Source organism: Streptomyces neyagawaensis (assembly GCF_023516595.1).
GTDB classification, from domain to species: Bacteria; Actinomycetota; Actinomycetes; order Streptomycetales; family Streptomycetaceae; genus Streptomyces; species Streptomyces neyagawaensis.
This window is the reverse complement of record NZ_JAMGBG010000011.1, coordinates 1-55,841: the sequence shown is the minus strand read 5'-3', so window position 1 is coordinate 55,841 and position 55,841 is coordinate 1. Positions and strand designations below refer to the sequence as shown.

Sequence of the window (55,841 nt, the reverse complement as noted above, 5' to 3'; positions counted from 1 at the left end):
GCCGCCTCCGGCGGCTCGTCGCCGTGGAGGATCGCCTTGGACAGCGGTGGCCGGGCGTACGGCGCGTGCGGTTCGTCGCCGATGACGGTGACGTCCCCGTCGAATCCCGGCTCGCGCAGGGCCGTGGCCGCCGTCGCTCCCGCGATCGAGCCGTCCACGACGACGATCCGGCGGAGCCCGCTCGCTGCGCCGGTCCGGCCTGGCGCAGTGCGACGCCAGGGCACGCGGCGACGGCCTCGGCCTCGGCCGGCACGTCGGTGCCCTCGAAGTGGTAGATCAGCTCGCCGTCGTCATCGAGTGCGAAGACACGAGGGCCGCGTTCCTCTCACAGGCCGTGCCCTTCGCACCGGCTGCGGTCGACGTTGATGCGCATGGTGCTGCTCCGATCCGGTCTGGGTCACCGGTGCAGGGCGACCGGGACGGAGGTGTAGGTCCGCAGGATGCCGCTCATCGCGAGCTCCGGTTCCGCGGTGATGCTCCCGGCCGACCTGCGGAAAGCCGATGAAGTCCGGCACGACGGCCGACGCGGAGCCAGGTCGCGAAGTCTCGGTGGGCCGGGTAAGGGTCGCGGACAGTGACCGAGTCGAAGAGGTCGTCGGAACAGGCAGGGGCTGGAGTATGTCGCCTCCGGGCGAATCAGGTCACCTCAGCATCCGAAGGGGGATCCGAGTTCTCCGTCAACTGATCATTGGGCTGGGCGATACCCGGCATCACGAGAAACGGCCGGCAGGGGTCTGTTCAGGCCGCCGGGTCGGCAGGGCGGCAAGGCGGCAATGGCACCCATCGCCGCTGCTGATGGAGAGGGATCTTGTGGCCGGCGGGGGGATTCTCGTTGACTCGGCGTGCGGCGGCCGCCGCCCCCTCACACGGAACGGAATCGAGGCAGCATGAGTCGAGGAATTCCTCGTCGGGTGGTCACCGGGCATTCGCCGACCGGTGTCTCCGTCGTCGTATCGGACGGGCCGGTGCCCGTGAGCCGATCCCTCCCGCAGGACGGAGTGGCCTTCCACGAGATCTGGAACACGACCGGCGCCCCGGCCCCGATCGCCGCGGTGGAGGCCGACCCCACCGAGCGGGAACTGGCGGTTCCGCCGCCCCCGTCGGGCACCAAGATCCGGATCAACGAGTTCGAGCCGGGACACCTGGACGAACGGGGTCTGCAGTCGCCGGTGCACCGGACCGCGTCGGTCGACTACGGCATCGTGCTGGAGGGCGAGATCACGCTGGTGCTGGACGACTCGGAGGTCACGCTGCGCGCGGGCGACGTCGTCGTCCAGCGTGGCACCGACCATGCCTGGGCGAACCGTGGCGATGTACCGGCCCGGGTGGCGTTCATCCTGGTGGACGGCCGGTTCGACGACGCCCTCGCCGAGACGCTGCCGGGCGCCGGCCTGAACGGGCTGATGCGGGGCGGTCCGAGGGACTGAGCCCCTCCTTCCGCCACCGCGGCCCCTGTGGTCACCGCCGTCGATCGCTCCCCCGGTCGACGGCGGCGCCTTTTGCCGTGCGTGTCAGGTCAGTTCGGCGAAGGTGTCGGCGACCCAGTCGGCGGTGAACGAGGCGACGTGCGGCAGGTGGTCGAGGCCGACGTGCTCGGTCGCGCCCTCCTCGGCGGTGAACACCCGCAACTCCCGCTTGGGGCTGCCCACGGCCTGTTCGTAGGACCGGTGGGCGTACTCGACGGAGATCTGCCGGTCGTTCTCGCCGTGCGTGACGAGGAACGGGCACGTGATCTTGTCGACGACCCCGTCCAGGGTGATGCGCTCGGCGTTCTTGATGAAGGTGTCGACGTCCGGCTCGCCCCACACCCACAGGACGTGCTCCCAGTAGTGCGGGACCGGGTTCTCGCCCTCCCGCTCCAGTCGGCGCTTTTGCACCTCGCCCCAGTTGTGGTTGGCGCCCCACGCGACGACGAGCTTCAGCCGCTTCTCGAAGGCCGCGGCGCGCGGCGCGAAGTAACCGCCGAGCGACCAGCCGACGAGCCCGACGCGGTCGGCGTCGACGTCGTCCCGGGTCTCCAGGTAGTCGACGCAGGCCCGTGCCCAGTCCTCGGTCTCCACCCGCGCCGTCAGCCCGAGCAGCCGCAGGGCCTCGCCGCTGCCGGGACAGTCCACCATGAGCGTGGAGATGCCGCGGGCCGCGAGCTCGTGGCACCAACCCGAGGTGTACATGTGCTCCTTGGTGCTGTCCAGGCCGTTCCACATGATGACGCAGGGGGCCGGGCGTCCGTCCCTGGGTTCGGCCCGGGTGAAGTAGGCGGGCAGCGCGGTGCCCTCGAAGGGCACCTCGACGCGGGTGGTGGCCGGGTCCAGCAGCTCGAACGACCTCTGCAGCAGGCGTAGGCAGTGTTCGTAGATCGCTGTGCGCCCCGGTGAGGAGACGCTCTGCATCCGCTCCGCCTGGCAGACGTACGTCGCCGCGCGCAGGTACTTCTGGCCCGCGGTGCGCCGGTGTCCCGCGTCCTCGGCCTGCCGGGCCTGCTCCTCCAGCTAGTCGGCGACGCCCTGCCAGGCCTTCATGAAGTCCGTGGTCCCCGCGTCACCGCGCGCGGCCGCCTCCCGGATGGGACGGCAGGCCCGGTCCACCTCGTCGATGGTGCCGCCGCTGTTGAGGGTGGCGACCACACCGAGGTTCCAGATGTAGTTGCCGGGAAAGTACTCGAACATTTCTCTTGGTCCTTACTGAGTACGGCTCGAACACGACCGGTTACGGCGCGGCGATGGCGTCCGCGATGCCCTTGTGGGAGACATGGGCCGTGAGACCGCCGTCGACCACGAGTTCGGCACCGTTGACGTACGCGGACTCGTCGGACACCAGGAAGACCATCAGCGGCGCGATGTCGGCCGGGGTCCCGGCGCGGCCCAGGGGGATCTCGGCCAGCGCCGCCGAGGTGAAGGCGGGTGACGCCGACGCCATCAGCGGGGTCTCGATCAGGCCCGGCATGACGGCGTTGACCCGGATGCCGCGCCCGCCGAGTTCGAGGGAGGCGGTGCGGGTCAGGCCCCGCAGAGCCCACTTGCTGGCGGTGTACGCGGCCGCGACGTGCCCCGCCATGGCCGCCACCGAGCAGACGTTGACGATCGAGGCGCCCGCGCGCATCAGCGGGACGAGCGCCTGGATGCCGTGCAGCGGTCCGGTGACGTTGATGTCGAAGGTGCGCCGCCAGGCCTCCGGGTCCACGTCGGGTATGCGGTCCCGGGCGGCGACCCCGGCGTTGTTGACGAGGGCGTCGACCCGCCCGTGATGTTCCTCCAGGTAGGAGGCGAGGGCGTCCCACGCCTGCCGGTCGCGGACGTCGAGAGGCAGGTAGGTGACCTGCAGTCCGTCGGCCGCCAGCCGCCCCGCGAGCGCGTGGCCCTCGGCGTCGAGCACGTCGGTCGCCAGCACCGTCGCGCCTTCCCGTGCCAGCGCCTCCACCTCGGCGGCGCCCTGGCCCCGGGCGCCGCCTGTCACGACCACGACCTTCCCGGCGACCCGTCCCATGGCCCGCCCCCTCATACCGGCGGCGCGACGAACACGCCGCGGTCCACGTCGTTGAAGCTCTCCTTGGCGATCAGCTCGCTCATCGGATCGGCGGTCCCCCACTGGTCCTGGGTGAGCGGGTCGTCCACGTCGTAGATGTGCGGATGCCAGGCGTCCTCGTCGAGTCGTTCGAGTTCGGTGGTGTACTCCATGGTGTTGCCGCTCGGATCGAGGAAGTAGGAGAAGGTGTTGTTGCCGGCCAGGTGGCGGCCGGGCCCCCACACCTTCTTGATGCCCGCGCGCATCACCCGGCCGGTGCCGCGCAGGTACTCGTCGATGCCGCGCATCTCGAAGGACACGTGGTGCACCGAGGTGTGCGGGCCGTGGGCGATCGCCAGGCTGTGGTGCCGGTCGTTGCACCGCATGAAGTGCATGAGATCACCCATGTCGTCCTTGTGCAGGGTGTCACTGAGCCGGAACCCGAGGTGCCGTTCGTAGAAGGACCGGGTCCGGGCGATGTCGGTCGAGTTCACGACGGCGTGCGAGATCCGTACCGGGACCGACTCGCCCTCCTCGACCTTGCGGTGCGTACGGACCTCGACGTCGGCGGAGATCTCGACGGTGCGGCCGTCGACGTCGAAGAACCGGAACCCGTAGCCGCCGCCGGCGGTCGCGAGGTCTCCGGGTTCGGTGACGAGCGGGACGTCGGCACTGCCGAGGCACTGCGCGAGCGCGTCGACGGCGGCCCGGTCCACGGCTCCGAAGGCGATCAGATCGAGGCGCTTGTCAGCGGCGTGGCGCAGCCGGACGACGTACTGCTCGGGTGATCCCTCGGCAGCCAGGTAGGAGAGGTCGCCGTCCGAACCGACCTCGGTCAGGCCCCAGGTGTCGGTGTAGAAGGCGCGCTGGGTGGCGTAGTCGGGTACGGCGAGGTCGACGTGCCGTAGATGGGTGATGCCGAACTCGTTGGGCTTGTCGCTCATCTTGTGTCCCTTGGGGTGGGGGCGCTCAGCCGAGGGCCGGGCTGCCTCCCGTCGATGACGAAGAGGGGGATGCGGTCGAGCACCAGCCGCTTCATCCCGACATGGGCGAGCGTGTTGCTGCTCATGGGTCCCTCACTAGGTTGTGGCCGGGTCCGCGGCAGGGCCGGCTCCGACGAAGACGGTGCGGACGTTGGTGAACTCGCGGACGCCCTCCGCGCCGAGCTCCCGGCCGTGTCCGCTGCGGCCGATGCCGCCGAACGGCAGCCGGGGGTCGGAGGCGACGAGGGCGTTGACGAACAGCGCCCCGGAGCGGATCCGGCTCCCGACCGCCAGGCCCCGCCCGGACCCGCTCCACACGGCCGCGCCCAGTCCGAACTCGGTGTCGTTGGCCAGCGCCACGGCGTGGTCGTCGTCGCGTGCCCGCACGACGCAGGCCACCGGCCCGAAGGTCTCCTCGGTGAAGCCGGTCATGCCCGGCTCGACCCGGTCCAGGACGGTGGGCGCGTAGTGGAAACCGGGCCCGTCGAGCGGCCGTCCTCCGGTGACCAGGACGGCTCCCTGGCGAATGGTGTCGGTCACTTGGCGGTGCAGGGCGTCCCGCAGGTCCGCGCGGGCCAGCGGTCCCATCGTCGTGCCGTCGGCCGTGGGGTCGCCGACCGCGATCCGCTCGACCTGATCGGCCAGCAGCGCGGTGAACTCGTCGGCGATCGCGTCGGCGACGATGAACCGCTTGGCGGCGATACAGCTCTGTCCGGCGTTGCCGAAGCGTGAGCGCGCCGCGGCCTCGGCGGCGGCCGCGAGATCGGCGTCGTCGAGCACCACGAACGGGTCGGAGCCGCCGAGTTCGAGGACGCTCTTCTTCAGTGCCGCGCCCGCCGCGGCTCCGACGGCCGCACCGGCACGTTCGCTGCCGGTGAGGGTGACGGCGACCACCCGGTCGTCGGCGATGATCCGCGGGACGAGGTCGGTGACGTCGTCGTCGGCCACGAGCACCGAACGGAACAGTCCTCGCGGCGCGCCCGCGTCGGCGAAGAGCGTCTCGACGGCGAGCGCGCAGCCCGTCACGTTGGGCGCGTGCTTCAACACGGCGGCGTCACCGGCGGCCAGCGCGGCGCAGGCGAACCGCAGCACCTGCCAGAACGGGAAGTTCCACGGCATCACCGCGAACACCACGCCCAGCGGTTCGTACGACACCCAGGAGCGGGCCGCGGCACTGGCGACCTCGTGGTCGCCCAGCCAGTCGGCGGCGTGGTCCGCGACGATCCCGCAGGTCCAGGCGCACTTGTCGATCTCGCCACGTGCCTCGGCGAGCGGCTTGCCCATCTCGGCGGTGATCAGGGCGGCGTACCGTTCGCGCCGCTCGGTCAGGAGCGCGCCGACCCGGCGCAGCAGGTCGCCGCGCTGCTCGACGGAGGTCGAGGACCAGGTGGTGAACGCCCCTGCCGCCTGGTCGAGGACGGAGTCGATCTCGTCCCAGCCGTGCGCCGGGTAGGTCGCGAGCGGCTTGCCGGTGGCGGGGTCGACGGTGTTGATGGACGGCACTCAGGCCTCCTCTCGTACATGGCGGCGCGCGGCCGGGATCGGCGGGGCGGTCTCCTGCGAGACGACCAGCCTGTTGCGGATGATGCCGATGCCCTCGATGTCCATTTCGACGACGTCACCCGCCCGCAGGGGCGGTGGTTCGAGGGTTCCGGTGCGGCCCCAGGTCTCCGCGAGGGCTCCCCTGGCGCAGGTGCCGGAGGCGATCACCTCTCCGGCCTTCACCCAGGACGAGCGTGAGGCGTAGGACAGCATCTCCTCGAAGGACCAGCTCATGTTGCCGGACCGGTCGGAGCCGACTTCGACGCCGTTGACGCGCACGGTCATCCCCAGGTCGACCAGGCCGCCCGTGCTGCGCCAGGCGTCGATTTCGTCGGGGGTGACCACCCAGGGGCCGATGGTGGTGGCGAAGTCCTTGCCCTTGGACGGTCCCAGGCCGATGCGCATCTCTCGGCCCTGGATGTCGCGGGCCGACCAGTCGTTCATCACCAGGTAGCCTCCGATCGCCGCCGCCGCGGCCTCCGGGGTGGCGTTGCGGATGTCGCGGCAGGTCACGATCGCGAGTTCCAGCTCGAAGTCGAGCCGTTCGGTGTCGGGTGGGACCGCCACGTCGTCGAACGGCCCATGCACGGCGTGCGGGGCCATGAACAGGAAGGACGGCGCCGCGTACCACTCGGGTTCGACGGCGCCCGCGCCCTGCATCCCGCGGCTCACGCCCTCGACATGGGCCTCGAAGGTGAGGAAGTCGCGCATCGCCACCGGGTAGACCGGCGGCAGCAGCAGGATGTCCCCGAGCGGGTGCCCGTCGGTCTCCGCGGCCTTGTCGGCCGCCTCGTCCCGCGAGGTGGGGTCGGCGGCGAGGAGACGGATCAGGTCGGTGCCGGCCGGGAAGGGGTGGACCCGCAGTTCAGCGGCGGTGCCGATGACGAGGCCGACGCGGCGCTCGGCCGGCGGGTCCTCGGCGAATCGGAAGGCGGCCAGACGCATCGTCAGCCGATCGTCTCGTAGAAGGCACGCTCGCGTTCGGCCAGGGCGGGGATGGCCTGGCCGTGGCCGTACTCCGCGAAGTGCTCGGAAGCGCCGTGGGCGGCGTAGGCGTCCTCGTCGTCGTAGATCTCGAAGAGCCGGAACACCGACGGGTTCGAGGGGTCCTGGTACGCCTGGTAGAACTGGTTTCCCGGCTCCTGACGGGACGGCGGGGTCAGCTTCTCGATCGCGTCGAGGACGATGTCCTCCTTGCCCGGCTTCGCTGTCCAGGTCGCGACGACGACATAGCCCATCTGGTTCTCCTCGGGGGCTTGGCGGGGTGGTGGATGACCTTGACGCTACGGGCCGTCCACGACACGCGGAATTCACGGCGAGAGATGCCAGGCATTCGTATCGCTGAGTTCACGGACGGTCGCCGCCGCGCCTACGTTCCGGGAGTCTGTATTTCTCACTCTTGTCGGGAAGGAAACAACGCGATGACCGACGCACGGGTGTCCCGGGTACTCGTCGTGGGCGGAGGGATCACCGGATCGGTGCTTTCCCTGGCCCTGGCCCAGCGTGGCGTGGACGTCGTCCTCGCCGAGATCAGACCGGAGTGGACCGGAGCCGGCCACGGAATCACCATCCAGGGCAACGCCCTGAAGGCGTTCCGGGCCGTCGGCGTCCTCGACGAACTGATGGCCCACGGCGTCCCTTTCGACCTGCTCAGGCTGAAGAACGCGGCGGACGGCTCGGTCATCGCCGAGTTCCCCACCCCGCGCACCGGCGGCGAGGACCTCCCGGCGACGATGGGCGCGCTCCGCTCCGACCTGGCGGGCATCCTCGCCCGCGCGGTTATCGCGGTCGGCGTCGACGTACGCCTCGGCACCACCGTCTCCGACATCACCGACCTCGGCGACGCGGTCACCGCCACGCTGAGCGACGGCTCCACCGTGACCGCCGACCTGTTGGTGGGCGCCGACGGAATCCGCTCCCAAGTGCGGAGCATGCTCGGCATCGAGACCGTCCCCCAGCCGGTCGGCATGGGCATCTGGCGGGTGGTCGCGCCGCGGCCCGCGGCCATGGACTGCGCGGAGGTCTACTACAACGGCCCCAAGTACAAGGCCGGTTACAGCCCCATCTCCGCCGATCTCTGTTACGCCTACCTGCTGGAGGGCAACCTGGACCGCGCGCACGTCGGCGAGTATCCGGGCGGCAAGGTCCTCAAGGAGCGCTCCGAGGGATACGGCGGTATCTGGGGCGAGATCCGCGACGGCCTCGCGGACGATGCCGTCGTGAACTACCAGTGGATCGAGTCCGTGCTGGTCCAGGACCCCTGGTACCGCGGGCGCTCACTCGTCATCGGCGACGCCGCGCACGCCTGTCCGCCGCTCATCGCCCAGGGGGCCGCCATGTGCGCGGAGGACGCCGTCGTCCTCGCCGAGATGCTGACCGGCGACGACCCCGTCGAGTCGGTGCTGCCGGCCTTCATGGCCCGCCGGTTCCCCCGGGTGAGGATGGTGCTGGACAACAGTCTCCAGCTCGCGCGGTGGGAGATGAGTCCGACGCCGGACGCCGATCCCGGGCGCATCATGGGCGAGACGCTCCAGGCCCTGAAGGCGCCGGCGTGAGCGGGCGCGCGGACATGCCCGACGGACTGGTCGGCAAGCTGATCCTCCGCGACGACCCGGCGTTCGAGGGGGCGCGGACCGAACGGCTCCTCAACCGTCGGCTGCCCCACCGGCGCCCCGCGGCTGTGCTGAAGGTGGTCCACGAGAACGCCGTGGTGCTCGGCTCGCGGCCGGCCCGCTGACGCGGCACTCCGACCTGGCGACCCGGCAGGTCCGGTTCCTGTCCGCCGCGGCGTGGGAGCGTCTGAAGAGGATCCGCGCCGAGCGGGATACGCACGGCCTCTTCGTGGGCTACCTCGCCGATGAGCGGGGCGCCCTGAACGCTGACCACGGGGCCTGGCCGGTCCGACCGACGGCTCACGGCATGCTCGGGTCCGGCTCGGCCAGGGTGCCGCCCACCTCGTCGAGCCGCTCGAACAACCAGCGGTGGGCCGGGTCGGACAGCCGGGTGGCCGCGAACCAGTAGCCCTCGGCCAGGAGGATGTCGTCGAACGGCAGCGGGGTCATCGTGAGCGGCCCGGCCGGCCCGGCGTGCAGACGCGCGAGCCGCTCGGGCACGACGGCCACCATGTCGGTGCCCTCGATCACGAAGGGCAGTGGCAGCCAGCCGCTCACCCGAACCCGGATCCGGCGCTCCAGACCCATCTCGCCGAACACCCGGTCGACGGGTGTGAGGTTGCCCGGGCCGAAGGTCGCCACGGCGTGCGGCAGTTCGGCCACATCGGTCATCGACAGCCGGCCGTCGGCCAGCCGGGGGTTCCCCTGGTCCACCAGGCAGACGAAATGGTCCCGCCACAGCGGCCGTGATCTCCCGGCGAACGCGTAGCCGAGTGGGCCGACAAGGACGTCGTAGTCGACCAGCACCCGTTCCAGCGCCCGCGGATCAGGACCGAGATACAGATGATCCACCTGTAGCCGGATGTTCGGTGCGGCCTCTCGGACCCGCGTCAGAAGGTGGTCGTGCGCCATCGCGATCGCGTAGTCACTCATCATGAACCGGAACACCCGCTTGCTGGTGGCGGGGTCGAACTCCTCCTCGACCCCGAGCGCCGTGTTGATCAGCCGCAGTGTCTCCTGGACCTCGGGCAGCAATTCGGCGCCGAACGGGGTCAGCTCGTAGTCCCGGCCGTTGCGCGTCAGCAGCTCGTCGTCGAACCTACGGCGCAGCTTCGCCAGCGCACCGCTCATCGCGGACTGGCTCAGCTCCAGGCGCTGGCCCGCACGGGTCACGTTGCCCTCCTCCAGGAGCACCCTCAAAGCCGTGAGCAGGTTGAGGTCGACTCCTCCGAGCGTCATCGCTCGACTCCTTCCACCGGTCCGGCCTGCGCGGTTGCACGGAGGGTTCCGCAGGACCCCTGCAGGGGGCCTGCAGGGCTCCTACAATGACGAAAACCGGAGGCGATCATGCACAAGGCCAGACCTCATGTCGACATCAACCTCCTGCTCGCTCTCCACGCGCTGCTCGAAGAACGTAATCTGACCCACGCGGGAACCCGGATGTCGGTGAGCCAGCCCGCGATGAGCGGTGCTCTCGGCCGGCTGCGTGCCCACTTCGACGACCCGCTGCTGGTGCGCCAGGGCAGGGAATTCCATCTCACCGAGCTGGCCGAACGGCTCCTGCCGGTGGTGGCCGAGGCGGTCGAGTCGGCGGAGGCTCTGCTCGGCGAGTCCCGGGCGTTCGACCCCGCCCGCAGCACCAAGCAGTTTACCGTCAGCGTCTCGGAGTACGCGATGACGGTGCTGGCCGAACCGATCACCCGGTTCCTGCGTGAGCACGCCCCCGGATGCTCCATCGCTTTCGACGCCCTGCCCTCCGACCCGTCGGCCTTCAACAGCCGCCTCACCCACCGGGACCTGGTCGTCGGCCCGCTCGGCTTCGACCTGCCGGGCAGCCGCCAGCCCATCTTCACCGACAATCTGGTGTGCCTGGTCGCGCGGGACAACCCGTGGACCGCGGATGGGCGGCTGACGCTCGACGACCTGCGGCGGATGCCGCACGCGACGGCCGAGTTCCCCGGAGCCGGTGACGCCAAGCGCCCACTGGAGGTGGTGGCCGAGACGTACGGGCTGGCCGACCGGAACATCCAGATCACCGTCAAGAGCCTGCTCACCCTGCCCTACGCGATCGCCGGCACCGAGCTGTGCGCGTTCGTGCCGCTGCGCCTGGCGCGGCGCTGCCTCGACACCCTCGGCCTGGCGATCGTGGAAACGCCGCTGCCGCCGGTGCCGATCACCGAGGCGGCACACTGGCATCCACGGCGATCGAGCGATCCGGCGGGTCGCTGGCTGAGGGAGATGCTCTACGACGTCGCGGTCGAGCTCGAGAGCGACAGCTGATCAGGTGGCCTGGCCGCGGTGCCGGCCGAGACAGGTCGAGAAGCCGACGGCGGTCAGGAGCGCGGCGCCGTTGAAGACGGGGCTCACCCAGGCCTCGGCTCCGGCCAGGGTCAGTCCGCTGACCGCGACGGAGACGAACAGGACGCCGATGACCGTGCCGACCACGTTGAAGAACCCGGGCCGTACGGCGGTCGAGCCTAGGAAGGCGGCCGCGAGGGCCGGGAAGAGCAGGCTGGTGCCCGAGTCGGCGGTCGCGCTGCCGGTCCGGGCGAGTTGCAGGATGCCCGCCGCCGAGGCGATCGTGCCCGCCATCACGAACGAGACCGCGACATACCGTTCGGACCGGATGCCGACCAGCCTGGCGGCGCGCGGGTTCACGCCGATGGCGTACAGCGCCCGGCCGTAGGGAGTCTGCGCCAGCAGGTACCACAGCACCGCGGCGACCACCACCACGATGTAGGCGACCAGCGGAATCCCCGCCAGCGAGGTCGCCCCGAACTGGATCAGGTCCGGCGAGATGCCCTTCAGGATGGTCTGGCCGCCCGTGTACCACTGGATGAGTCCGCCGAGGAAGGTGGCCATGCCGAGCGTCGTGACGAAGGCGTTCATCCGGAAACGGGTCACCAGCGCGCCGTTCACCAGGCCGATCAGCGCGCCGACGGCCACGCACACGACACACGCGACGGACAGCGGCAGGTCCAGGCGGGACATGAGGCCGGCGCTGAGCACCGTCGACACCGCGGCGTTGGCTCCCACGGAGAAGTCGAAGTAGCCGCTGACCAGCGGGAGGATCAAGGCCAGCGCTATCAGGGCCACGGTCGCCTGGGTGCTCAGCAGCACCGACAGGTTGTCGACGGACAGGAACACGTCCCGACTGGCCGGCAGGACCGAGAAGAACACGGCGACCAGAACCAGCAGCGCCAGCAGCGCGTTGCTCTCCACGAGCGAGCGCACCCGGACCGTACGGACGTCAAGGGGGCTGGTCACGGGGGCCTCTTCCGCTACTTGCTGGCTCATGGCTGGTCTCCTGTGGTGAGCACCGAGGACTGGGTGGCGGCGGTCAGATGGTCGGGGGTGAGCCGGGTGCCGGAGAGCTCGGCCGTGACCACGCCGTCCTGGAGAACGAGCACCCGGTCGCACAGCGCGCACAGCTCCGCGAAGTCGCTGGAGGCGACCAGGACCGCGCAGCCCGCCGAGACGGACTGCCGGATGGTGTCGTAGATGTCCCGGCGTGACATGACGTCGACACCCTGGGTCGGCTCGTCGAGCAGCAGGAGGCTCGGGTCGCGGCACAGCCACCGGGCCAGCACCGCCTTCTGCTGGTTGCCGCCGGACAGGGAGGAGAAGACACCGTCCACGCCGGTGGTCTTCACCCGGTGGCGGCGCACCAGGTCCGCCGCCGAGCGGCGTTCCTCGGCCGCGTTCATGCCACGCGGCCGCCAGAAGCGGCGCAGCCGGGAGACCGAGATGTTCTCGCGGACGGTCAGCTCCATGAGGGACGACTCCGCGACGCGGTCCTCGGCGACGTACGCCACTCCCTGGGCCATGCGGGCCTTGACGTCCTCCGCGCCGGACTGGGAGCGGCCGCTCAGTGTGATCGTCCCCGATTCGGGTCGATGCGCTCCGAAGACGGTCTTGAGCAGCGACGACCGCCCGCTCCCGACCAGCCCGGTAACGCCCACGATCTCCCCCTGCCGGACAGCGAGCGTGACTCCCCGCAGCGGGCCCGAGACCAGGTTCTCCACCTGGAGGGATACCGACCCGGCCGCGGGAGGAGCGGCCGTGGTGGCTGCGGGCTCCTGCGGGGCGCGTTCCAGTTCGCGGCCGGTCATCAGGGCGACGAGCCGGTCCTCGGTGGGGTTCTCCCCGCTCAGGGTGGCGACGGTACGGCCGTCGCGGAAGACGGTGAAGTCCTGCGCGACCGAGAGCACCTCCTGCATCCGGTGGCTCACCAGGAGCACCGTCTGACCCAGCTCCGCCCGGCGCCGGATCGCGCCGAGCAGGACCTCCGACTCGTGCGCGGGAAGTGTCGCCGTCGGTTCGTCGAGGACGAGCACGGCCCGCGTCGAATCGTCGTCCTGGAGGGCACGCGCGATGGCCACCATGGTCCGCTGCGCCGGCCGGAGGCTGCCCACGGGCTGCCGCGGGTCAGCCGCGATCTCGAAGCGGTCGAGGAGGGAGACCACGCGGCGCTCCAACTCCTTCCAGCGGACGGACCGCACGGCGGTGGTGGGGTATCCGGCGTCGAGCGCGAAGTTCTCCGCGACGGACAGCGCGTCGAAGAGACCGAGGTCCTGGTGGACGAAGCGCAGCCCCGCGCCGCTCCCGGCCGCCGCACTCCAGGTGCGGGCGGGCCACTGCTCCCGCCCGACCTGGATGACGCCCGCGTCGGCCTCGTGGACCCCGGCGAGGATCTTGAGGGCGGTGGACTTGCCGGAGCCGTTGCCGCCCAGCAGGGCGTGGACGGTGCCGCGCCGCAGCACGAGCTCGGCATCGTCCAGCGCCTTGGTGGGCCCGAAGGACTTGCGGATCCCCGTCAGACGGACCGCGACTTCCTCGGAGTGGGTGTTCGTCATGATGTCAGCGGCCTTCAGCTCAGGCCCCAGAGCTTGCGGTACTGCGACTTGTAGTCGACACCGCCCTGGTAGTCCCCGGAGGCGGGCAGGTTCTTGTCCTTGTCGACCATCTGGAAGCCGTCACCCTGGACCTGCGGCTTCTCTCCGTTCAGGATGCGGATGGCGGTGTCGACGGAGCCGTAGGAGCCCCACTGCGAGGCGTAGCCCATCGCGCCGAAGGCGAAACCGCTGTCACGGATGAGGTCCATCGTCGACGCGTCACCGAAACCGCTGGAGACGTTCAGCTTGGCGGCCCGCCCGGAGGACTGGACGGCCTGGGAGAGGCCGGCCTGCATCCATCCGCCGACCGGGATGGAGACCGCGTTCACCGACGGGTTCTTCAGCAGGGCGCTGGAGAACTTCTGCGCCATCGTGTTGGTCACCACATCGTTGTTGGACAGGTCGAGCTTCTGCACGATCTTGCAGTCGGCGCAGGTCTTGAGCTCCGCCTCGAAGCCCGCGGTGATCCAGGGGCCCCAGATCGGGTCGGTGAAGTTCAGCAGGAGGACCTGGGCCTTGGCGCCGGTCTTGCCGATCAGCCAGTCGGCCTGGAGCTTTCCGTTCAGCTTCCAGTACTGCTCGATCGTCGTGTCGGGCAGTTCGAGCCGCTCGCTCGCCATGAGCTTCTTGCCGCCGGCGGCGTCGCAGTCCGAGCCTCCACCACCGATGATCTTCGTGCCGGCCTTGACCGCTTCCTGCATCGGCGCCTGGACCGCAACGCAGTCGATGCCCACGGGAATGACGACGTCCGCCTTCGCGCTCGCGGCCTGCCGGATGCAGTTGCCCCATCCGGTCGGGTTGAGCTGCCCGTCACACATCTTCACCTTCCAGCCGACGGCCTTGGCCGCCTTCTGCACGCCGGCGACGGGCGTCGAACACGACGGCACCTGCTGCCCGCAGGACACGACCCACAGGCTCACACCGGCCCGGGGCTTGGTGGGGACGGTGGGCGGTGTCCCGGTCACCCCCTTGTACGCGGCGGCCAGCGCCTTCGTCGCCTCGTCGTTCTTCGATCCGCTCGACGCACTCGCGGCGGTCGGGGTGGGGGTGGTGGAACAGGCGCTCAGCAGCGCCATCACCATCACGGCGAAGGCGGCGAGGACGCCCAGCCCTCTGTTTCTCACCATGTACGCTCCTGATCAACTCAGTCGTTCGTGGCCGGAAACCCAGCGGTGACCCGAGTGAAACAGCGCGATGAACGTCTCGGAACTCGGTGGTCCTCATGACAGCGATCGCTGCTGCCTATGGTTACGGCGGGGTAGTTTTCGCCGGATGTGTGGCTTGATCTATGTCTTTCGGCGACGGGGGGCGGAAGCTGACCGGCGCGAAGAACGGCGCCGGTACGGCGCCGACGCAAGAGCGCTGTCGATCGTGGGCGGGATGCTGGCCGGGGCGAACGGCATCGACGACCTGGACGTGCTGCGCCACGGCGGTGGCGCAGCCCGTCCTCGGGACCTCGGCATGAGTCAGTCGGCGTTGCCATGGGCGGTCACCGCGTTCGCGCTGCCGTCCGGCGGCTTCCTGCTCCTGTTCGGCCGCATCGGCGACCTGTACGGCCGCCGACAGCTGTTCCTGACCGGACTCGCCCTGTTCTGGGCGGCCTCACTCCTTGCGGCCTTCGCCTGGGACCCGGCGTCGTTCCTGGTGGGGCGGGCGTTGCAAGGGGTTGGCGCGGCGGCCATCGTGCCGACCGGGATGTCCCTGCTCACCACGACGTTCGCGGAGGGACCGGCCCGCGACCGCGCTCTCGGTATCTCAGGCACGTTTGCTCTCGCTCGGCTTCACCGTGGGCATGGTGGCCGGCGGTGTCCTGACCGATGTGCTGGGCCGGCGCTCCACCATGGGCATGCTCGCCCTCTTCGCGCTGATCGTCCTGCCCCTGGTCCCCGGTCTGCTCCCGGAGTCCCGCACTCCTGAGCGCCCGCGCCTGGACGTGCCCGGCGCGGTCACCGTCACCGGCGGTCTGCTGTCGGTGATCTACGCCCTGTCGACGGCCGCGGACCGCGGTTTCGGCCACGTCGACGTCATCGCCACCTTGGCCGCGGGCCTGGCGCTGCTCACCGCGTTCGCGCTCGTCGAATCCCGCACGAGGCACCGCTGGTCTCCCTGCCGATGCTGCGCCGCCGCACCGTGGCGTGGGGCAACGTGGGCGGTCTGGTCACCTTCTCCATGATGTCGACGCTGATGTTCATGCTGACCCTGTACTTCGAGGAGACCCTGGGCCTCTCCGCCTTCCGGACCGGGCTGGTCTGCGGCGTGGCAGGCGTGCTGTCGGCCGTCGCCGGGGCCTACGCCCCCGAGGTCATCGGCCGCTTCGGCGCCCGCCGCACGCTCGTCGGCTCGCTCGTCGGGCAGGGCGTGCGGCGCTTGACCGGGGCGCTGTTGGGCCTGAACAGCAACGTCTGGTCGGTGTGGCTCGCCACGGTTGCCAGCTCCCTGGCGTGCGTGTGCCACCTCGGCGTGATCGTTTCCTACGGTCTGACGGTCACGTCCGGTGTGGCAGACGCGGAGCGGGGCCGGCGACCGGCCTGGTCACCTCCGCCCGGCAGGTCGGCATCACCATCGGCATCCCCGCTGCTGGGCGTCCTCGCCACCACGTCCTCGGACCTGCTGACGGGCTTCCACGCGCTTGTTGCCGTGGAAACGACGATCGTGCCGGCAGCCGCCGCTCTCTTCGCCCTTGGACTCCGCGGCAGCAGGACGCACGCGGACGCGGCGGGACGCGGACGCGGCGGTCTCAGCAGCGGCCGAGGTGAAGGCGCTCTGCGCGCGGTAGGACTGCCGCGACCAGATCCCAGGCGCTCTCTCCGAGGTGACGGTACACGGGGGCATGGGACGGAGTTTGCGTCTGGTGTCCGGTGGCGGCGGGCGATGCTGGCCCGGAAGTGTGATCCACGACTGGTCGCGGGCGTGTCGGGTGAAGTCGCGGTTGACCAGATCAGCGACCGACGGTGTTGCGGGCTTGGGCCGACGGGTGCGGTTGCCGGGCAAGCCGTGCAGACCGGCCCGTCGCATGAGCAGTTCCAGCGCCGTGGTGGACGGCGAGCTCGGCCTCCAGCTCCGCGATCCGTTTGCGGGCCTCAGCGAGTTCGGCCTGCTCGTGAGTGGGAACACCAGGCATCTGTCCGGTGTCGATGAGGTGCTGGCGGCGCCAGACGTAGATGGTCTGCTGGCTGATACCAAGGAGCGTCGCCACCTCGGCGACCTTGCGGCCGGAGGCCACCAGACGAGGACGCGGCGGCGGAACTCAGGCGGACAGCTGCGGGGCATGACGACCTCCGGAGGCTGCTGGAACGGTCAAGTCTCCAGCGACCCGACTCCATTAGGCCCAGGGCATACCACCTCCACCGATCCCGGAGCTCTTCATGTTCGGTGTCTGTTGTACTTGCTGACCAAGGGTGCGCTCGGCGGCACGGACTGGTCGCTGCGCTTCGGTCGCGGACAGAGTTGGCGAGGTCCAGTGGACAACATGGGCGGATGGATTCGTGAGCTCGCGCCGCGCGGCCGGAATGTGTTGTCCCGGTCGGTGCTGCCCTCGGCCCAGGTCGACCGGCTTGTCGACCGGGTCGGCACGGGTCCGGTGGCCTGGGCCGTCGAACTTGCCCAGGGCATGGCTGATCACATGACCACGCAGATCCCGCAGCTTGGCGTGGACGGCCTCGCGCAGGAGCTGAGGAAGGGATGTGAGGCCGTCGCGTTGAGCATCGTCGCTGCGCTGGCCGAGAACACCGAGGTCGCGCCGGAGCCTCCGGCGGAAGCACTCACGGGCGCTGCGGAGGCTGTGGGCCGGGGAGTCGGTATCGAGCACGTGTTGCAAAGCGTCCAGCTCGGTCATGCCTACGCCGTCAGGGAGCTCCTGGCCGAGGCCGAACGACACCTGCCTGCCTCCGACCGGTTCGCGGCGGTGGGGCATATCTCGGAAGTGCTGTTCGCGATCGTCAACCAGCTGTCCGCCGCGATGACTCGCGAGTTCTCCCGGGCGCACGCCGCCTGGGTGACCAGTTCGGCCGCCGTGCGCATGGAGCTGGTGCAGGAGGTCCTCGACGGAAAGCCGGTCGCTGCCGATCATGCGCACCGCGTCCTGGGCTACGACCTCACCCGTCGGCACACCGCATTGGTGGTGTGGGCCGACGACCTCGAACAGGCCGATCCCGGCCGGTTGGCAGGGGTCGCCGAGCAGTTGCTGCGGGCGGGCGGAGCGACGGGCACCTTGATCCTGCCCGTCGGCCGGCAACGGGTGTGGGCGTGGGGGTCCAGTGTCCGTGGTGCCTGGGTAGGGCCGCCGGCATCGACGGGCACGCCCCTGTCCGGGATCCGGGTGGCGGCCGGGCTGCCCGAGTCCGGCGTCGAGGGGTTCGCGTCCAGCCACGGTCAGGCCCTCGATGCCGTCCGGGTCGGGATGCTGTCCCGCACCGACCGGTGGCTGTTCGACTACGCCGAGCTCGACCTGATCGCCATGCTCAGCACGCATCTCGATGAGGCGCGCCGGTTCGTGCGCCGTGAGCTGGGTGGACTCGCCGGATCCGGGGAACCTGTCACCACCCTGCGCACCACCCTCAAGAGCTATCTGGACACGGAACGGAGCCTGAACACGACGGCTGAGCTGCTGCACGTCGCGCGTAACACGGTTGCGTACCGCATCCAGCGGGCCGAGCAGTTGCGGGGCGGTGAGATCGAGGTCCGGCGGATGCAACTTCAGGTCGCGCTGGCGCTCGCGGAGGAGTTCGGCGACCTCGTGTTGAGCGAGCAGGCCACCTCGCGCTGACGGCGCTGACGGCCCCTTTGGACTTCGGTCCAATCGGCGGGGGCCGGTTTGCACCGCGGACCAAGCGCCGCGACGGCTGTGTTCGCTGAACTGTCGGCATGTACTTCGGCTACTGGCCGCGATCGCTCGCACCGGCGCCGACCTCGCTGGTCCGCCGCCGCCCCGCGAGGGAACGCGCATGGTGATCCACCTCGCCCGCTACCGCCTCGATGACGAGATCCGGTGGGCGACCGTCGTCGACGGTGGCCTGTCGCCGCTGGCCGGCAGCTACGCCTCGACCGCGGATCTCATCCGTGACGGCGCCGACGACTGGCGGTCGGCCGTTGAGCGACCTGCCCAACTGCCGACCGGGTCGGTGGAGCTGCTGTCCCCGGTGACCACGCCCTGCCGCGTCCTGTGTCAGGGCGCCAATTACCGGCAGCACGCGATCGAGTCCGGGATGGATCCCGACGCGCGGCCCTTCAACCTGTTCTTCGACAAGACGGACGCCGCAGTCACCGGTCCCGACACGCCCGTCACCCGGCCGGCCCACGTGCGGCTGCTCGACCACGAGATCGAGCTCGCCCTGGTGCTGCGCAAGCAGGTCAACCAGCCGGAGACCGTCACCGCCGAGAACCTCCACGAGTACGTCTTCGGCATCACCATCGCCAACGACCTCTCCGCCCGCGACGTCCAGCTCCCGCAGGGCCAGTACCTCAAGGGCAAGAGCTACCGCGGGTTCTGCCCGGTCGGGCCCTATCTCGCGGTCCCGGAGCCGGGCGAGTTCCCGCTCCTGGACGACCTGGAGCTGCGCCTGGAGGTCAACGGCGAGCTCCGCCAGCACGACAGCACCCGCAACCTGCTGTACCGGCCCGCGGAGACTCTCACCGAGCTGACCACGTTCTGCGACCTCGGTCCCGGAGACCTGCTGCTCACCGGCACCCCCCACGGCTGTGCCGCGACCACCCCGCCGGCGCTGGTCCGCCGCCTGGCCACGGCCCTGCTGCCCGAGGACAAGCTCTGGCGGATGTTCATCCGCTCCAACCTCCGCAAGCCCTACCTCCAGCCCGGTGACCTCGTGACCGCGAGCATTCGCAGCCCCGACGGCTCCATCGACCTCGGGCGCCAGCACACCAGCATCACCGCATCCTGAAAGGACCGCTCATGGAAGCCGCCAAAGAAGTCGGCGCCCACAAGCCCGGGAACGACACCGCGCCGGCCTTCGTCGCGCACTGGGTCGTCAAGACCGCCCGCCGCGACGAGATGATCGCGTGGTACCGCGTGGTCTTCGGCGCCCGCGTGGTTCACCAGGGCCGGCAGGCCACCTTCCTCAGCTGGGACCACGAGCATCACCGGCTGGCGCTGATCCCGGTGCCGTCTGTCCTGCGATACCTCTTCCCGCTGGCACGGCTGCGGCGAAAGGTCTACGGGATCGACCACCTCGCCGTCCAGTTCACCTCGCTCGAACGCCTGATCACCACCTACGAGCGCCTCAAGCAGGCGGGCATCCACCCGGTCTGGTCCATCAACCACGGGCCGACCACCTCGCTGTACTACGAAGACCCCGACGGCATCCGCCTGGAGTTCCAGGTGGACAACTACCCCACCACCGAGGCCACTGCCGCCTTCTTCGCCGGCGAGGAATTCGCCGCCAACCCGATCGGCACCGAGTTCGACCCGGAGTACATGCTCGAGCGGCTGCGCCGCGGCGACGACCCGGCCGAGCTGCTCCGGCCCGGCGCGGGCACCCCGCCCGGCACCACGCCACGGGCCAATAGGCGGGCGATCACCTGGAAGACCCTCTAGGCCATGCGCACCGCACCGGTCGTGATCGCGGGCGCGGGCCCGACGGGAAGCGCCCTCGCACTGCTGCCGGCCCTGCACGGCATTCCCAGCACGGTGCTCGAACGCCGCGAGCAGCCCCTGATGCACCCCACGGCCCCCCTCAACAACGCCCGTTCACTCGAAATCCGGCACCACGCGTCACCCCGACCGGCCACGGAGATCACCGCGCCGGCACCCCCCAGCGAAACGATCAACGTCATCCGCTGGTGCTCACGGCTCACCGAGGCGCTCGGCGAAATCGAACTACGTAGCGGCAGGTCAACACACCGCGTGTACCGCAGAGAGGCGGAGAAGGATGGCTATCGCGTACGCGGTTGTCTCGCTCATAACTGGGACCCTGGTCGCGTTGACCGGCGCTTTGAAGCTGGGCGGCCATCCTTCGATGGCGAAGAACGCCGCACATCTGGGTTACTCCGAAGAGGCCTTCCGGCGCATCGGCATCCTTGAGGCCGCCGCCGTGGCCGGCTTGATCGGTGGCCTGTGGTGGGCGCCGATCGGCGTAGCTGCCGCGGTCGGGGTCGCATTGCTGATGTCCGGAGCAGTCGTGGCGCACGTCCGGGTTCACGATCCGGCGCCTGCGAGCGCACCGGCAGTGGTGTGTGGGCTGCTGGCCGTTGCCACCGCAGTGCTGGGGGTCGCCCATTGACACCTTCCTCACTGTCACCGGTGGGTGATCAGGCCCAGCTGCGGCGAGCGTTCGGATGCTTCCCGAGCGGCGTCGCGGCGGTGTGCGGGATGGTGGGTGACGAACCGGTCGCGATGCTCGCCAGTTCGCTCACGTCCGTCTCACTCGATCCTCCGTTGCTGTCGGTCTGCGTGATGGATGGTTCCCGGTCCTGGGCCCGGTTGCTTGCGGTGCAGCGGCTGGGCATCAGCGTCCTGGGGGGTGGTCAGATCGAGCTGTGTCAGCTGCTGGCCAGTCGCTCGGAGCAACGGCTGGCCGGGGTTGATATCACCGTGACGCCTCAGGGTGCAGTCCTGCTTCCTGGGGCCACCGCCTGGTTCGACTGCTCGATCCACGACTTGATGCGCGCCGGGGACCACACGATCGTCCTGCTGCGTATTGAGGCGCTGCACGCCCGGCCGGACGAACGACCGCTGGTGTTCCACGCTTCCGCGTACCACCGACTGACCGCGTGATCCAAAACCCTGTGGAGACCCAATTGACCTCGTTGCGAAGCAGTTCGTCGGAAACCGTGCAGAATCAGGCAGCTGGGGACGACGTGGTTGCGCGCATCCGCGAGCTTGCACCTCTGCTACGGAGGAACGCCACCCAGGGCGAGCAGGACCGGAGGGTGGCGCCAGAGAGCATCGCCGCGCTCCAGCAGGCCGGAGCGTTCCGGATCGCGGTACCGCGTCGCCATGGCGGCCTGGAGTCCAGCTTGCGCGGTCTGCTCGATGTGTCGGCGGCGGTTGCCGAGGCTGACGGCGGGACCTCATGGGTCGTCACCCTGTCCAATGTCAATGCCTGGGCCGCGAGTCTCTTCCCCGGTCCGGCCATCGATGAGGTGTTCGCCGACGGGCCGGACACCATCCTGTCGGGCGTCGTGACTCCATCGGGCACCGCCCACAAGGTCGACGGCGGCTATCGAGTGAGCGGCACGTGGGCTTATGCGTCCGCGAGCCTGCATTCGAGCTGGGCCGCTTGCGGAGTGCTGGTGCAGGACGAGAACGGCGAGACGGTCGACCAGGCGATGGTGATGATTCCGCGTGCGGACTACCGGGTCGAGGACACGTGGCACGTCGCGGGCATGCGCGCGTCGGGCAGCAACACGATCGTCGCCGCGGACGTATTCGTTCCCGAGCACAGGGTGCTGTCTGTGGTCGCCGGGGCTACGGGTGCCAACGTCGCTGACCATCCCGAGTCTCCGAGCTACCGCTCAGCAGTCGCACCGATGCTCGTCATGGTTCTCGTCGGCCCCCAGCTGGGCATGGCCCGCGCCGCTCTGGACCTGGTCCTGGCGACGGCACCGAGCAAGGCTCTGGCGTACACGACCTTCACTCGGCAGGCCGACTCGGTGGCCTTCCAATTGCTCGTCGCCGAGGCAGCCCTCACGATCGACACTGCGCACCTGCACGCCTATCGTGCCGCTGACGACGTCCAGCGGTATGCCGTCCGCGGCGAGTTTCCCGACCTGACTGCCCGGGCCCGCATCCGCGGCGACGCAGCGATCGCGCTGCGGAGCGTCAACAAGGCGCTCAACATCCTCTTGGACGCCAACGGTGCCGGCAGCTTCGCCGAGGTCAACGCCCTGCAGAGGATCTGGCGCGACTCCAATGTGGCGGCCCGCCACGCGTTCATCCTGCCCCAGGTCTCCCTGGAGACCTACGGCAAGGCACTCCTGGGTGTCACCGAGCACATCGCAGCCATCGTCTGACCTGAGAGAAGAATTCGTGAGCACCGATGCCACCGCCGGACGGGCTGGAGACACCACAGGTCCGGACCGTCCCGACCTGCCTGCCCACTCGGTCGTTGCAACCGTCCAGGCGGCCAGTCACGTGGAAGACCGTGCGGCCGCCCAGGCCACGGACCTGCTCTGGCCGCAGAGCACGGACCTGACGGCGATCGAGGCTGTTCCGCTGGCGGATCGTGGGCTGCCGACCAGCACCTATGAGCTGGTCGAGCGCGCCGCGGCGCGGTGGCCGGACTCTGACGCTGCCGTTCTGCTACCGGACGCGGCCAGTTGGCTCACTCCGACAACGTGGACGTTCGCGGATCTCTCCGCTGAGGTCACCGCGCTCGCGAACGTGTTCACCGGGCTCGGCATCGGCCGTGGCGACGCGGTGGGGCTGCTCTCGACCAATACCGGCACGTTGCTGGCCGCGATCCTCGCGGCGCAGGCGGTCGGCGTCGCCCAGCCGATCAACCCGACGCTGTCGCGGGTTTCGGTCACGCACCTGCTGCAGCTCGGTGGCGCACGAGTACTGGTTGCCGCCGGGCCGGAGCTCAGCCCCGAGATCTGGGCACTGGCCGTATCGCTGGGCGAGGAACTGGACCTGGCCGCTGTCCTGGCACTGCGCCCTGACGGTGCCGGCGCGACCGACCACCGCTCACAGAGAGCGCCGTACGCACGGCATATCTGGAGGATCTCGCACTCCATGCGACCTCCGACCACCTTGACGCGCCTGACCGGCCCGGACCTGACGACCTGGCTTCCTACTTCCACACCGGCGGCACCACCGGGGCACCCAAGCTCGCCGCCCACACGCACGGCAACGAGGTCACGATGGCCTGGAGCCTCGCCGCCACCTCTCCTCTCGACGAGGGCGCCACCCTTCTGGCCGGACTGCCGCTCTTCCACGTGAACGCCTTGCTGGTCACCGGTCTGGCCCCGCTGTTCCGGGGGCAGCGAACCCTGTGGACGGGTCCACTCGGCTACCGCGACCCGAACCTTTACGGCGTCATCTGGAAACTCATCGAGAAGTACCAGGTGGCGACCATGTCCGGCGTTCCCACGGTGTACTCGGTCCTCTCCCAGATCCCGGTGGACGCTGATCTGTCCAGCCTCCGCTTCGCCGCCGTCGGAGCCTCACCGTTGCCATCGGCTGTCCGGCACGCGTTCGAGCAGCACACTGGTGTTCCTCTGTGTGAGGGCTACGGTCTGACCGAGGCCACCTGCGCGAGCGCCCGCAGTCTTCCCGGCAGCATCCGCGCCGGTTCCGTCGGCCAGCGCCTGCCGTACCAGCAGATCAAGGCCGTCGCCGACGGCAGGGACCTCCCGGCCGGCCAGAACGGCGTGCTGATGATCAGCGGCCCCACCGTGTTCCCCGGCTACCTTCGGCCCGGACCGGGCGGGCGCCCCGTCACCGAACCGGCCGGCAAGGTCATCGACGGCTGGTTGGACACCGGCGACCTGGGACGAGTCGACACGGACGGGTACGTCTACCTGACCGGCCGAGCCAAGGACCTGATCATCCGAGGCGGGCACAACATCGACCCGAGCGTCATCGAGGACGCCCTCCTCGACCATCCCGACGTGACCGGCGCCAGTGCCGTCGGCCGTCCCGATCCACACTCGGGTGAGGTCCCGATCGCCTATGTGACGGTCCGCCCCGGCGCAGGGGTGGACGAGACCGACCTGTGTGCCTGGGCCGCCGCCGGAGTTCCCGAGCCGGCCGCAGCCCCCAAAGACGTCCACATCGTCAGCGAACTGCCGGTCACCGCCGTCGGTAAACCCTTCAAGCCGACGCTCCGTGAGGACGCCTTGCGGAGGGTCCTGGCAGGCGACCTGCCTGAAGCCGTCCTCGACGTAACCACTGCCGACGGCTGGCTGACCGTCATCGTCCAGGAGTCGGCCGATCCGGCGTCAGTCGAGGAGACACTGTCCCGCTATGCCGTGACCTGGGCCTGGCGTACCGCCGAATCCGAAGGCGCCGAACAGTGACACGTTTACCGGCGGCCGCCGTCACACGCTGAAAGACCTCTCGCAAGGATGCGGGCGCACTCTTGGTCAGAGCGGTGGGTCCTCGCGCATCGCTCACGCTCACGACTCCCAGACCGGCTCGAACCAGGCAGCCTTCCCGATGGCTCCTCACCCTGCTGATTTGAGTGCGGAAGCGCACTCTCACGGTTCGTGTTTTACACCGAAGTAGAGGACAGCAACCATGGCAAGCCCCCCACTCGACCGAACCACAGCCTGCGAGGACCTCACCGTACTCCGCGAGGTCGAGAACCGGGTTCTGTGGTTGTCGACCGCGATGGTCGACCATGCCAATCGGGTCCGCCCCAACGCTTCGGGCCTGAAGGTGGGCGGACACCAGGCGTCGTCGGCCTCGATGGTGTCGCTGATGACCGTCTTGTGGTTCAGGCATCTGCGCGCCGGCGACCGGGTTTCGGTCAAGCCGCACGCCTCGCCCGTCCTGCACGCGATCAACTACCTGCTGGGCAGCCTCGACGGGTCCTACCTCTCTCGGCTGCGCGAGTTCGGCGGGCTGCAGAGCTACCCGAGCCGCGCGAAGGACCCTGACCCGGTGGACTACTCCACCGGCTCCGTGGGCATCGGCGCGACCGCGCCGATATGGGGCGCGGTGACCCGCCGCTATGTGGAGTGTGCCTTCGGCGGAGCCGGCACCGGCCGGCAGTACTCGCTGGTCGGCGACGCCGAACTCGACGAGGGAGCGGTGTGGGAGGCCGTGCGGGACCCTGCCGTCTCCGACCTGGGCGAGATCGTGTGGATCGTCGACCTCAACCGCCAGTCGCTGGACAGGGTCGTCCCGCACCTGGCCGCAGACCGACTCCGTGGGCTCTTCAGCGCTGCCGGCTGGCAGGTGATGGAGCTGAAATACGGAAAAGTCCTCGAACAACTCTTCCGTCAGCCGGGCGGAGACGCCCTTCGCCGACGTATCGACGAGATGAGCAACCCGGAATTCCAGCGCCTGTTGCGCTGCGACGCCGACGAGGTACGTCGTCGGCTGCCCGGCATCGGCCCCGATGCGGCCGGCATCACCAAGCTGATCGCCGGACTGGACGACGAGAGCTTGGTCAGGGCCCTGGCCAACCTCGGCGGCCATGATCTTGACGGGCTCGACGCGGCATTCGGCGCGATCGACGACACACGGCCCACCGTGATCCTCGCCTACACCGTCAAAGGCTACGGCCTGCCCATGCAGGGCCACCCTCAGAACCACTCCGCGCTGCTCACCGGGGACCAGATCGGTCAGCTGGAGGACCGGGTCGGGGCTGATGTGGACGACCCGTGGCGCCTGCCACCCGCGGGCAGCCTTGCGGCGGAACTCTGCCTCAAGACCTCCCACCGCCTGCGACGGGAGGAAGTCTCCCCGGCCCCGCCGCAGACTCTGCCGCTCGACCTCGGCCGCACCTCCACGTCCACAAAGGCCACCACCCAGGCCGCGCTCGGTCGGACTCTGCTCGACCTCACCCGCCAGGCGCCCGAGGTCGCGCGGCGCATAGTGACGGTGAGCCCCGACGTCAGTTCATCGACGAATCTCGGTGGGTGGGTCAACAAGGTCGGTGTCTGGTCGGCCACCGAGCGGACCGACTGGTTCGCCGACGACCGCGAAACGATCCTGCACTGGCGGGAACAGCCCGGCGGACAGCACATCGAGTTGGGCATCGCCGAGGTCAACCTGGTCGGCCTCATCAGTGAGCTCGGCACGGCCTGGAGCCGGTGGGGCCAGCCCCTGCTGCCGATCGGCGTGCTCTACGACCCGTTCGTCGAACGCGCCCTGGAGCCGTGGTCGTACGGCATCTACGCCGGGGGACAGTCCATTCTGGTCGGCACCCCTTCCGGGGTGACCCTCGCCCCGGAAGGCGGCGCCCACCAATCGATCAAGACTCCCTCCATCGGCATCGAACAGCCCGGCTGCGTCACCTACGAACCGGCCTTCGTCATCGACACCGAATGGACCCTGCTGGCCAGTCTCGGACGCCTGGGGAAGCCGGATGGCACATCGGCCTACCTTCGACTGTCCACCCGCCCGATTGATCAGGGCCTCGCCGCCGTCCCGGTCGATCCTGCCGCCCGGGAACACCGCCGACGGCAGGTCGTGGCCGGGGCCTACGCGCTGCGGCGCACAGACGACCCGGCGGTGACCCTCGCCGTCATGGGCGCCCTCGTACCGGAAGCCCTCGCAGCCGCCGACCGCCTTGAGCGGAGCGGCATCCGGGCTGACGTCATCTGCGTCACCAGCCCCGACCTCCTCTACCGCGCCGTGCGTGCCCGCCAGGGCCAGGACCCGGCCGACCACTGGATCCTTGACGAGGTGTTTCCCGCCGACAGGGCGACACCCCTGGTCACGATCCTGGACGGTCACCCCCACACGCTGGCCTTCCTCGCCACGATCAACCAGGTCCCGACCACAGCACTCGGCGTCACCCGCTTCGGGCAGTCCGGCTCCTTGGACGAGGTCTACCGGTACCACCACCTTGACACCGAAAGCATCGTCGGGGCCGCACTGGACCTGGTCGATTAGCCCCCCGTTCAACTCAAGCCCGTACAGCTCGATCAGAGAACAACCCGCCATGAGTAGCAAGCGCCTGGCTCACGCGGTGCTACAGACGACGCGCGCGAAGAACTTCGCGACTGGTATCGCAACGCCCTCGACGCGCACGTCGTCTGCGAGAACGACGTGCTCTCGGGGACCGGCAGGCACGGCTTCTGGGCGATCGCGGGCAAGAGACACTGGCCCGGCTACGCGTGGCCATCGTCGGCCTCGGCGGTCCGGGGTCGGCTGCATGTGGTGCAACGGCCTCATCGACCCGACCGAACTCGCCATCGAGATGCACCCCGAGGCCGAACGCGAGCAAACCTGGTACGTCCCCGGTGTACCGGCACCCAGCGTGATGCCCTTGAACACGCTCGCCGTCGGCGAGGCCGTGACCCATTTCCTCCTCGCATCCGCAAGCTTGCACGAGAGCGACGACGATCTCGGAACCGTCATCCACCGCCCTCGACCTCGCGAACGGCACCTACAAGATCCACGCCAGAGCGCCAGCTGCCGCTGGTGTAGGCCCACGGGCAACCTCGGACGCGGCGCCGGCGGGAGAACTCGCGGCTCGGAAGGCGGCAACCACTCGCTCCTGAAGCGGGCCGACCTCGCGACGGGGTCCGAGTAAAGGGCAACTTTCACTTCTCGTGGCAAGGTGCCAGCTGTCATGTCACAACTTCGCCGCCATCGCGATCCCGTTGGTTCTGGGTGCCAACCATCCTCGCTATGTGACAACTAGCGTCGGTGGTCACACCGGGCTACCGCCGCACCCTGGGCATGCCCAGGCCGATCCAGGCGATGATCTCGCGCTGGATCTCGTTGTTGCCGCCGCCGAAGGTGAAGATGACCGCTGAGCGGTAGCCGCGTTCGAGTTCGCCGTGCAGGACGGCGCCCGCCGAGCCCTCCTTGAGGGCGCCGCCGGCGGCGACGATCTCCATGAGCCAGGCGTAGGCGTCGCGGCGGGCCTCGGAGCCGTAGACCTTGACGGCGGACGCCTCCTGCGGGGTGAGCGTGCCGTCCTGGACGGCGCTGACCATGCGCCAGTTGAGGAGCTTGAGCGCGTCGAGCCGGGTGTGGGTCTGAGCGAGGCGGCGGCGCACCCAGGGCAGGTCGATGACGCGGCGGCCGTCGGCGAGCTTGGTCTCCATGGCCCAGCGCTGGACGTTGTGCAGGGAGCGGATCGCCATGGTGCCGTGGGCGGCGAGGGTGACGCGTTCGTGGTTGAGCTGGTTGGTGATCAGCCGCCAGCCCTTGTTCTCCTCACCCACGCGGCGGGAGACGGGGACGCGGATGTTCTCGTAGTAGCTGGCGGTGGTGTCGTGCGAGGCGAGGGTGTTGATCAGGGTGCAGGAGTAGCCGGGGTCGGTGGTCGGGACGAGGAGCATGGTGATGCCCTTGTGCGGTGGTGCGTCCGGGTCGGTGCGGGTCGCGAGCCACACCCAGTCCGCCGTGTCGCCGTTGGTCGTCCAGATCTTCTGGCCGTTGACGACGTACTCGTCGCCGTCGCGCACCGCGCGGGTCTTCAGCGAGGCGAGGTCCGTACCGGCGTCGGGCTCGCTGTAGCCGATCGCGAAGTCGATCTCGCCGGAGAGGACGCGTGGCAGGAAGTACGACTTCTGCTCCTCGGTGCCGTACTGCATGATCGTCGGGCCGACGGTGTTGAGGGCCATCAGCGGCAGTGGGACACCGGCCTGGGCCGCCTCGTCGAAGAAGATGAACTGCTCGATGGCGGTCAGGCCGCGTCCGCCGTACTCCTTGGGCCAGCCGACGCCGAGCCAGCCGTCCGTGCCGAGGCGGCGGATGGTCTGCCGGTAGAAGCGCTTCTGCGCCGCCGGCTCGGAGTGCCGGGTGTAGGCGCCTGCCGGGACCAACTCGGCGAAGTAGGCGCGCAGTTCGGTGCGCAACCGCTGCTGCTCGGGCGTGTATTCGAGGTGCACGGCGCCTCCAGGCTCCCCAAGGCCGACCTGACGGCGCACACGCTAGAACGTGTTCCAGTAATTGGGAACACACGGGAACACGGGAACGTGGCGGTCCGGCCGATCGCTCTTGGACGCCGCTCGACTCCCGCGCCCGAAGGGGCCGCGCGGTTCAGCCGAGGGTGACGAGGAAGTCCGTGCAGGCGCGGGCGCAGGCGCGGCAGGCGCGGGCGCTCTCCTCGGCGCCGGGGTGCTCGTCGAAGACGCGGGCGCACTCCAGGCTGACCGTCCGGCACCACTCGACCTGGACGCGGACGGCCGCTTCGTCGAGGTTGGTCTGCTCGGACAGCGCCCGGCAGGTGGCGTCGCACACCTCCGCGCACATGATGCCCTTGCGCCGCATGTGCTCCTGCTCCTCGGGGCCGCCCGGATCGGCGAGGCTCGCCCGCAGGGCACACGCACGCGCACATTCGGTGCACGCCTGCGCACACGCGAAGCGGTCCTCGAGGAATCGGATGAGTTCCTGCTGCTTGAGTTCCTGCTGCTGGGATGTCGTCGTCGAGGTCACCCGAGGCGGGTAGCCGGAGCGCTGTCGGTCAAACGCGGGCGCCGCCGGGCCGGGTTCGCCGAGGCCGGTTCGCCGAGTTCCGTTTCCCCCGGCGTCCGACCGGGCACCCGTGCACACCCCGGCACGGGGGCGAGGAACGGTCGGTCCCGACCGCCTCCCATGTGAGCCGACCAGGTTCACCCGACCCTTTGGGGGTATTCATCCCATATGAACACGGAATGGGCTAATTTCGCAGCAGAGCGCAGTGTGCTGGGCGGCGCCGCCCCGTTCATCGCCGGGGTGGTCGTCGTGTCGGTGCTGATCGGGGCCCTGTGGCTGGGCGCGCGCGTCCGTGCGCGCGAGCCGCGTCGCCCCCTCCCCGAGGAGCAGCCGAAGCTGCCCGAGGGCGGCCCCGTGCGCGAGGAGCAGGCGAACCGTGAACCGGACGAGATCCCGAAGAGCGACTACCGGCTGACGCCGTACGAGGTGCACGGGAACCAAGGCACCCGGCCCAACCCCGACAAGAAGCGGCCCCGCTGGAGCAAGAACAGCAGCGGTTCCTTCGGCAGCGGTGGGCTCGGCGCCCACTGACCCCGCATAGCGGCGGGCCCCGGCTGCGGCAGGGGCCCGCCCGCTGCCCGGACGGCCCCCGGCCCATCCCGGGACCACGCGGCGTCACCGGAGCGGTACGCGCGTGTAGCGCCACAGTGCACGAGAAGGAGTGAAAGTGATGGCAGACCACCGGACGCTGCCACTGCCCGACTACGACCATCTGCCGATCGGCGGCCTGGAGAGCCGCGTACGGTCGCTCACCGCCGAAGAGGTGGAGGAGCTGCTGGCGTACGAGCGTGACCACGCCGACCGGCTTCCGGTGACCCAACTGCTGACGGCGCGCCTGGACCAGCTGCGCTCGGGTGCGGAGCCCACGTCGGGCGACCCCGGTGCGCTGCGGCCGGAGCAGCACGGTCGCCGCTCCGGCTCCCCCGTGTCCCCGGCGACCTCGCCGCAACCGATGAGCCCACCGCCGCACGGCACCCCGGACCAGCGGGGCAAGCCGAAGGGCGACCGCACGTAGGCCCGAGAAGTAGAGGTCGGCGTGCGAAGGGGCGTCCCGTGTTGTGCGGGGCGCCCCTTCTGGTGGGTGGTCAGCCTTCCGGTGGGTGGTCAGCCTTCCAGCGCCAGCCCGGTGTAGTTCTCGGCCAGTTCGGCCGCCGCGTGGCGGGACGTGGCGACGCGGTGCAGCTGGGAGAGCTGGAGCTTGGTCTCGAACGGGGGCTGCTCCGGGTCGGCGTGCAGGGTCGTGGTCATGAAGTACGAGAAGTGCTCGGCCCGCCACACCCGGCGCAGACAGGTGTCGGAGTACGCGTCGAGCAGCTCCGTCGACCCGGTCTCCTTCAGCCGCGCGAAGGCGCGGGCGAGCACGATGACGTCGGTGGCGGCGAGGTTGAGGCCCTTGGCGCCGGTGGGCGGCACGATGTGGGCGGCGTCGCCGGCGAGGAGGAGGCGGCCGTACCGCATCGGCTCGGTGACGTGGCTGCGCATCGGCAGGACGGCCTTGGCGGTGACGGTTCCGCGCTTGAGCCGCCAGCCGGGGTTCGCGGTCAGGGCGAACCGGGCGTCCAGCTCGTCCCAGATCCGCTCGTCGGACCAGTCGGCGGGGTCGGTGCCGTTGGGGACCTGGAGGTAGAGGCGGCTCACGGACGGCGACCGCATGCTGGCCAGCGCGAAGCCCCGCTCGGAGTGGGCGTAGATCAGCTCGTCGTAGACGGGCGGGGCGTCGGCCAGGATGCCCAGCCAGGAGTAGGGGTAGGTGCGCTCGTACGTCGTCCGCACGCCCTCCGGGACGGCGTCGCGAGCCACGCCGTGGAAGCCGTCGCAACCGACCACGTAGTCGCAGGTCAGGGTCTGTTCGCGACCCTCATGCGTGTACCGGATCACCGGGCGGTCGCCGTCCACGCCCTCCACGGCGTGCACCTCGGCCTCGAACAGCAGCGGGCCGCCGTCGGCGAGCTGGAGGGCGACCAGGTCCTTGACGACCTCGGTCTGGGCGTAGACCCACACGCGGCGGCCGCCGGTCAGCTCGGGGAAGTCGACGCGGTGGGCACGGCCGGCGAAGCGCAGCTCGATGCCGTCGTGCGGCATCCCCTCGGCGTCGAGACGGGCGCCGGCGCCACAGGCCCGCAGCACGTCGACGGTGGCCTGCTCCAGGATTCCGGCGCGCTGCCGCTGCTCGACGTACGCCCGGTCCTTGCGTTCCAGAACCACACTGTCGATGCCGGCGTTGTGCAGCAGACGGGCCAGCAGCAGCCCGGCCGGGCCGCCGCCGATGATGCCGACGGTGGTGTGCATGAGTAGTACTCCTCGCCGTTGAGGACGAGCCGCGTCCCGCCTCGGGGAGCCGACCTGGTTCGTCAGATGTTCGTCAGGTGAAATTCAGTTCACTAAGTTGTGGTGATGAGTCTGCGCCCGCCCCGCCCGCCTGTCAACGGTCACACACGGAGGGACGGTCGCGGAGGGCGGACGGTTCGGGCGCGGCAGCGGTGGGGGCGGCGGCCGGGGGGTGGAGAGGGCGGCTCAGTCCACGAAGTGGAACCCGGGGTGCGGGTGCATCAGGAAGTCGTGGTGGGAGATGTTCCAGGCGTAGGCGCCCGCGAGGGAGAACGCCACCCTGTCCCCCGCGCGGAGCCCCGGCGCGTGGACGTTCCGGGCGAGGAGGTCCTTGGGGGTGCAGAGCTGGCCGGTGAGGGTGACACGGTCCCCTTCGGCCGTGGGACGCGGCCACGGGTGGGGCCACTCCCCCACGGGCAGCACCGAGCAGGGCTGGTCGTGGCCCTTGGTCGCCGGAGTGCGCAAATGGTGGGTGCCGCCGCGCACCACGGCGAACTCCTCGCCGTGGCTGTGCTTCACATCCAGCACCTCGGTGGCGTACCAGCCGCAGTAGGCGGTCAGGGCGCGCCCGGGTTCGATGCGCAGCGTCAGTCCCGGGTGGTCGTCGAGGAGACGGGCAAGTCCGTCCCCGTACGACGGCCAGTCGAAGCGGCGGTCCGGGTCGGCGTAGTCGACGGCCATGCCGCCGCCGATGTTCACCTCGGCGAGGGGCACGCCGAGGCCGGTCGACCAGTCGACGATCGAGCGGGCGACGGACAGTTGCTCGGGGGCGTCGAGGCCGCTGGCCAGGTGCGCGTGGACGCCCCGCAGTTCGAGGTGGGCGCAGCTCCCGTCGGTGAGGGTGCGCAGGACGTCCGCCGCCCGGGTGGGGTCGATGCCGAACGGGGTGGGGCGCCCGCCCATCTCGAGGGCGCTGCCCGCGAGGGAGCCGTCCGCGACGGCGAGGTTGAAGCGGAGGAGGACCGCCACCCGGCGGCCCGGCGCGATCCGCCGGGACAGGTCGGCGAGCATCCGCAGGTCGTGCTCGCTCTCCACGTGGAAGCGCTCGACGCCGCGCTCCAGCGCCGTCGTGATCTCCTCGGGGGTCTTTCCGGGCCCGCCGAAGGCGAGCGGCCGGCCGGGAACGGACTCGGCGACATGGACGAGTTCACCGCCGGAGGAGGCCTCGTAGCCGTCGACGTACGGGCCGAGCGCGGTGAGGAGCTCCGGCTCGGAGTTGGCCTTCGCGGCGTAGTACAGCTCGACCCGGTCGGGCAACGCGGACCGTACCCCGGCGGCGTGCTCGCGCAGGGCCGACATGTCGTAGACGTAGGCGGGGAGTTCGGTCGGCCTCAGGGACAGGACACGGTCGCGTACGGCGGGGGTCGGGGCGGTCATCGGGCGCTCCAGCGGAGGATGTCCTCGGCGAGGGGCGAGGGCAGGCGGACATAGCCGGCCTCACGGTCGGCCTTGCGTTCCCAACGGGTGAGCAGGTTGGCCTTGGCGGGCAGCGGCACCCCGGCCAGCAGGGCGGCGAGGAAGGGCGGGCGGCTCTCCTCGTCGGCGTGGGCCCGCAGCACGGCGCGGACCGCCGCCCACAGGTCGGCCTCGGTCTCGGGGTGCAGATCGGCGAGGGCGGCGAGCAGCTCGGCGAGGTGGTTGACCAGCAGGCAGTACACGATCCGGTCCCAGCCGCGCCGGGCGTCGTACGTCATCGGGCCGGCGACCTCGGGCGGGAGGGCGGCGAGGGTGTCGGCGTGCTGGTCGGGGACGAGCTTGGTGCCCTCCAGGTCGCGGAAGAGGACCCGGGCGGGCATGCCGTCGGTGTCGACACAGATCAGCACGTTCTGAAGGTGGGGTTCCAGGACGACGCCGTGGTCGAAGAAGGCGGACAGGACGGGCGGGACGAGGAGGCGGAGGTAGGCCCGCCACCAGTCGAGCGCCGCCTCGGGGCCGCGTCCGGACAGGAGCCGGGAGATGTGGGCCGGGCCGGTGGGGTACTCGTCGGCGACGGCCGCCGCGAGCAGCGGGGTCGTGCCGGACGGGAGCCTCCGGGACAGGCCCTCGCGAACGATCACACCGAAGCCTTCGAGCAGGGCGCGGTCGGGGGTGCCGTCGGGGCCGGGCAGGGCGAGGCTGCGGTAGGCGGGTTCGCGGAGCAGCGCGCTGCCGGGGAAGCGGGCCTCCAGGTCGGCCAGGGCCGGGGCGAGGGCGCGGGTGAGGGCGACGGCGCCGGAGAGTTCGTAACGGGCGTGTCTGCGGACGCAGTTGGTGATGCGGACGTTGAGGCTGAACTTCAGGAAGGCGTCGCCGTCGAAGAGGGTGCGGACGGAGGCGGTGGCCGCGTACTCGGTGCCGCCTGGCCCGAGGTCGAGGATGTCGCCGCGCCCGAGGGCGTCCCGCAGCAGGCGGTGTTCGCGGAGCATCTCGTACTGCCAGGGGTGCGCGGGCAGCAGCCGGTAGCCCTCGGGGACGTCGCCGCGTTCCGGGTCGAGGACGGCGGTGGCGCCGGGCTCGGCGCTCTCCTGGGCGATCAGGTCCTCGCGTACGGCGAGGTGGCGCAGCGGGAAGACGGCGCGGGCCTCCGGGGCGTACGACCGCCAGGCGTCGGCGTCGCCGGTGCGGGCTTTCGGCGTGGGGTGGAAGCGGTGCCCGAACAGCAGGGACTGCTCGGAGGCGAGGTAGTCGGGGCGCCCGTGGGGGTCGGTGTCGCGGTCGGCGAGCGCGGCGGCGAGGGTGCGGTGACTGGAGTCGATCTGGTGCAGGAACTCGTCGTTGCGGACACCGGTGCGCAGGGTCAGTTCGTCGTGGGTGTACTCGGCGAGGCGGCGCCAGTCGAGTGCCGTCCAGCCGGTCGCGGTCTGCTCGTGCACCGGCCCGGTGAAGCGGTGGGCGCCGAGCAGGGAGGTACGGCGCAGGGCCACGCGGAGCAGCGGGCCTCGGCGGGGCAGTCTCAGCAGGAGGTGGCCGTCGCTGACTGCGGTCTGGCGTTCGGGCCCGGCCACCTCGCGCAGCAGGCAGTTGAGGAGGGTGTGGGCCGTGGCGTCGTCGGCGGTGGGCAGGTGAGCGGTACCGAGCGAGTCGGTCAGCGGAGGCATGCGGGGGCTCCAGCGGGTACGCGGGGGGCTGAGTGGGGCGGGAGGGTCAGGGGAAGGGGCGGGGCGACGGTTCCGTCACCCGTGGGCGCGGCGAGGGGGCGGCTTCGAGACGGGGCGCCGGACCGGTCGCCGGGCGTGTCGTTGGACCGGGCGTTGGACCGGTCATCCGGCGTGTCGCCGGACCGGTCATCGGGCGTATCGCCGGCTTCGCCGGGCGCATCGCCGGTCGTGGGTCGGCCATCACGCCGGACCTCCGCCCCGGAGGAGGTAGTTGGGGCCGGTCGTGTAGTGCTTGTTGATGTCGGCGGCACCCGATCGCTCCTTGCTGAGCAGGGTCCCCGCGGTCACCATCGCCTTCACCGGCAGTTCGGGGGCGTGGAGCACCCGCTCCCGGAGTGCGGCGGCTGCGTCGCCGCCGAGCCGGTCGACGGCCTCGGTGAGCCGGTCCCGTACGAGGTCCAGCAGCACCGGGAGCGGGGCGCGCCCGTGGCGGGCAAGGCCGAACGCGTAGGCGCCCGCGCAGAGGTGCACGGTGATCGTGGTGAACACGTCGGCCACCGCCCGGTCGCCGGGGGCGAAGGTCCGGTCGTCGTCGAAGCCCCAGGTGCCGCCGCCGAGTGTGGCGGTCAGCCGGGTGCTGTTGACGCGGGGGCCGTCGTTGTCCTTCAGCAGCAGCCGCAGTTCACCGTGGGCGGGGCCGAACACCAGGGAGATGTTCTGCTGGTGGGACTCCAGCGCTATGCCGTACCCGAAGAGGGTCGTCTGCCAGTCGAACAGCAGGGTGAGCACCGCGTCGAACAGGGCGATCACGTCACCGCCGTGGTGGTGTGCGGCGAGGTGATCGACGACCAGGCCACCACCGGGCGCCTCAGCGAGGAGGGCGGCCATCGGGACGACGACGGCGGCGTCGAGGTCCCCGGGGTAGCGGCGGCACAGGACGGCGAGCAGTTCGTGCCCGGCGTGCGCGTACACCGTCTCGTCGGCGTGCAGCACCCTGCCCTGGAAACGGGGTTCGCGGTCGATCACCGCCTCCAGCAGCCGCTGGCCGGCGGCGCCGTCGACGAGGGTGCCGGGTTTGACGGAACGCTTGTTCCGCAGGCCCAGGGTCGAGGTGGCCAGCGGGAGTTTGAGGTGCAGGGAGGGAGCCGCGGTCGGGGCGACCGTGCGCATCGACAGGGTGGGGACGACGTCGAGGTACGGCCAGTCGGCGAGGACGGCCGCGCCCACGAGTCCGGTCTCGCGGAGCGCGGCGTCGAGGGGCGCGCCGACGGTCGACGGGTGGACGGGCAGGACGACATGGGTGCGGTCGAGGTCGGCTAGACCGAGGGCGGAGGGGGTGGGCCACCCGTCCGGGAGCTGCCCGGCGACGGTGACGGACTCGCGGGGCAGGGCGAGCCACTGGAGCCGGAACTCCGGGTGGAACTCCGGTGCGTGGGCGAGGAGTTGCCGCTCGTCGACGCCGGCGCGGCCGCGTGCGGTCGGGTAGACGGGGTGGTCGAGCCGGGCGGCGAGGGTCTCGTACGCCAACTGGCCGCGCAGCCCCGTCCATTCGGCGAGGTCGGTGCCGTACAGCTCGGCGAGCCCGTCGGCGACCTCCTCGGCGGTGTCGTCGTGCAGCCTCGTCGCCACGAGGGTCTGACGGCACTCCTCGGCGAAGGCGTCGAAACCGCCGTGGTCGACGGGGTCGGCCAGGGCGCGCAGTTGGGCGAGGGCACTCGCGCAGGTCGGATACGCGGTGCCGTCCGACTCCCGGAGGAGCAGCGGCAGCCGGGCGGCGTACACCTGCTGGAAGCCGTCCTCGGTGACGGGGAGCAGCAGGGCGTCGTCGCCGACGGGCAGACGCAGCCAGGGGCCGTCCGGCCGCTCGACGAGGGTGCTGCTCTCCCGCAGCCCGACGACGTTCTCGCGGAGCAGGGCGCTGAGCACGCGAATGAGGAGGGCGGCCTCGACGGGGTCGGGGGCTTCCGGGACGGCGGCTTCGGTGAGGACCGCGGTCGCGGTGGCTGCGGTGAGGACTGCCATCTCGGCTGGGGCGGCTGCGGCGGAGGCGGAGGTAGAGATGGAGGTGGAGGTCACGGCTGGATCTCCCATCTGTGTGCGGCGAGGAAGTCGGCCACCGCCTGATCGACGGCCTCCTGACCCGTGCCGGTCGCGCGGAGCACACCCAGGTAGTCGCGGTTGGTCCGGTACAACTCGTGCCGCTCGCCGATGCGGCGCAGCGGACGGTACGTCAGGTGGACGCCGTCGGCGTGGAGTTCGGTCGGCTGCGGTGCCGCGACGAGCGTTCCGGCCCGGTCGGCGCACGGGTACTCCAGGCGGGCGGCGCCGTCGCGTCGTGGTTCCAGGTCGGCGGGGAGCGGCTCGCCGAGGTGGGTGCGCAGGATGTGCTCGAAGAGGGGCAGGTCGAGCAGTTCGGCGAGGAGCAGGTCGCACTGGTCGCCGATGGCCCGGTAGTTGACCTCGATGACGCGGGCCCGGCCCTCGTGGACGACGAACTCGGTGTGGCAGGCGCCGAAGCCGACGCCCAGTGCGTCGAGTTGGGCAAGGACCTGCGCGACGACCGGCTCCGGGTGGGCCGGGACGAAGGTCATCCGCTCCTCGATGAAGTACGGCGGTGGGGAGACCTCGGTGTGGAAGCCGCCGAGGACCTGCCGGACGCGGCCGTCTCCGAGGGTCTCCAGGGTGTACAGCTCACCCGGCAGATACTCCTCGACGACCAGGGTGGCGCCGGGGCGGCGGGCGAGGATCTCCTTGCCGTGGGCGACGAGGTCGGCGGGGTTCTCGACAAGCACGACGTCCTCGCTGGCGACGCCCTCGCGGGGCTTGAGGACGCAAGGGTACGGCGCGTCTGCGACCGGCGGGCCGGTCAGGTCGGCCGGTTCGGCGATCTCGGCGGACCAGACGGCGTCCACCCCGGCGGCGGCGAGCCTGCGGCGCATCTCGCCCTTGTCCTTGCAGCGCAGGGTGGCCCGCCAGTCCTTGCCCGGCAGCCCGAAGTACTGCGCGGCGAGGGCCGCCTGGGTCTGGAGGTGGTCGCTGTTGGTGAAGACCGCGGCGGGCCGGTGGTGGGTGGAGATCCGGGTGATGACGGCGCGGAAGTCGCGTACGTCGCACGGGAGGACCTCGACACCGGGGTGCTCCGGGTACGCGGTGTGATGGGCGTCCGGCTGGTCGGTGAGGATCGTGACGTCCGGACCGAGCCGGGCGGCGGCGGGCAGGAAACCCTCGGTGACGGATTCGGTGGGGTTCAGGGCGAGGAGGTACAGGCGCATGGGACGGTGCACGGCTTCCGCTGGCGGGTGAGGGGTCGGACGGGGCGGGCCGGCGACGAAGGGGGCCGCGGAGGCGGTCTGGTCAGCCCCGCGATTCACGATCCGCACCCCACTTGGCCATCGACACTTGATCTTGCAGCTAAGGTAAGGCTTACCTCCTCGCCTCACCAAACTCCCTCACGCTCTGGAGTTGCCGATGACCATGGCCTCCCTGGCGCTCCCCCGGGCCGCCGCTCCCCCGCACGCCCCGGGCCTCCCCGCCGCCACGCCCACGCACGTCACGGGTGTCCTCCCCTCCATCCCGACGGACGTCGCGGGTCTCCTCGCCGCCGCCTACCGCCGCCTGGGCGAGATGTGCGAGGTGCTGTCCGTACGAGTCGCGGGACCGGGCCAAGGCCCCATGGCGCCGTCACCCGCAATGACCACGGGAGCCGTGACGTTGACGGACGGTCAGGAAGGGCTGGAGGCGTTCGTCGAGGCCGAGGCCGCGCGGATCCTGAGCCGCCACGACCACACCGCGCCCCGCCATGTCGCCGCCTCCCGGGCCCTCCATGACTATGTGTGGTCGGTCGCCCTGTTGATGAGCGGTGTCTGGTACCTGGAGCGACGGGTCCCACGCATCGCTCCCGACGACATTCGGGTGGACGTCGCGTCGGGCACGTACGAGATCCGCCCCGGAACCGATCTCGCCTGCCTGCCGGACGACCCCGCGGCGGCGCTCACCGGCGCGCGGACGGTCGCCCACCAGGAGGCGCTGCGGGCCGAGTTGCGGGCGGCCGTGGCGGACCACATGGGGCCGGTGTTGGAGGTGTTCGGGCCGTATGTACGCCGGGGATCGCGGGCTCTGTGGGGCATGGTCTCCGACGACCTGGTCTCCGGGCTCTGGTACCTCGGGCGCACACGAGGCGACGAGGCCGCCGGGGTCAGGGCCGCGTCGGAGGTGCTGCCCGCCGCCCGCGCGCCCTTCCCGGGCGGCGCCGACTTCCGCGTACTGCGCACGGCCGACGGCCACGAGCACCCGACCCGCACGCGCAGGGGCTGCTGCCTCTACTACACGATCCGCCCGACCGAGGCCTGCTCCACCTGCCCCCGCACCTGCGACGCGGAACGCCTGCGGCGGCTGGAGGGCTGAGGCGGGCGGCCAACGGCCGGCGCCCGGAAGCCGTGCGGTTCGCTTCCCGGCCCTTGACGCACATCACCCCTGCCAGACCTCGACGACCGAGGGGGCCAGCGCGCCGGCCTGGGCGTGGCCCGCACGGGCTGCGGCGGGCCGGTGTGTGTCGTCCGCCAGATTGCGGCCCATCGCGCGACGCGCGGCACTGTCCGGGGTGAGCAGGACGACACGCGCTCCGTCGTCGGAGAGTTCGGCGGCCTGCCGCGCGGCGCTCGGATGCGGGCCGACGGCCCGAGGGACGGGTACGACGGCCAGTACCCGGCGGTACCCGCGGGCGAGTTGGAGGTTGGCGGTCGAACGGCTGCCACCGTCCATCCAGCGTCGGCCGGCCACGGTGACCGGCGGCCACACGACGGGCACGGCGCAGCTCGCCGCGACCGCTTCGAGGAGTGTGACCCCGGACGCCGAGTCGAACACCTCGGTCCTCCCGTTCAGCGCGTCGACCGCGGCGATCCGCAACTCCCGTGCGGGCCAGTCGCGTACGTCGCCCAGGAGCGGGCCGACCGTGTCGAAGACGTCCGACTCCTGGCCGGTCCGGGCACGGAGCGCAGCCCGTCCGAGGCGTTCGACGGACCGCTGGGGGTCACGGGAGCCGAGCGCCGCCCAGAGGTAGGTCGCGGTCTGGCGGGCCGTCACCGGCAGCCGGACCGCGTCGGCCCCGGAGAGTTGGCGTTCGTAGAGATCCGCGGCCGGGACGCCGGACCGGAGCCGGGAACCGAAGACGGCACCGGCGGACGTGCCGATGACGACATCGGCGCTCCCGAGATCGACCCCGGCCTCACTGAGCCCGGCGAGCACACCCACCATCCAGGCTCCGCCCACCGGCCCACCACCGCCGAGCACGAGTGCGGTACTGGACATGGCGCTCCTCCCCCTTGACCCCCGCGGCCTCCCCGCCCGCCGGAAACCGAACGGGGAGCCATCCCCGTTTACCCGGCCGACCTTAACACTTGAACCGGGGAGTGCTCCCCGTTACGTGGCGGGGGCTCCACCCTTCGCCCGACCACCCAGCGGGCTCTACCCCGAGGTCGCCCGGAATCCGATGGCGCGCCGCAGTGCGAAGCGTCAAGAATCACCGGATGCGTGAAGTGAGTCTGTCCGACGGGATCGTCACCCTGTCCCCGCTGCGACCGGACGATGCGGAGACCCATCTCGCCGGTGAGGACGAGGAGTTGGTTCGCTGGCTGAGTGGCGGTCGCAGCACACGCGAGGGCGTCGACGCGTACCTACGGCATTGTCAGGAGCAGTGGGAGGTCTCCGGCCCGCTGCGCGCCTTCGGCATCCGGGTGGGCACCGACGAGGTCCTGGCCGGGACGATCGACCTGCGCTTCACCGTGGCGGGCCTGGCTCCCGGTCAGGTCAATGTCGCTTACGGCCTCTACCCGCCCTGGAGGGGGCGCGGACTGGCCACCCGCGCGGTGCTCCTCGTCTCGGGGTACGCCGCGGCCGAGGGAGGGAAGGAGGCCGTGATCCGGGTGGAGCCCGGGAACGTCGCTTCCGCCGCGGTCGCCCGCCGGTCCGGCTTCACCCCCGGCAAGCGCACACAGGAGGAGGACGGGACGCGGCTCGACTGGTACGTCCGGGACCTGCGCCTCGATGCCTGGAGCGGCGTACGGGCTTCGCCGTCCAGAGCGGCAGCTTCAGATCCTGGATGATGATCCGTATGAACACGGAAACCTGCGACCCGGCCGAGTTGGCCGCCCTCCGCGAGATCTTCTCGTCCCATCCCGACGCGGTGCCGCCGGCCGGCTGGGAGGCGGTGCGGTCCTTCGAGGCGGAGCACGGCGTCCTCCTCCCGGAGCCGTACCGGACGTTCGTGGCGGAGATCTGCGACGGGCTGCGCGCAGGACCGCCCTACTACGGTCTGCTGCCCCTCGCGGACATACCTTCGGACTGGGGCTCGAATCGCCCTGAGCGCCGTCTTGCCGAGCCCTTCCCGCTGACGGCGGCATGGCTGTGGGAGGACGAGGGTGACGAGGAGACACTGTCGGAGGAAGAGTTCGAGGCCCGGCTGGACCCCGTGTTCGATCACGGCTCACTGCTGCTGGGCACCGACGGCTGCGGCATGTACTGGCACTTGATCGTCACCGGTCCGCAGCGCGGTCACATCTGGCAGATCGCGGGCGAGGGCGCGTTCCCCTTCGGCCCCCAGTCACCCGAGGCCCTGATGCCCGGCGAGCCCGGCTTCACGGGCTGGGTGACCCACTGGGCCCAGGGCCGCCCCTGGTTCGCGGATGCCTGAGGGCTGTTGCCGTAAAGACATCAAAGACGTGGAGGCTTTCCCCGGTGCACGCTCAAGGACGGGTATCGGTCGACCGATGACGGTGGCATGGAAACGCACTCTCTCACTGCACGCCGTCAGGTCACCCGCCGTCTGATGACTGCCGGGCTTCTCGCCGCGGCTTGGGGGGTGGTGTCCGGACCGCCGACCGGGATGGCGAGAGCCGCTTCGACGCGCCCGGGAGCGACCACGGACGGTCTACGGGCGCTGTTCGGGTCGGAGAACCGTGTGATCCGTACGTCTGAGCCGGTGGTCGCGGTGACCTTCAACGCGGCCTGGAACGACGCCGGCCTCGACAGCGTTCTCGACGACCTCGCCCGCCGGCATACGCCTGCCACGTTCTTCCTGACCGGCGCTTTCGCCGACCGCCACCCTGAAGTGGTCAGGAAGGTGGCGGCCGCAGGGCACGGGTTGGGCAACCACTCCTACAGCCATCCCTACTTCGATGACCTGACCGCAGCCGGACGACGCCGCGAGGTCCAGGCGGCGGACCAGGCCCTGCGTGCGGCCGGGGCAGTGGCAGGACAGTCCCTGACGCCGTTCTTCCGGTTTCCCTACAGCGAGACCAGCGCTGCCCAGATCGACGAGGTCAACGGCCTGGGTTTCGCGGACATCGAGTTCACCACCGACACCAACGGGTGGAAGGGGACCGAAGGCGGCATGACCGTGGACCTCGCGGTGGGCCGGGCGCTGGACGCCCTGCGTCCAGGGGCGATCGTGCAGATGCACGTCGGTACGTCCGAGGGCGGCCCCGAGGTGATCGACGCACAGGCCCTGCCGCGGATCCTCGACGCGATCACGGCACGCGGCTACCGCGTCATCGACCTCCGCACCCTGCTCACCCCCGTGGCCGGTACGGCAGACACCGGGGACCTACCGGGTTGAGTCAGGCGCGCGCTCCGGAGCAGCCAGGACCCAGGCGGCGAAGGCCTCGACGCCGTCCACGACGGCCTCGAAGCGCGGGGAGTGGAACAGGTCGAACGAGTGCTGTCCGCCGGGCAGTTCGGCATAGACAACGGCGCGGTCCGAGACCCGGCGCAGCTGGTCGACGAAGTTCCGGGCGCCCTCCACGGTCGCCAGCGCGTCCTTGGTGCCGTGGGCGATGAGGAACGGTGGCGCACCGGGGTCGAGGTACGCGTACGGTTGGTTCGGGGAAGCCGTTTCGCCGGGCTCCTCGCCGAAGAAGTGGCCGTAGTAGCCGTAGAGGCAGATCGCGGCGGTGACCGAGGTGTCGGCCGACTCGAAGCCGGGCTGGAACTCGGGGTGGTTCGGTGTGAGGGCACACATGGCGGCCAGGTTGGAGCCGGCGGAGCTGCCCGCCACGAACAGCCTCGACGGATCGGCGCCGTACTCGGGGGCGTGCTCGCGGACCCAGGCGATGACCTTCTTGGCGTCGATCTGATGGCCGGGGAACGTCGTCTCGGGCCGCAGCCGGTAGTTGGCGCTGATGCACACCCACCCCTGGCCGGCGAGCCGGTGGAGCAGGGGCCGGGCCTCGCGGTTCTTCGCTCCGCCGGTGAACCCGCCGCCGTGGAAGTAGATCAGGACCGGCGCGTTCCGCGGTGCGTCGCGGCGACGGTAGACGTCGAGGAGGTTCCGGCGCCCGGCGTCGCCGTAGGCGATGTCGGGGATCCGCCGCACGTCACGCCGCCGCATCAGGGCCGGCAGCAGCATGATGCGGGCCCAGGGCCGGTGGCGGCGCAGCGGTGCGTGCACACGAGCCCGCCAGTCGGCCCCGAGGCCCTGTTCAAGAGCCCGGCCGACCACCTGATCCGTACGCAGGCCCCGCCACGCGGAGACAGCGAGGCCGACGACGGTGACGGCCGCCACGGCCGCTGTCACCTTGGCGGCCGGGGAGTCCAGATCGCCCTCGGCGGCGGCCAGTGCTGTGGAGGCCACCAGGACGTAGATGCCCACGAACGGCACCTCGTTGAGGCCGAGGCCGCACCAGAAACTCAGGGTCCCCAGTGGTCGAGGCCGACGTGGCGCGACAACGGCGAAGAACGTGCACCAGGCGAAGATCGTGGTCGTCACCATGTATCCCACCGGCATCTCCACGAAGTACCCCCGTCGCCCCTGAAGTGGCCGGGCCCTCCGCCTGCCGTCCCGAACCACGTACTGGATCTTGAGACCGCGAAGGCCCCATGGCAGGCTCATGCCGCATGATCGATGACTTCGCGAAACGCGACCTGCACGGGAGACTACGGCGGGACCGCGAGGCGCTGCTCTGGAAACTCGACGACCTGTCCGAATACGACGCCCGCCGACCTCTGACAGCGACCGGGACCAACCTCCTCGGCCTCGTCAAACACGTGGCCACCGTCGAGGCCAGATACTTCGGCGAGGTCTTCGACCGCCCTTCCCCGGAGCCGCTGCCCCGGTGGCAGGACCACAACGGCAGCGATCTGTGGGCGACCGAGGACGAGACCCGCGATCAGATCATCGGGTTCTACCGGCGCACGTGGGACCACTCGGACGCGACGATCAACGAGCTTGCCCTCGACGCGCCCGGCCATGTGCCGTGGTGGCCGGAGCCCCGTCCCAACACGAACCTGTTCGCCGTCATGGTCCATGTTCTCGCCGAGTCCGTCCGGCACGCCGGGCACGCCGACATCCTCCGCGAGGGCCTCGACGGCCGGACCGGATTGCGCGCCGCACACGAGACGCAGATCGACGAGGAAGCCCGTGCGGCGTACTGCGCGAAGATCGAGCAGGCCGCCAGATCGGCCGCACCGATCAAGGGGTAGATGACGTCTCACGTGACCTGATGTCGGTGCGACATGATGCCGGCATCTGGCCGATGACTTTGAGCCAGTCCTCGACGGTGACCACATCCGCCCACTGCGGGAACAGCCTTTCCGTGAGCATCGTGTGGACCTCGGGGTCGGTGTCGAGGCAGGCGTCCGCCAGGACGGTGAGACCGAAGTCCAGGTCGATGGCGTGCCACAGGGTGGACAGCACTACGGCGCTGGTGGCGATGCCGGTGAGAACGAGGCTGTCGATGTCGCGTGCCCTGAGGACCAGATCGAGGTCGCTGCCCGAGAACGCGCTCCCTCTCCTCTTGGTCACCACCACGTCGCCCTGTCGGGGCGCGACGTCGTCATGGATCTCGGTGCCGGGGGCGCCCTCGGTGAACAGGCCGGCCCGCAGCACGTTCGCCATCACCTTGTTGCGCGGGCTGACTTGCCGATCACCCGGCCGTAAGCCCATCACCACGTAGATCACAGGGATGTCGGCAGCTCGGGCACCGTCGATCGCTCTACGCAAGCGCGGCAGGTAGCCGGAACCGTCATCGGCGATGGCCACGACATCCCGTTGGACGTCCATCACCAGAAGTGCGCTGTTCGTCATGGTTGCCGTTCCTTCCCCATCGGAAAACGAGGGCCAGCCTGGTACGTGTCTGCGCCCCTCATCCACGGTCGAAACTTTCGATGGTGTCCGGGGACAGTTCGACGATTGACGTGCGTCGACCCAAATAGCAACACTCTTCGGCGGGTTTCCAACAGGAAGCGTCAAAAGCTCGCAGCTCTGGAGGTCGGCTTGCAGGAGTACGCCGGTTACGTCTTCGTCTACTTCACCGGCGAGGGCAGCCCGGACGGCGAGCAGATCCGGTTCGCGCTCAGCCGGGGCGACGACCCCCTCCGCTGGCGCGAGTTGAACGGCGGCGCGCCGGTCCTGACGTCGGACCTCGGGACGAAGGGCCTGCGTGATCCGTTCCTCATCCGCTCGCCGCGGGGCGACGGGTTCCATCTGATCGCCACCGACCTCCGTATGCACGGCGAGCAGGTCGGCGACTGGGACCGTGTCCAGCGCACCGGCAGCACCGCGCTCATGGTCTGGGACAGCACCGACCTCGTGCACTGGACCGACCGGCGACTGGTCCGCCTCGCCCCAGACACCGCCGGCAACCTCTGGGCCCCGGAGGCGTGTCACGATCCCGACCGGGACGAGTACGTCGTCTTCTGGGCCTCCAGGCTGTACGCCGCCGACGACCCGGAGCGCACCGCCGACACGCACAACGTGATGTTGTACGCGACCACCCGCGACTTCCGAGTCTTCAGCGAACCCCGGCTCTGGAACGACCCCGGTCACTCCGTCATCGACTCCACGGTCGTCCGGCACGACGGCACCTACTACCGCTTCACCAAGGACGAGCGCGCCCACTCGCCCGAGGCGCCCGGCGGGAAGTTCATCACCGTGGAGAGGTCGGCCGACCTGCGGGCGACGTCGTACGCGTTCGTGGCCGACCGCGTGGGGATGGGGGCGATCGAGCAGGGCGAGGGCCCGATCGTGTTCAGGTCCAACACCGAGGCCAAGTGGTACCTGTTCATCGACGAGTTCAGCGGGCGCGGCTACGTCCCCTTCGAGACCACCGACCTCGACTCCGGCAGGTGGACGCCCTGCGAGGACCACGCCCTGCCGCCCGGCGCCCGACACGGCTCCGTCCTGCCGGTGACCCGGGCCGAGTACGAGCGGCTGCTGGCCGCGTACGCGCCGGGCACATCCGTCGTCGACGCCCACATCCGTACGGGTCTGAAGGCGTACGCCCTCGTCGACGAGCACACCTCGAAGGTCGTGCTGCCACTGCATCCGGGCACCGAACTCGACGCGCTCGCACCCGACTTCGACCTCGCCGCAGGCGCGAGCATCGACCCGCCGTCGGGCACCCCACGCGACTTCCGCACCCCGCGGCCGTACACGGTCACGGCCGCCGACGGCACCCGGCGCACCTGGACGGTCGAGGCCGTCCCCATGCGCAGCCCGCTGCTGCCGGGGCTGACCGCCGACCCCAACATCCAGGAGTTCGGCGGCCGTTACTACATCTACCCGACGACCGACGGCTTCGAGGACTGGGGCGGCACCCGGTTCACGGTCCACTCCTCCGACGACCTCGTCACCTGGCAGGACCACGGGGTCGTCCTGGATCTGGAGACCGATGTGAGCTGGGCGGACCGGTACGCGTGGGCGCCGACCGCCGGGGAGCGCGACGGGGCGTACTACTTCTACTTCTGCGCGAACCAGCAGATCGGCGTCGCCGTCGGGGACAGTCCCACGGGCCCCTTCCGGGACGCGCTCGACCGGCCCCTCATCGCACGGGACGACTACGCCGGCCAGATGATCGACCCGGCCGTGTTCCGGGACGACGACGGCACCACGTACCTGTACTGGGGCAATACCGAGGCGTACGGGGTGCCGCTCCACGACGACATGGTGTCGTTCGACCCGGAGCGGGTGCGGCGGTTCACCCCGGAGGGGTTCCGCGAGGGCGCGTTCGTCGTCAAGCGGCGGGGCGTCTATTACTTCATGTGGTCGGAGGACGACACCCGCAGCGAGGACTACCGGGTCGCCTACGCCACCGGCCCCTCGCCGCTCGGGCCGTGGACCAAGAAGGGGGTGATCCTGCGCAAGCGGCCCGAGTACGGGATCCTCGCCACCGGTCATCACACCGTCGTGAACGTCCCCGGCACCGACGACTGGTTCATCTGCTACCACCGGTTCGCGGTTCCCGGCCCCGGAACGCCGCGCGGCGACGGCACGCACCGTGAGTCGACCCTGGACCGGCTGGTGTTCGCGGCCGACGGCTCCATCGAGGAGGTCGTCCCCACCCTCGGGTCCATCGACCCCGTCTGAGCCCTCTTCCGCGCACATGCGCGGGGTCAGTCGTGGGGCGCCTGTCCGCTGACGCGGTGGTCGGCGTGGCTGAGGGCCTCGACGACCAGGCGCCGCAGATGTCCGTCGCTGAGGCTGTAGTGGATGTGGCGCCCCTCGCGGCGGGTTTGCACGAGCCCGGCGAGCCGCAGCTTCGCGAGGTGCTGGCTGACCGCGGTCCGGGACGCGTCGCAGCGTTCGGCCAGGGATCCGACGTCGGACTCGCCCTGCGCGAGGAGCCACAGCAGATGCAGCCGGGTGACGTCGGAGAGCATCGCGAACACCCCGGTCGCCTCGGTGAGCCGCGCGCTGTCGGGAGCGCGCAGATGCGCACCGGGTGCAGGTGACACGGCGTGGCGTTCTGGCATGAGGCCAGCCTAGAGCCATCTGCCGGACCGTGGGCCGATCGTGACGGTCGAGACGGCCGAAGCGACGGCGACTCCAGGGCCATCATGTGCGCAGATGCGCACATGATGGCTACACTCGGAGGACATCATGCGCCGTCGCTTCGACCGTCACGCCGCGCCGTCGCCCGTGCCGTCGCCCGAGGCCGTCACGCCGAGCCTTCGTGCAGAGGGGAGCCGCCCGTATGCTCGCCGTCCTGCGTCACCGCACCTATCGGCATCTGTTCGCCGCCCAGGTCATCGCACTGCTGGGTACGGGGCTCGCGACCGTCGCCCTGGGGCTGCTGGCGTACGACCTGGCGGGCGCCGCCGCCGGGTCCGTGCTGGGCACCGCGCTGGCGATCAAGATGGTGGCGTACGTGACGGTCGCCCCGGCCGTCGGCGCGATCGCGGACCGGCTGCCGCGCCGGGCGCTCATGGTGTCGGCGGACCTGGTGCGTGCCGGGGTCGCGGTGTTCCTGCCGTTCGTGGACTCGGTGTGGCAGGTGTACGTCCTGGTGTTCCTCCTCCAGTCGGCGTCCGCGGTGTTCACGCCGACGTTCCAGGCCGTGATCCCCGATGTGCTGCCCGAGGAGCGCGCCTACACGCGGGCGCTGTCGATGTCCCGTCTCGCCTACGACCTGGAGAGCCTCTTCTCCCCCGCGCTCGCGGCGGCCCTGTTGTCCGTCATCACCTACAACTGGCTGTTCAGCGGTACCGTTCTCGGCTTCCTCGCGTCGGCCGCGCTGGTCGTCTCGGCCGTGCTGCCCGAACGCACGGCACGCCCCGGGCCCGGGGTCGGTCGACGCTCGGGCATCCGCGGCTTCCTCGCCGTCCCCCGGCTGCGGGCGCTCCTCGCCCTGGACCTCGCGGTCGCCGCGGCCGGCGCGATGGTCACCGTCAACTCCGTGGTCTACGTCCGCGATGTGCTGGGCCTGTCCGAGGGCGCCGTACCGCTGGCGCTCGGCGCGTACGGGGCCGGGTCGATGGTGGTGGCGCTGGCACTGCCTCGGCTGCTGGACCGGGTGCCGGACCGGGCGGTGATGCTGCCGGCCGCGCTGCTGCTGACGGTCGTCTTCGCCGGTCTGGGTGCCGTCACCGCGGCACCGGGCGGCGCGTGGCGGGTGCCCGCGCTGCTCGGCGTGTGGGCCGCGTTCGGCGCGGCGTGCTCGGCGGTGCTCACGCCGACCGGGCGGCTGATCCGGCGGTCCGTGCCGGCCGGGGAGCGCACGGCCGCGTTCGCCGCCCAGTTCTCCCTCTCGCACGGCTGCTGGCTGCTGACCTATCCGTTGGCCGGCTGGCTCGGCGCGACGGCCGGACTCGACTGGACGACGCTCGCCCTGGGGACGATCGCGCTGGCCGCGGCGCTGCTGGCCGTGCGGCTGTGGCCGACGTCGCCCGCGCCCCATGTGCACTCCGACCTGCCCCTCGGCCACCCGCATCTGGCGGACGCCCTACGGGTCCCGACGGGCTGGCGCCACAGCCATGGACGACTCACGGACGGACTCCACGCGGGCCTCTGACGACACCGGATCGGACGGCTCCCCCGGCGACTCACACACGAAATCGCGGAGTTCAGCCCGTTGTCCACTTCTCCTCGATCCGGGCGAGGCGCCACACCAGCAGGGCGATCACCCAGGTCGCGAAGAAGAGGGCGACGACGACATAGCCGACGGTGTTGAGGTCGACGCCGGCGACCCGGTCCCAGAACGGGCCGTGGAGGTGGGTCTTCTCGGTGATGAGGCCGAGCAGTTCGACCGTGCCGATGATGAGGGCGACGGCGACCGAGAGGCCGGTGACGGTGAGGTTGTAGTAGACCTTGCGGACCGGCTGGGAGAACGCCCAGCCGTAGGCGAAGTTCATGAACGAGCCGTCGATCGTGTCGAGCAGTGACATGCCGGCCGCGAACAGGACGGGCAGGCACAGGATCGCGTACCAGGGCAGTCCCGAGGCCGCGCCCGATCCCGCCAGCACCAGCAGCGCGACCTCCGTGGCCGTGTCGAAGCCGAGGCCGAAGAGCAGCCCGAGCGGATACATCTGCCACGGCTTGGTGATGGACCGCATCAGCCGGCCGAGGAGCCGGTTCAAGAGGCCCCGCTTGTTCAGCTGTTCCTCCAGCGCGGCCTCGTCGTAGGAGCCCGCCCGCATGGCGCGGAACACTTTCCAGATGCCCGCCATGATCACCAGGTTGACGATCGCGATGGCGTACAGGAACGTCCCGGAGACGGTGGCGCCGATCCAGCCGGTGACGGCGTGCAGTCCGGAGTCCGCGTTCCGGGTCGGCCCGGCGAGCGCCTTGACGCCGAGGGAGAGCAGGAAGGTGAGGGCGAAGACGACCGACGAGTGGCCGAGGGAGAACCAGAAGCCGACCGACAGCGGCCGTCGCCCCTCGCTCATCAGCGTGCGGGTGGTGTTGTCGATGGCCGCGATGTGGTCGGCGTCGAAGGCGTGCCGCATGCCGAGGGTGTAGGCGGTGACGCCCATGCCGATGCCGAAGGTCCTGCTGCCGACGCTGTAGTGCTCGGGGGCCACGATCACGACCAGCGTGAACCAGCCGACGAGGTGCAGGGCCAGGATGAACGCGGCCATCGCGCCGAGGCTCGCCCACTCCTCGCGGGTCAGAGAGGCGCGGATCCGACGCCAGGAGAAGCCGCCCTCCCCGGCGGGGGCCGGGCGGGCGGTCTCGGAGGCTGTGGCCATGGACGTGCGCCTTCTGTCGTCGAGCGGTCGGCCCCCTCAGCCTTGTGCCGGTGATGAGTAGCTGCAAGTAAGTCGCAGTAAAGCCCGTGCCACGTTTCGGTCAGGTCGCGGCAGGCCCCGCGGCCGAAGCCCGGAAGCACTCGATGCAGGGTCCGTGCGGCTCAGCGGGTGCCCAAGGCCGGGCCGGTGCGCCCAATCGACAGCAGGCACCCGGCCGTTCGCGTCGACGAAGGGTCAGGCGGAGCCCTCGCGGCGGCTTCGCCACCACCACAGGCCGCCGCCGAGGACGAGGACGGCCGCGCCGATACCGACGGGGACGGCCAGGGGAATGCCGTCGTCGGTGTCGTCCGCCGCGGGCTTCGCCGACGGCGCCGGGGTCTTCTCGGCGCTGGGCTCCTCTGAAGGGGACGCTGTCGAGGGCTCCTCCGAAGGGCTGGGGGTGGGGCTGACGAGCTTCGCGCCGGACGCGGCGGGCTTCAGGTCCAGACGGGGCGCGGGGTGGCCATGGCCGTGCCCGTCGCCGCCGGAGTCGTCCAGTTCGATCCAGCGGTCCACCTTGCCGTCGCTGTAGGACTGCAGGGTCTTGAACACGAGCGACTCGGCGTCGGGCAACTGCCGTACGGTGACCTCGTACTCGGCGTCCTCCCCCACCGCGAGCTTCGGTCCGGAGACGGTGTAGCCCCGGTCTGTGGCGGCGAACTTCCAGCCTTTGGGCCCCTCTTCGTAGGTGACGTCGGCGGGGGCGATGCCCTTCGGCAGGATCACCTCCAGCTTCGTGATGCCGGCCGAGGCGGACTCCGACTCGGCGGAGAAGGTCAGCTCGACGTTCTGGTCGAGGGCGCGGGCGCCCTCCGCCTCGACCTCCGCGTGGGCCGCGGCCGGTGCCGCGGCGGCGACGGCGACCGCGAGCGCGGTCGCGGTGAGGACGCCGAGACGGCGCGTGCTGCGTGCCAGGGTCGGGCGGTGCACAGCTGACTCCCTTGTGCCGAAGGTGCGAAGCCTGCATTCAAGCGCAGGGTCCGCGCACCGGCAAAAGGCGGCCCTCGGCACCGGGAGGGCCGCCATACCGGCAAATCCGCCCTATGGGGCAGGGGCGTTGGGCCTCCTGTGGTGTGCGCCGCGTGGGACGGCTGGGGCGTGCGCCGGGGTGTGAGCTGTTCACCACCGCCGTCACGCCCCTGTCTGCGCTTGTCAGCGGCCTTGTGCGGGCACTACTGTCACCACGCCTTGGTGAACGGGAAATCCGGTGTGATGCCGGTGCGGCCCTCGCCACTGTGATCGGGAAGTCCGGCTCCAGTCCTCACGGACAGCCACTGGGTCCTTGTGACCCGGGAAGGCGGAGCACGGGCGGTGGTACCCGTCAGCCAGGAGACCGGCCAAGGCACGTCAACCATCCACGAGGTGCTGGAGAGGGTCTGCTGAGCCATGCACATAGCCGAGGGTTTCCTTCCTCCGGCGCACGCGATCGCCTGGGGTGTCGCGTCCACGCCGTTCGTCGTCCACGGAGTACGGTCACTCACCCGTGAGGTCAGGGAGCACCCGGAGAGCACGCTGCTGCTCGGTGCCTCAGGAGCCTTCACCTTCGTCCTGTCCGCGCTGAAGCTGCCGTCCGTCACCGGTAGTTGCTCCCACCCCACCGGCACGGGACTGGGCGCCATCCTGTTCCGGCCGCCGATCATGGCGGTGCTGGGCACCATCACCCTGCTCTTCCAGGCCCTGCTGCTCGCCCACGGCGGCCTGACCACGCTCGGCGCGAACGTCTTCTCCATGGCGATCGTCGGCCCCTGGGTCGGGTACGCCGTCTACAGACTGCTGCGGCGCTACGACGTACCGTTGATGGTCGCGGTGTTCTTCGGCGCGTTCTTCGCCGACCTGTCCACCTACTGCGTCACCAGCGTCCAGCTCGCGCTCGCGTTCCCGGACCCGAGCAGCGGATTCCTGGGCGCGCTAGGCAAGTTCGGTTCCATCTTCGCCGTCACCCAGCTCCCCCTCGCGGTGAGCGAGGGCCTGCTCACGGTGCTCGTGATGCGGCTCCTGGCGCAGTCGAGCAAGGGCGAGCTGACGCGGCTCGGGGTGCTCGTGGCGGGCAAGCGGGACACGACGACCGAGGCGGTGGCGCGATGAGCCGGAACACGAAGATCAACCTCCTGCTGCTGCTCGTCGTGGCCGCGCTCGCCGTGCTGCCGCTGGCACTCGGGCTCGGCGACCACAAGAAGGAGCCCTTCACGGGGGCGGACGGGGAGGCCGAGAGCGCGATCACCGAGATCGAGCCGGACTACAAGCCGTGGTTCTCCCCCCTGTACGAGCCGCCCTCCGGTGAGATCGAGTCCGCTCTGTTCTCCCTCCAGGCCGCCCTCGGCGCGGGCGTCCTCGCCTACTACTTCGGCCTGCACCGGGGCCGCCGCCAGGGTGAGGCGAGGGCGCTGGCGCGGCAGGAGACCGCGAAGACGGCCGAATCCGGCGCCGAAGAGGTCTGACGCCCCCGTGCTGCCGATCGACGAGGCGGCGCACAGCAGTCGCTGGCGCCGCCGCCATCCCGTGGACAAGGCCGTGCTCGGGCTCGGCCTCACCGTGCTCGCGATCTCACTGCCGCCCTGGCCCGGCGCGGCCCTGGTCCTGCTGACGTCGCTCGTCGTGCTGCTCGGACCGGCCGGCGTGCCGCGCCGCCGGCTGTGGCGCGCCTACCGGGTGCCGCTCGGGTTCTGTGTGACCGGGGCGCTGCCCCTGCTCGTCCAGGTCGGCGGGCCCGACGGTTTCGTGACCCTCGCCGAGGGCGGTCCGGTCCGTGCGGCGGAGCTGCTGCTGCGGACCTCAGCCGCCTCCCTGGGCGTCCTGCTGTTCGCGTTCACCACCCCGATGTCGGATCTGCTGCCGCGGCTGGTGCGGGCCGGGGTGCCCGCGCCGGTGGTGGACGTCGCCCTGGTGACGTACCGCATGAGCTTCCTGCTCCTGGACTCCGTCCGCCGGATCCGCGACGCGCAGGCGGCCCGGCTCGGGCACACCACACGGGCCGCCACCTGGCGGTCGCTCGCCGGGCTCGGCGCGACCGCGTTCGTGCGGGCCTTCGACCGGGCGGCGCGGCTCCAGACGGGGCTCGCCGGGCGGGGCTACGACGGCACCCTGCGCGTCCTGGTGCCCGAGGCGCGGGTCTCCGCCCGCTTCACCACGGCCAGTGTCGTCCTCCTCGCGGCCGTGGCCGCTCTCACCTTCGTCCTGGAAAGGCCGCTGACATGAGCGAGCCCGTGCTGGTCGCCCTGCGGGGTGTGTCCTTCGCGTACGAGGACGGCCCGGCCGTGCTCAGCGATCTCGACTTCGAGGTGCGGGAGGGCCGCGCGCTCGCCCTGCTGGGCCGCAACGGCAGCGGCAAGACGACGCTGATGCGGCTGCTCAGCGGCGGACTGCGGCCCCACTCGGGCGAATTGACGGTCGAGGGGCGGCCGGTGTCGTACGACCGCAAGGGCCTGACCGGGCTGCGGACGACCGTCCAACTGGTGGTGCAGGACCCCGACGACCAGCTGTTCGCGGCGTCGGTCGCCCAGGACGTGTCGTTCGGGCCGCTGAACCTCGGGCTGCCCGACGACCAGGTGCGCATACGGGTGGACGAGGCGCTCGCCGCGCTCGGTATCTCCGCCCTCGCGGACCGGCCCACGCATCTGCTCTCCTACGGCCAGCGCAAGCGGACCGCGATCGCCGGCGCCGTGGCGATGCGGCCCCGGGTGCTGATCCTCGACGAGCCGACCGCGGGCCTCGACCCCGACGGGCAGGAACGGCTGCTCGCCACCCTGGACGGGCTCCGCCGGTCCGGCACGACCGTGGTGATGGCCACCCACGACGTCGATCTGGCGCTGCGGTGGGCCGACGACGCGGCGCTGCTCACCCCGTCCGGCGCGCGGACCGGCCCGGTCGCCGCGATGCTGGCCCGCACGGACCTCCTCGAGCAGGCGGGGCTGCGTCTCCCCTGGGGCATCGCGGTCACCCGGCTCCTGCGCGAGCGGGGCCTGCTGACGGACGACGCGCCCGGTCCGCGCACCCCCGACGAGCTGGCCACGCTGACGGGCGCCGCTCCCCCGGTACCGGCCGACGGCTGACCCCGTTCACTGATCCCGCCTCGTACTCGGCGACGCCGTCGGCGCGGACCTCGGTGGGCGGGGCGACCCTCACGACCGTTCCGTCGGCGACGGGCTTCCCTCAAGGGGCGTGTCGAGCGGCGCATGCGGCGTGTCCAGGGGCGTCGTCCGGGGCGTGGGCACCGGGACATCCGGGGCGAGCAGACCCTCCGCGCGCAGCTCGTCCCAGAGGGCGGCCGGTACGGGGGCCCTCAGCTGCTCCACGGTGTCGCGCACCTCGTCGGTGGAGCGGGCGCCGGTGAGGACGCTCGCGACCGCCGGGTGGCCGAGCGGGAAGTGGAGGGCGGCGGCGCGCAGGGGCACACCGTGGCGTTCGGTGACCGCCTTGAGCCGGCGGGCCCGGTCGAGGACGGGCTCCGGAGCGGGCGCGTAGTCGTACGTGGCACCAGGGGCGGGCTCGGCGAGGAGGCCCGAGTTGAGGACGCCGCCGGCGAGGACGCTTCTGCCGCGGGCGGCGGCCTCGGGGAGCAGCTCGGTGAGGCCCTCCTGTTCGAGGAGGGTGTAGCGGCCGGCGAGGAGGACGACGTCGATGTCGGTCTCGCGCAGGAAGCGGGTGGGGAGAGCCGACTGGTTCATGCCGACGCCGATCGCGCCGACGACACCTTCGCCGCGGAGGCGTTCCAGTGCCGGGTACGCCTCGTCGAGGGCCTGCTCGGCGTGGTCGTCGGGGTCGTGGAGGAGGACGATGTCCACCCGGTCCAGGCCCAGGCGGTGCAGGCTGGCTTCGAGGGAGCGGCGGACGCCGTCGGCGCTGAAGTCCCAGACGCGGCGCAGGGTCGCGGGGACGGCGAAGCCGTTGGCCAGGTCGTCGCCGTCACCAGCGCCGTGGCCGTCGCCGTCGCCGTCGGCGGGCACGAGCAGGCGGCCGACCTTTGTGGAGACGGTGTAGGACTCCCGGGGGCGGTCGCGCAGGGCCTCGCCGAGGCGGCGTTCGGACAGGCCGAGGCCGTAGTGGGGTGCCGTGTCGAAGGTGCGGATCCCCGCGTCCCAGGCGGCGTCGATCGCGGCGGCGGCCTCCTTGTCGGTCACCGGCCGGTAGAGGTTGCCGATGCCGGCGGCGCCGTAGGAGAGCTCGGTGACCTCGACGTCGGTGCGGCCGAGGGTCCTGGTCCTCATGAGGTCGCCGGTCGGAGCCGGAGTCCCTGCATGCCGCCGTCCACCGCGAGGGAGGTGCCGGTGACGGACGCCGCCGCCGGGCTCGCCAGGTAGACGATGGCGGCGGCGACCTCGTCGGGGGTGACGAGGCGTCCCATGGGC

At 70.9% G+C, this 55,841-nt stretch carries 53 protein-coding genes, 4 pseudogenes and 1 riboswitch (1 of these 58 running past the window's edge); of the genes and pseudogenes, 28 read left to right on the top strand and 29 right to left on the bottom strand.

Features of this window, described 5'->3' with window-relative positions; all coding sequences use genetic code 11:
• A protein-coding gene (locus M8J73_RS06710) for an FAD-dependent oxidoreductase (protein ID WP_055539740.1) crosses the window boundary here: on the bottom strand, positions 1–158 show its beginning. The gene continues 382 nt to the left of window position 1, outside the view; the window shows 158 of its 540 coding nt (coding positions 1–158); it begins with the start codon at positions 156–158; its stop codon lies beyond the left edge, outside the window.
• 813 nt (positions 159–971) lie between these two features.
• On the opposite strand from M8J73_RS06710, the gene M8J73_RS06705 reads away from it, so the two are divergent.
• Positions 972–1,427 (top strand): cupin domain-containing protein, encoded by a 456-nt coding sequence (locus tag M8J73_RS06705; protein ID WP_206187885.1) that lies wholly within the window; start codon positions 972–974, stop codon positions 1,425–1,427.
• Between the two features lie 84 nt (positions 1,428–1,511).
• Here M8J73_RS06705 and M8J73_RS06700 read toward each other — a convergent pair whose 3' ends face one another.
• The 8 genes from M8J73_RS06700 to M8J73_RS06670 all read right to left on the bottom strand — a co-directional run bounded on the left by M8J73_RS06700 (position 1,512) and on the right by M8J73_RS06670 (position 7,264).
• Complete coding sequence (locus M8J73_RS06700) at positions 1,512–2,390, bottom strand: alpha/beta hydrolase family protein (RefSeq protein WP_206187886.1); 879 nt, start codon at positions 2,388–2,390, stop codon at positions 1,512–1,514.
• Positions 2,391–2,489: 99 nt separating this feature from the next.
• The gene (locus M8J73_RS06695) at positions 2,490–2,666 is read right to left on the bottom strand and encodes a hypothetical protein (protein WP_206187887.1); all 177 of its coding nucleotides are present in this window, start codon (positions 2,664–2,666) and stop codon (positions 2,490–2,492) included.
• A gap of 40 nt (positions 2,667–2,706) precedes the next feature.
• On the bottom strand, positions 2,707–3,483 hold the full coding sequence (locus M8J73_RS06690; RefSeq protein WP_107424007.1) for an SDR family NAD(P)-dependent oxidoreductase: 777 nt from the start codon (positions 3,481–3,483) through the stop codon (positions 2,707–2,709).
• An 11-nt stretch (positions 3,484–3,494) separates the two neighbouring features.
• Complete coding sequence (locus tag M8J73_RS06685) at positions 3,495–4,445, bottom strand: VOC family protein (protein ID WP_055539743.1); 951 nt, start codon at positions 4,443–4,445, stop codon at positions 3,495–3,497.
• Positions 4,442–4,570 carry a hypothetical protein gene (locus M8J73_RS44710; protein ID WP_274757648.1) on the bottom strand — a complete coding sequence of 43 codons (129 nt, stop codon included), beginning with the start codon at positions 4,568–4,570 and terminating at the stop codon, positions 4,442–4,444. Before M8J73_RS44710 ends, M8J73_RS06685 begins: the two co-directional genes overlap by 4 nt.
• A gap of 10 nt (positions 4,571–4,580) precedes the next feature.
• A complete protein-coding gene (locus M8J73_RS06680) occupies positions 4,581–5,987 on the bottom strand; it encodes an aldehyde dehydrogenase family protein (RefSeq protein WP_055539744.1) in 1,407 nt (468 codons plus the stop codon).
• On the bottom strand, positions 5,988–6,971 hold the full coding sequence (locus M8J73_RS06675) for a fumarylacetoacetate hydrolase family protein (protein WP_055539745.1): 984 nt from the start codon (positions 6,969–6,971) through the stop codon (positions 5,988–5,990). It abuts the gene before it with no gap.
• A gap of 2 nt (positions 6,972–6,973) precedes the next feature.
• Positions 6,974–7,264, bottom strand: coding sequence for a putative quinol monooxygenase (locus tag M8J73_RS06670; RefSeq protein ID WP_055539746.1), 291 nt, complete (start codon positions 7,262–7,264; stop codon positions 6,974–6,976).
• 183 nt (positions 7,265–7,447) lie between these two features.
• Between M8J73_RS06670 and M8J73_RS06665 the strand changes: the two genes are divergently transcribed.
• Both M8J73_RS06665 and M8J73_RS06660 read left to right on the top strand, forming a co-directional pair.
• Positions 7,448–8,581: an FAD-dependent monooxygenase gene (locus tag M8J73_RS06665; RefSeq protein WP_055539747.1), complete on the top strand. Its 1,134-nt coding sequence runs from the start codon at positions 7,448–7,450 to the stop codon at positions 8,579–8,581.
• A complete protein-coding gene (locus M8J73_RS06660) occupies positions 8,578–8,763 on the top strand; it encodes a hypothetical protein (protein WP_055539748.1) in 186 nt (61 codons plus the stop codon). Before M8J73_RS06665 ends, M8J73_RS06660 begins: the two co-directional genes overlap by 4 nt.
• A gap of 175 nt (positions 8,764–8,938) precedes the next feature.
• On the opposite strand, the gene M8J73_RS06655 is transcribed toward M8J73_RS06660, so the two are convergent.
• On the bottom strand, positions 8,939–9,877 hold the full coding sequence (locus M8J73_RS06655) for a LysR family transcriptional regulator (RefSeq protein WP_055539749.1): 939 nt from the start codon (positions 9,875–9,877) through the stop codon (positions 8,939–8,941).
• Positions 9,878–9,985: 108 nt separating this feature from the next.
• Between M8J73_RS06655 and M8J73_RS06650 the strand changes: the two genes are divergently transcribed.
• Positions 9,986–10,918, top strand: coding sequence for a LysR family transcriptional regulator (locus tag M8J73_RS06650; protein ID WP_055539750.1), 933 nt, complete (start codon positions 9,986–9,988; stop codon positions 10,916–10,918).
• Here M8J73_RS06650 and M8J73_RS06645 read toward each other — a convergent pair whose 3' ends face one another.
• The 3 genes from M8J73_RS06645 to M8J73_RS06635 are packed head-to-tail and all read right to left on the bottom strand — an operon-like array spanning position 10,919 to position 14,660.
• Positions 10,919–11,935 (bottom strand): ABC transporter permease, encoded by a 1,017-nt coding sequence (locus M8J73_RS06645; protein ID WP_079054944.1) that lies wholly within the window; start codon positions 11,933–11,935, stop codon positions 10,919–10,921. It lies immediately after the preceding gene.
• A complete protein-coding gene (locus M8J73_RS06640) occupies positions 11,932–13,494 on the bottom strand; it encodes a sugar ABC transporter ATP-binding protein (RefSeq protein ID WP_063799233.1) in 1,563 nt (520 codons plus the stop codon). The genes M8J73_RS06645 and M8J73_RS06640 overlap by 4 nt, the downstream gene beginning before the upstream one ends.
• 14 nt (positions 13,495–13,508) lie before the next feature.
• A complete protein-coding gene (locus M8J73_RS06635; protein WP_055539752.1) occupies positions 13,509–14,660 on the bottom strand; it encodes a sugar ABC transporter substrate-binding protein in 1,152 nt (383 codons plus the stop codon).
• Between the two features lie 325 nt (positions 14,661–14,985).
• On the opposite strand from M8J73_RS06635, the pseudogene M8J73_RS06630 reads away from it, so the two are divergent.
• Positions 14,986–16,236: pseudogene (locus tag M8J73_RS06630) on the top strand (MFS transporter); the annotation flags it as partial.
• 235 nt (positions 16,237–16,471) lie between these two features.
• Here the strand turns inward: M8J73_RS06630 and M8J73_RS06625 are convergent.
• Positions 16,472–16,756, bottom strand: coding sequence for a transposase (locus M8J73_RS06625; RefSeq protein WP_079054945.1), 285 nt, complete (start codon positions 16,754–16,756; stop codon positions 16,472–16,474).
• 156 nt (positions 16,757–16,912) lie between these two features.
• Between M8J73_RS06625 and M8J73_RS06620 the strand changes: the two genes are divergently transcribed.
• The 10 genes and pseudogenes from M8J73_RS06620 (at position 16,913) to M8J73_RS06580 (ending at position 27,055) form a co-directional block, all read left to right on the top strand.
• Positions 16,913–18,298, top strand: a complete 1,386-nt coding sequence (locus tag M8J73_RS06620; RefSeq protein ID WP_206187888.1) for a PucR family transcriptional regulator — start codon at positions 16,913–16,915, stop codon at positions 18,296–18,298.
• A 178-nt stretch (positions 18,299–18,476) separates the two neighbouring features.
• Positions 18,477–19,430: a fumarylacetoacetate hydrolase family protein gene (locus M8J73_RS06615; protein ID WP_055539753.1), complete on the top strand. Its 954-nt coding sequence runs from the start codon at positions 18,477–18,479 to the stop codon at positions 19,428–19,430.
• Between the two features lie 11 nt (positions 19,431–19,441).
• Positions 19,442–20,083 carry a VOC family protein gene (locus tag M8J73_RS06610; RefSeq protein ID WP_055539754.1) on the top strand — a complete coding sequence of 214 codons (642 nt, stop codon included), beginning with the start codon at positions 19,442–19,444 and terminating at the stop codon, positions 20,081–20,083.
• A 3-nt stretch (positions 20,084–20,086) separates the two neighbouring features.
• Positions 20,087–20,341, top strand: a pseudogene (locus M8J73_RS45465) (FAD-dependent monooxygenase); the annotation flags it as partial.
• Positions 20,342–20,417: 76 nt separating this feature from the next.
• Positions 20,418–20,768: a DoxX family protein gene (locus M8J73_RS06605; RefSeq protein WP_055539756.1), complete on the top strand. Its 351-nt coding sequence runs from the start codon at positions 20,418–20,420 to the stop codon at positions 20,766–20,768.
• Positions 20,769–20,788: 20 nt separating this feature from the next.
• Positions 20,789–21,262, top strand: a complete 474-nt coding sequence (locus M8J73_RS06600; RefSeq protein WP_206187890.1) for a flavin reductase family protein — start codon at positions 20,789–20,791, stop codon at positions 21,260–21,262.
• Positions 21,263–21,273: 11 nt separating this feature from the next.
• The gene (locus M8J73_RS06595) at positions 21,274–22,500 is read left to right on the top strand and encodes an acyl-CoA dehydrogenase family protein (protein WP_240501394.1); all 1,227 of its coding nucleotides are present in this window, start codon (positions 21,274–21,276) and stop codon (positions 22,498–22,500) included.
• Positions 22,400–23,017, top strand: a pseudogene (locus tag M8J73_RS06590) (AMP-binding protein); the annotation flags it as partial. The gene M8J73_RS06595 and the pseudogene M8J73_RS06590, both read left to right, overlap by 101 nt.
• Positions 23,018–23,202: 185 nt before the next feature.
• Positions 23,203–24,507 (top strand): AMP-binding protein, encoded by a 1,305-nt coding sequence (locus M8J73_RS06585; RefSeq protein ID WP_308408338.1) that lies wholly within the window; start codon positions 23,203–23,205, stop codon positions 24,505–24,507.
• Between the two features lie 220 nt (positions 24,508–24,727).
• Complete coding sequence (locus M8J73_RS06580) at positions 24,728–27,055, top strand: thiamine pyrophosphate-binding protein (protein ID WP_055539759.1); 2,328 nt, start codon at positions 24,728–24,730, stop codon at positions 27,053–27,055.
• 773 nt (positions 27,056–27,828) lie between these two features.
• On the opposite strand, the gene M8J73_RS06575 is transcribed toward M8J73_RS06580, so the two are convergent.
• Together M8J73_RS06575 and M8J73_RS06570 are read right to left on the bottom strand one after the other, a co-directional pair.
• Positions 27,829–29,007, bottom strand: a complete 1,179-nt coding sequence (locus tag M8J73_RS06575) for an acyl-CoA dehydrogenase family protein (RefSeq protein WP_055539761.1) — start codon at positions 29,005–29,007, stop codon at positions 27,829–27,831.
• Positions 29,008–29,158: 151 nt separating this feature from the next.
• On the bottom strand, positions 29,159–29,554 hold the full coding sequence (locus M8J73_RS06570; protein ID WP_055539762.1) for a four-helix bundle copper-binding protein: 396 nt from the start codon (positions 29,552–29,554) through the stop codon (positions 29,159–29,161).
• Positions 29,555–29,761: 207 nt separating this feature from the next.
• On the opposite strand from M8J73_RS06570, the gene M8J73_RS06565 reads away from it, so the two are divergent.
• Complete coding sequence (locus M8J73_RS06565; RefSeq protein ID WP_055512508.1) at positions 29,762–30,124, top strand: DUF6479 family protein; 363 nt, start codon at positions 29,762–29,764, stop codon at positions 30,122–30,124.
• A gap of 139 nt (positions 30,125–30,263) precedes the next feature.
• Positions 30,264–30,608 (top strand): DUF8129 domain-containing protein, encoded by a 345-nt coding sequence (locus M8J73_RS06560; protein ID WP_249828345.1) that lies wholly within the window; start codon positions 30,264–30,266, stop codon positions 30,606–30,608.
• Between the two features lie 89 nt (positions 30,609–30,697).
• Here the strand turns inward: M8J73_RS06560 and M8J73_RS06555 are convergent, their stop codons facing one another.
• The 5 genes from M8J73_RS06555 to M8J73_RS06535 form a co-directional block, all read right to left on the bottom strand.
• Positions 30,698–31,882: a 4-hydroxybenzoate 3-monooxygenase gene (locus tag M8J73_RS06555; RefSeq protein WP_249828344.1), complete on the bottom strand. Its 1,185-nt coding sequence runs from the start codon at positions 31,880–31,882 to the stop codon at positions 30,698–30,700.
• Between the two features lie 225 nt (positions 31,883–32,107).
• Complete coding sequence (locus M8J73_RS06550; RefSeq protein WP_055541558.1) at positions 32,108–33,298, bottom strand: type III PLP-dependent enzyme; 1,191 nt, start codon at positions 33,296–33,298, stop codon at positions 32,108–32,110.
• Entirely contained in the window at positions 33,295–34,998 is a 1,704-nt protein-coding gene (locus tag M8J73_RS06545; protein WP_249828343.1) for an IucA/IucC family protein, read from the bottom strand. The genes M8J73_RS06550 and M8J73_RS06545 overlap by 4 nt, the downstream gene beginning before the upstream one ends.
• Positions 34,999–35,238: 240 nt before the next feature.
• On the bottom strand, positions 35,239–37,020 hold the full coding sequence (locus M8J73_RS06540; protein WP_249828398.1) for an IucA/IucC family protein: 1,782 nt from the start codon (positions 37,018–37,020) through the stop codon (positions 35,239–35,241).
• A 50-nt stretch (positions 37,021–37,070) separates the two neighbouring features.
• On the bottom strand, positions 37,071–38,270 hold the full coding sequence (locus M8J73_RS06535; RefSeq protein WP_055543017.1) for an ATP-grasp domain-containing protein: 1,200 nt from the start codon (positions 38,268–38,270) through the stop codon (positions 37,071–37,073).
• 352 nt (positions 38,271–38,622) lie between these two features.
• Here M8J73_RS06535 and M8J73_RS06530 point away from each other — a divergent pair, with 352 nt between their 5' ends.
• Positions 38,623–39,402, top strand: coding sequence for a (2Fe-2S)-binding protein (locus tag M8J73_RS06530; protein WP_249828397.1), 780 nt, complete (start codon positions 38,623–38,625; stop codon positions 39,400–39,402).
• 63 nt (positions 39,403–39,465) lie between these two features.
• On the opposite strand, the gene M8J73_RS06525 is transcribed toward M8J73_RS06530, so the two are convergent.
• Entirely contained in the window at positions 39,466–40,305 is an 840-nt protein-coding gene (locus M8J73_RS06525; RefSeq protein ID WP_055543257.1) for a patatin-like phospholipase family protein, read from the bottom strand.
• Positions 40,306–40,523: 218 nt separating this feature from the next.
• Between M8J73_RS06525 and M8J73_RS06520 the strand changes: the two genes are divergently transcribed.
• The 3 genes from M8J73_RS06520 (at position 40,524) to M8J73_RS06510 (ending at position 42,610) form a co-directional block, all read left to right on the top strand.
• Positions 40,524–41,099 carry a GNAT family N-acetyltransferase gene (locus M8J73_RS06520; RefSeq protein WP_079055014.1) on the top strand — a complete coding sequence of 192 codons (576 nt, stop codon included), beginning with the start codon at positions 40,524–40,526 and terminating at the stop codon, positions 41,097–41,099.
• Complete coding sequence (locus M8J73_RS06515) at positions 41,096–41,686, top strand: SMI1/KNR4 family protein (protein WP_055540443.1); 591 nt, start codon at positions 41,096–41,098, stop codon at positions 41,684–41,686. The genes M8J73_RS06520 and M8J73_RS06515 overlap by 4 nt, the downstream gene beginning before the upstream one ends.
• 267 nt (positions 41,687–41,953) lie before the next feature.
• The gene (locus tag M8J73_RS06510; RefSeq protein ID WP_240501524.1) at positions 41,954–42,610 is read left to right on the top strand and encodes a polysaccharide deacetylase family protein; all 657 of its coding nucleotides are present in this window, start codon (positions 41,954–41,956) and stop codon (positions 42,608–42,610) included.
• Here M8J73_RS06510 and M8J73_RS06505 read toward each other — a convergent pair.
• Complete coding sequence (locus M8J73_RS06505) at positions 42,599–43,777, bottom strand: alpha/beta hydrolase (protein ID WP_055540461.1); 1,179 nt, start codon at positions 43,775–43,777, stop codon at positions 42,599–42,601. The two genes, M8J73_RS06510 and M8J73_RS06505, sit on opposite strands and share 12 nt — an antisense overlap.
• A 110-nt stretch (positions 43,778–43,887) precedes the next feature.
• On the opposite strand from M8J73_RS06505, the gene M8J73_RS06500 reads away from it, so the two are divergent.
• Positions 43,888–44,472, top strand: coding sequence for a DinB family protein (locus M8J73_RS06500; RefSeq protein WP_055540445.1), 585 nt, complete (start codon positions 43,888–43,890; stop codon positions 44,470–44,472).
• Here the strand turns inward: M8J73_RS06500 and M8J73_RS06495 are convergent.
• Entirely contained in the window at positions 44,462–45,076 is a 615-nt protein-coding gene (locus M8J73_RS06495; RefSeq protein WP_055540446.1) for a cysteine hydrolase family protein, read from the bottom strand. The two genes, M8J73_RS06500 and M8J73_RS06495, sit on opposite strands and share 11 nt — an antisense overlap.
• 195 nt (positions 45,077–45,271) lie before the next feature.
• On the opposite strand from M8J73_RS06495, the pseudogene M8J73_RS06490 reads away from it, so the two are divergent.
• Positions 45,272–47,356: pseudogene (locus M8J73_RS06490) on the top strand (glycoside hydrolase family 43 protein); the annotation flags it as partial.
• 26 nt (positions 47,357–47,382) lie between these two features.
• Here M8J73_RS06490 and M8J73_RS06485 read toward each other — a convergent pair.
• Positions 47,383–47,742, bottom strand: coding sequence for an ArsR/SmtB family transcription factor (locus tag M8J73_RS06485; RefSeq protein WP_055540448.1), 360 nt, complete (start codon positions 47,740–47,742; stop codon positions 47,383–47,385).
• A gap of 221 nt (positions 47,743–47,963) precedes the next feature.
• On the opposite strand from M8J73_RS06485, the gene M8J73_RS06480 reads away from it, so the two are divergent.
• Positions 47,964–49,280, top strand: coding sequence for an MFS transporter (locus M8J73_RS06480; RefSeq protein ID WP_055540449.1), 1,317 nt, complete (start codon positions 47,964–47,966; stop codon positions 49,278–49,280).
• 52 nt (positions 49,281–49,332) lie between these two features.
• Here the strand turns inward: M8J73_RS06480 and nicT are convergent, their stop codons facing one another.
• Positions 49,333–50,457, bottom strand: a complete 1,125-nt coding sequence (gene nicT, locus M8J73_RS06475; RefSeq protein ID WP_055540450.1) for a Nickel transporter NicT — start codon at positions 50,455–50,457, stop codon at positions 49,333–49,335.
• A 234-nt stretch (positions 50,458–50,691) separates the two neighbouring features.
• A complete protein-coding gene (locus tag M8J73_RS06470) occupies positions 50,692–51,426 on the bottom strand; it encodes a DUF1775 domain-containing protein (protein ID WP_055540451.1) in 735 nt (244 codons plus the stop codon).
• 242 nt (positions 51,427–51,668) lie between these two features.
• Positions 51,669–51,852, top strand: a riboswitch (cobalamin riboswitch).
• A 30-nt stretch (positions 51,853–51,882) separates the two neighbouring features.
• Here M8J73_RS06470 and M8J73_RS06465 point away from each other — a divergent pair.
• Genes M8J73_RS06465 through M8J73_RS06450 form a run of 4 tightly spaced genes read left to right on the top strand, consistent with a single transcriptional unit; the run spans position 51,883 to position 54,545 of the window.
• Positions 51,883–52,581 (top strand): energy-coupling factor ABC transporter permease, encoded by a 699-nt coding sequence (locus M8J73_RS06465; RefSeq protein WP_055540452.1) that lies wholly within the window; start codon positions 51,883–51,885, stop codon positions 52,579–52,581.
• Positions 52,578–52,934, top strand: a complete 357-nt coding sequence (locus M8J73_RS06460; protein WP_055540453.1) for an energy-coupling factor ABC transporter substrate-binding protein — start codon at positions 52,578–52,580, stop codon at positions 52,932–52,934. The genes M8J73_RS06465 and M8J73_RS06460 overlap by 4 nt, the downstream gene beginning before the upstream one ends.
• A 7-nt stretch (positions 52,935–52,941) precedes the next feature.
• A complete protein-coding gene (gene cbiQ / locus M8J73_RS06455) occupies positions 52,942–53,691 on the top strand; it encodes a cobalt ECF transporter T component CbiQ (RefSeq protein WP_055540454.1) in 750 nt (249 codons plus the stop codon).
• Positions 53,688–54,545, top strand: coding sequence for an energy-coupling factor ABC transporter ATP-binding protein (locus tag M8J73_RS06450; protein WP_055540455.1), 858 nt, complete (start codon positions 53,688–53,690; stop codon positions 54,543–54,545). The genes cbiQ and M8J73_RS06450 overlap by 4 nt, the downstream gene beginning before the upstream one ends.
• Positions 54,546–54,614: 69 nt before the next feature.
• Here the strand turns inward: M8J73_RS06450 and M8J73_RS06445 are convergent, their stop codons facing one another.
• Positions 54,615–55,700 (bottom strand): aldo/keto reductase, encoded by a 1,086-nt coding sequence (locus M8J73_RS06445; protein ID WP_249828342.1) that lies wholly within the window; start codon positions 55,698–55,700, stop codon positions 54,615–54,617.
• Positions 55,697–55,841, bottom strand: a 145-nt coding sequence (locus tag M8J73_RS06440; RefSeq protein WP_249828396.1) for an SDR family oxidoreductase, incomplete at its 5' end; no start/stop codon positions are given. The genes M8J73_RS06440 and M8J73_RS06445, both read right to left, overlap by 4 nt.

Coding starts and splice junctions, on each gene's coding strand:
- M8J73_RS06700 (WP_206187886.1), bottom strand. CDS start 2,390: ATGCAGAGCGTCTCCTCACCGGGGCGCACAGCGATCTACGAACACTGC.
- M8J73_RS06695 (WP_206187887.1), bottom strand. CDS start 2,666: ATGTTCGAGTACTTTCCCGGCAACTACATCTGGAACCTCGGTGTGGTC.
- M8J73_RS06690 (WP_107424007.1), bottom strand. CDS start 3,483: ATGGGACGGGTCGCCGGGAAGGTCGTGGTCGTGACAGGCGGCGCCCGG.
- M8J73_RS06685 (WP_055539743.1), bottom strand. CDS start 4,445: ATGAGCGACAAGCCCAACGAGTTCGGCATCACCCATCTACGGCACGTC.
- M8J73_RS44710 (WP_274757648.1), bottom strand. CDS start 4,570: ATGAGCAGCAACACGCTCGCCCATGTCGGGATGAAGCGGCTGGTGCTC.
- M8J73_RS06675 (WP_055539745.1), bottom strand. CDS start 6,971: ATGCGTCTGGCCGCCTTCCGATTCGCCGAGGACCCGCCGGCCGAGCGC.
- M8J73_RS06670 (WP_055539746.1), bottom strand. CDS start 7,264: ATGGGCTATGTCGTCGTCGCGACCTGGACAGCGAAGCCGGGCAAGGAG.
- M8J73_RS06665 (WP_055539747.1), top strand. CDS start 7,448: ATGACCGACGCACGGGTGTCCCGGGTACTCGTCGTGGGCGGAGGGATC.
- M8J73_RS06655 (WP_055539749.1), bottom strand. CDS start 9,877: ATGACGCTCGGAGGAGTCGACCTCAACCTGCTCACGGCTTTGAGGGTG.
- M8J73_RS06650 (WP_055539750.1), top strand. CDS start 9,986: ATGCACAAGGCCAGACCTCATGTCGACATCAACCTCCTGCTCGCTCTC.
- M8J73_RS06645 (WP_079054944.1), bottom strand. CDS start 11,935: ATGAGCCAGCAAGTAGCGGAAGAGGCCCCCGTGACCAGCCCCCTTGAC.
- M8J73_RS06640 (WP_063799233.1), bottom strand. CDS start 13,494: ATGACGAACACCCACTCCGAGGAAGTCGCGGTCCGTCTGACGGGGATC.
- M8J73_RS06635 (WP_055539752.1), bottom strand. CDS start 14,660: ATGGTGAGAAACAGAGGGCTGGGCGTCCTCGCCGCCTTCGCCGTGATG.
- M8J73_RS06615 (WP_055539753.1), top strand. CDS start 18,477: ATGGTGATCCACCTCGCCCGCTACCGCCTCGATGACGAGATCCGGTGG.
- M8J73_RS06610 (WP_055539754.1), top strand. CDS start 19,442: ATGGAAGCCGCCAAAGAAGTCGGCGCCCACAAGCCCGGGAACGACACC.
- M8J73_RS06605 (WP_055539756.1), top strand. CDS start 20,418: ATGGCTATCGCGTACGCGGTTGTCTCGCTCATAACTGGGACCCTGGTC.
- M8J73_RS06580 (WP_055539759.1), top strand. CDS start 24,728: ATGGCAAGCCCCCCACTCGACCGAACCACAGCCTGCGAGGACCTCACC.
- M8J73_RS06565 (WP_055512508.1), top strand. CDS start 29,762: ATGAACACGGAATGGGCTAATTTCGCAGCAGAGCGCAGTGTGCTGGGC.
- M8J73_RS06560 (WP_249828345.1), top strand. CDS start 30,264: ATGGCAGACCACCGGACGCTGCCACTGCCCGACTACGACCATCTGCCG.
- M8J73_RS06555 (WP_249828344.1), bottom strand. CDS start 31,882: ATGCACACCACCGTCGGCATCATCGGCGGCGGCCCGGCCGGGCTGCTG.
- M8J73_RS06550 (WP_055541558.1), bottom strand. CDS start 33,298: ATGACCGCCCCGACCCCCGCCGTACGCGACCGTGTCCTGTCCCTGAGG.
- M8J73_RS06545 (WP_249828343.1), bottom strand. CDS start 34,998: ATGCCTCCGCTGACCGACTCGCTCGGTACCGCTCACCTGCCCACCGCC.
- M8J73_RS06540 (WP_249828398.1), bottom strand. CDS start 37,020: ATGGCAGTCCTCACCGCAGCCACCGCGACCGCGGTCCTCACCGAAGCC.
- M8J73_RS06535 (WP_055543017.1), bottom strand. CDS start 38,270: ATGCGCCTGTACCTCCTCGCCCTGAACCCCACCGAATCCGTCACCGAG.
- M8J73_RS06530 (WP_249828397.1), top strand. CDS start 38,623: ATGTGCGAGGTGCTGTCCGTACGAGTCGCGGGACCGGGCCAAGGCCCC.
- M8J73_RS06525 (WP_055543257.1), bottom strand. CDS start 40,305: ATGTCCAGTACCGCACTCGTGCTCGGCGGTGGTGGGCCGGTGGGCGGA.
- M8J73_RS06520 (WP_079055014.1), top strand. CDS start 40,524: ATGCGTGAAGTGAGTCTGTCCGACGGGATCGTCACCCTGTCCCCGCTG.
- M8J73_RS06515 (WP_055540443.1), top strand. CDS start 41,096: ATGATGATCCGTATGAACACGGAAACCTGCGACCCGGCCGAGTTGGCC.
- M8J73_RS06505 (WP_055540461.1), bottom strand. CDS start 43,777: ATGCCGGTGGGATACATGGTGACGACCACGATCTTCGCCTGGTGCACG.
- M8J73_RS06500 (WP_055540445.1), top strand. CDS start 43,888: ATGATCGATGACTTCGCGAAACGCGACCTGCACGGGAGACTACGGCGG.
- M8J73_RS06495 (WP_055540446.1), bottom strand. CDS start 45,076: ATGACGAACAGCGCACTTCTGGTGATGGACGTCCAACGGGATGTCGTG.
- M8J73_RS06485 (WP_055540448.1), bottom strand. CDS start 47,742: ATGCCAGAACGCCACGCCGTGTCACCTGCACCCGGTGCGCATCTGCGC.
- M8J73_RS06480 (WP_055540449.1), top strand. CDS start 47,964: ATGCTCGCCGTCCTGCGTCACCGCACCTATCGGCATCTGTTCGCCGCC.
- nicT (WP_055540450.1), bottom strand. CDS start 50,457: ATGGCCACAGCCTCCGAGACCGCCCGCCCGGCCCCCGCCGGGGAGGGC.
- M8J73_RS06465 (WP_055540452.1), top strand. CDS start 51,883: ATGCACATAGCCGAGGGTTTCCTTCCTCCGGCGCACGCGATCGCCTGG.
- M8J73_RS06460 (WP_055540453.1), top strand. CDS start 52,578: ATGAGCCGGAACACGAAGATCAACCTCCTGCTGCTGCTCGTCGTGGCC.
- M8J73_RS06450 (WP_055540455.1), top strand. CDS start 53,688: ATGAGCGAGCCCGTGCTGGTCGCCCTGCGGGGTGTGTCCTTCGCGTAC.
- M8J73_RS06445 (WP_249828342.1), bottom strand. CDS start 55,700: ATGAGGACCAGGACCCTCGGCCGCACCGACGTCGAGGTCACCGAGCTC.